At 33.9% G+C, this 57,671-nt stretch carries 41 protein-coding genes, 1 tRNA gene and 1 pseudogene (1 of these 43 running past the window's edge); 37 read left to right on the forward strand and 6 right to left on the reverse strand.

Translation table 11 applies throughout. The features are described from left to right. The 15 genes from MQX03_RS00005 to MQX03_RS00075 form a co-directional block, all read left to right on the forward strand. Positions 1-412: phage tail sheath family protein (locus tag MQX03_RS00005; protein WP_317224542.1), on the forward strand; the 412-nt coding region annotated here is incomplete at its 5' end. Between the two features lie 32 nt (positions 413-444). Further along, positions 445-876, forward strand: coding sequence for a phage tail protein (locus tag MQX03_RS00010; RefSeq protein WP_242800364.1), 432 nt, complete (start codon positions 445-447; stop codon positions 874-876). A gap of 24 nt (positions 877-900) precedes the next feature. After that, positions 901-2,208, forward strand: a complete 1,308-nt coding sequence (locus tag MQX03_RS00015) for a phage tail sheath family protein (protein ID WP_242800366.1) — start codon at positions 901-903, stop codon at positions 2,206-2,208. 32 nt (positions 2,209-2,240) lie between these two features. Next, positions 2,241-2,672, forward strand: coding sequence for a phage tail protein (locus tag MQX03_RS00020; protein WP_242800368.1), 432 nt, complete (start codon positions 2,241-2,243; stop codon positions 2,670-2,672). 2 nt (positions 2,673-2,674) lie between these two features. Then, complete coding sequence (locus MQX03_RS00025) at positions 2,675-3,142, forward strand: phage tail protein (RefSeq protein WP_242800370.1); 468 nt, start codon at positions 2,675-2,677, stop codon at positions 3,140-3,142. Positions 3,143-3,343: 201 nt separating this feature from the next. After that, positions 3,344-3,505 carry a DUF5908 family protein gene (locus MQX03_RS00030; RefSeq protein WP_242800372.1) on the forward strand — a complete coding sequence of 54 codons (162 nt, stop codon included), beginning with the start codon at positions 3,344-3,346 and terminating at the stop codon, positions 3,503-3,505. Beyond that, on the forward strand, positions 3,505-4,200 hold the full coding sequence (locus MQX03_RS00035; RefSeq protein ID WP_242800374.1) for a CIS tube protein: 696 nt from the start codon (positions 3,505-3,507) through the stop codon (positions 4,198-4,200). The genes MQX03_RS00030 and MQX03_RS00035 overlap by 1 nt, the downstream gene beginning before the upstream one ends. Position 4,201: 1 nt before the next feature. After that, on the forward strand, positions 4,202-5,947 hold the full coding sequence (vgrG, locus tag MQX03_RS00040; protein ID WP_242800376.1) for a type VI secretion system tip protein VgrG: 1,746 nt from the start codon (positions 4,202-4,204) through the stop codon (positions 5,945-5,947). Between the two features lie 2 nt (positions 5,948-5,949). After that, positions 5,950-6,237: a PAAR domain-containing protein gene (locus tag MQX03_RS00045; RefSeq protein WP_242800378.1), complete on the forward strand. Its 288-nt coding sequence runs from the start codon at positions 5,950-5,952 to the stop codon at positions 6,235-6,237. A gap of 158 nt (positions 6,238-6,395) precedes the next feature. Further along, positions 6,396-6,806: a GPW/gp25 family protein gene (locus tag MQX03_RS00050; protein WP_242800380.1), complete on the forward strand. Its 411-nt coding sequence runs from the start codon at positions 6,396-6,398 to the stop codon at positions 6,804-6,806. A gap of 88 nt (positions 6,807-6,894) precedes the next feature. Next, positions 6,895-9,951, forward strand: coding sequence for a baseplate J/gp47 family protein (locus tag MQX03_RS00055; RefSeq protein WP_242800382.1), 3,057 nt, complete (start codon positions 6,895-6,897; stop codon positions 9,949-9,951). A 24-nt stretch (positions 9,952-9,975) separates the two neighbouring features. After that, positions 9,976-12,828, forward strand: a complete 2,853-nt coding sequence (locus tag MQX03_RS00060; protein ID WP_242800384.1) for a hypothetical protein — start codon at positions 9,976-9,978, stop codon at positions 12,826-12,828. Beyond that, on the forward strand, positions 12,828-15,710 hold the full coding sequence (locus tag MQX03_RS00065) for a PKD domain-containing protein (protein ID WP_242800386.1): 2,883 nt from the start codon (positions 12,828-12,830) through the stop codon (positions 15,708-15,710). The genes MQX03_RS00060 and MQX03_RS00065 overlap by 1 nt, the downstream gene beginning before the upstream one ends. Positions 15,711-15,793: 83 nt before the next feature. Beyond that, positions 15,794-18,889 carry a PKD domain-containing protein gene (locus MQX03_RS00070; RefSeq protein WP_242800388.1) on the forward strand — a complete coding sequence of 1,032 codons (3,096 nt, stop codon included), beginning with the start codon at positions 15,794-15,796 and terminating at the stop codon, positions 18,887-18,889. 104 nt (positions 18,890-18,993) lie between these two features. Beyond that, positions 18,994-19,908, forward strand: coding sequence for a hypothetical protein (locus MQX03_RS00075; protein ID WP_242800390.1), 915 nt, complete (start codon positions 18,994-18,996; stop codon positions 19,906-19,908). Positions 19,909-19,982: 74 nt separating this feature from the next. On the opposite strand, the gene MQX03_RS00080 is transcribed toward MQX03_RS00075, so the two are convergent. Further along, on the reverse strand, positions 19,983-20,645 hold the full coding sequence (locus MQX03_RS00080) for a S24 family peptidase (RefSeq protein ID WP_242800392.1): 663 nt from the start codon (positions 20,643-20,645) through the stop codon (positions 19,983-19,985). A gap of 934 nt (positions 20,646-21,579) precedes the next feature. On the opposite strand from MQX03_RS00080, the gene MQX03_RS00085 reads away from it, so the two are divergent. From MQX03_RS00085 to MQX03_RS00180, 20 genes are all read left to right on the forward strand, one after another. After that, positions 21,580-21,738, forward strand: a complete 159-nt coding sequence (locus MQX03_RS00085; protein ID WP_242800394.1) for a hypothetical protein — start codon at positions 21,580-21,582, stop codon at positions 21,736-21,738. A gap of 79 nt (positions 21,739-21,817) precedes the next feature. Continuing rightward, the gene (locus MQX03_RS00090) at positions 21,818-21,985 is read left to right on the forward strand and encodes a hypothetical protein (RefSeq protein ID WP_242800396.1); all 168 of its coding nucleotides are present in this window, start codon (positions 21,818-21,820) and stop codon (positions 21,983-21,985) included. A gap of 58 nt (positions 21,986-22,043) precedes the next feature. Next, positions 22,044-22,424 carry a hypothetical protein gene (locus MQX03_RS00095; RefSeq protein ID WP_242800398.1) on the forward strand — a complete coding sequence of 127 codons (381 nt, stop codon included), beginning with the start codon at positions 22,044-22,046 and terminating at the stop codon, positions 22,422-22,424. Positions 22,425-22,742: 318 nt separating this feature from the next. Further along, a complete protein-coding gene (locus MQX03_RS00100) occupies positions 22,743-26,360 on the forward strand; it encodes a hypothetical protein (protein ID WP_242800400.1) in 3,618 nt (1,205 codons plus the stop codon). Between the two features lie 5 nt (positions 26,361-26,365). Then, positions 26,366-26,983 carry a hypothetical protein gene (locus MQX03_RS00105; RefSeq protein ID WP_242800401.1) on the forward strand — a complete coding sequence of 206 codons (618 nt, stop codon included), beginning with the start codon at positions 26,366-26,368 and terminating at the stop codon, positions 26,981-26,983. Between the two features lie 356 nt (positions 26,984-27,339). Further along, complete coding sequence (locus MQX03_RS00110) at positions 27,340-27,945, forward strand: REP-associated tyrosine transposase (protein ID WP_242800403.1); 606 nt, start codon at positions 27,340-27,342, stop codon at positions 27,943-27,945. Positions 27,946-28,045: 100 nt separating this feature from the next. Then, positions 28,046-28,615 carry a hypothetical protein gene (locus MQX03_RS00115; RefSeq protein ID WP_242800405.1) on the forward strand — a complete coding sequence of 190 codons (570 nt, stop codon included), beginning with the start codon at positions 28,046-28,048 and terminating at the stop codon, positions 28,613-28,615. A gap of 201 nt (positions 28,616-28,816) precedes the next feature. Beyond that, entirely contained in the window at positions 28,817-29,227 is a 411-nt protein-coding gene (locus MQX03_RS00120) for a 5-fold beta-flower protein (protein ID WP_242800407.1), read from the forward strand. 405 nt (positions 29,228-29,632) lie between these two features. Further along, entirely contained in the window at positions 29,633-30,481 is an 849-nt protein-coding gene (locus tag MQX03_RS00125; protein ID WP_242800409.1) for a hypothetical protein, read from the forward strand. A gap of 837 nt (positions 30,482-31,318) precedes the next feature. Beyond that, complete coding sequence (locus tag MQX03_RS00130) at positions 31,319-32,056, forward strand: hypothetical protein (RefSeq protein WP_242800411.1); 738 nt, start codon at positions 31,319-31,321, stop codon at positions 32,054-32,056. Between the two features lie 151 nt (positions 32,057-32,207). After that, the gene (locus MQX03_RS00135) at positions 32,208-33,134 is read left to right on the forward strand and encodes a hypothetical protein (RefSeq protein ID WP_242800413.1); all 927 of its coding nucleotides are present in this window, start codon (positions 32,208-32,210) and stop codon (positions 33,132-33,134) included. Between the two features lie 1,060 nt (positions 33,135-34,194). Further along, entirely contained in the window at positions 34,195-35,511 is a 1,317-nt protein-coding gene (locus MQX03_RS00140; RefSeq protein WP_242800415.1) for an ATP-binding protein, read from the forward strand. A 187-nt stretch (positions 35,512-35,698) separates the two neighbouring features. After that, the gene (locus MQX03_RS00145; protein ID WP_242800417.1) at positions 35,699-36,268 is read left to right on the forward strand and encodes a hypothetical protein; all 570 of its coding nucleotides are present in this window, start codon (positions 35,699-35,701) and stop codon (positions 36,266-36,268) included. Then, positions 36,265-36,705: a lysozyme gene (locus MQX03_RS00150; protein ID WP_242800418.1), complete on the forward strand. Its 441-nt coding sequence runs from the start codon at positions 36,265-36,267 to the stop codon at positions 36,703-36,705. Before MQX03_RS00145 ends, MQX03_RS00150 begins: the two co-directional genes overlap by 4 nt. Before the next feature lie 251 nt (positions 36,706-36,956). Then, positions 36,957-37,568 carry a hypothetical protein gene (locus MQX03_RS00155; RefSeq protein ID WP_242800420.1) on the forward strand — a complete coding sequence of 204 codons (612 nt, stop codon included), beginning with the start codon at positions 36,957-36,959 and terminating at the stop codon, positions 37,566-37,568. A gap of 13 nt (positions 37,569-37,581) precedes the next feature. Further along, positions 37,582-38,601, forward strand: coding sequence for a hypothetical protein (locus tag MQX03_RS00160; RefSeq protein ID WP_242800422.1), 1,020 nt, complete (start codon positions 37,582-37,584; stop codon positions 38,599-38,601). Next, positions 38,601-43,388, forward strand: coding sequence for a hypothetical protein (locus MQX03_RS00165; RefSeq protein ID WP_242800424.1), 4,788 nt, complete (start codon positions 38,601-38,603; stop codon positions 43,386-43,388). The genes MQX03_RS00160 and MQX03_RS00165 overlap by 1 nt, the downstream gene beginning before the upstream one ends. Positions 43,389-44,246: 858 nt before the next feature. Further along, on the forward strand, positions 44,247-45,098 hold the full coding sequence (locus tag MQX03_RS00170; RefSeq protein WP_242800426.1) for a hypothetical protein: 852 nt from the start codon (positions 44,247-44,249) through the stop codon (positions 45,096-45,098). A 2-nt stretch (positions 45,099-45,100) separates the two neighbouring features. Continuing rightward, positions 45,101-46,519, forward strand: coding sequence for a phage tail protein (locus MQX03_RS00175; RefSeq protein WP_242800427.1), 1,419 nt, complete (start codon positions 45,101-45,103; stop codon positions 46,517-46,519). 379 nt (positions 46,520-46,898) lie between these two features. Further along, the gene (locus MQX03_RS00180; RefSeq protein WP_242800429.1) at positions 46,899-49,379 is read left to right on the forward strand and encodes a pyocin knob domain-containing protein; all 2,481 of its coding nucleotides are present in this window, start codon (positions 46,899-46,901) and stop codon (positions 49,377-49,379) included. 344 nt (positions 49,380-49,723) lie between these two features. On the opposite strand, the pseudogene MQX03_RS00185 reads toward MQX03_RS00180, so the two are convergent. From MQX03_RS00185 to MQX03_RS00200, 4 genes and pseudogenes are all read right to left on the reverse strand, one after another. Next, positions 49,724-49,941, reverse strand: a pseudogene (locus MQX03_RS00185) (IS982 family transposase); the annotation flags it as partial. A gap of 248 nt (positions 49,942-50,189) precedes the next feature. After that, complete coding sequence (locus MQX03_RS00190) at positions 50,190-51,026, reverse strand: GLPGLI family protein (protein WP_242800431.1); 837 nt, start codon at positions 51,024-51,026, stop codon at positions 50,190-50,192. A 750-nt stretch (positions 51,027-51,776) separates the two neighbouring features. Continuing rightward, positions 51,777-51,858: transfer RNA gene (locus tag MQX03_RS00195), tRNA-Leu, on the reverse strand. Positions 51,859-51,933: 75 nt separating this feature from the next. After that, positions 51,934-52,701 carry an MBL fold metallo-hydrolase gene (locus MQX03_RS00200; RefSeq protein ID WP_242800433.1) on the reverse strand — a complete coding sequence of 256 codons (768 nt, stop codon included), beginning with the start codon at positions 52,699-52,701 and terminating at the stop codon, positions 51,934-51,936. 54 nt (positions 52,702-52,755) lie between these two features. On the opposite strand from MQX03_RS00200, the gene MQX03_RS00205 reads away from it, so the two are divergent. Both MQX03_RS00205 and MQX03_RS00210 read left to right on the forward strand, forming a co-directional pair. Continuing rightward, positions 52,756-54,183, forward strand: a complete 1,428-nt coding sequence (locus tag MQX03_RS00205) for a TonB-dependent receptor (protein ID WP_129536552.1) — start codon at positions 52,756-52,758, stop codon at positions 54,181-54,183. A 12-nt stretch (positions 54,184-54,195) separates the two neighbouring features. Further along, on the forward strand, positions 54,196-54,645 hold the full coding sequence (locus MQX03_RS00210; RefSeq protein WP_242800435.1) for a GAF domain-containing protein: 450 nt from the start codon (positions 54,196-54,198) through the stop codon (positions 54,643-54,645). A 468-nt stretch (positions 54,646-55,113) separates the two neighbouring features. Here the strand turns inward: MQX03_RS00210 and MQX03_RS00215 are convergent, their stop codons facing one another. Further along, positions 55,114-57,671: the 3' portion of an RCC1 domain-containing protein gene (locus MQX03_RS00215; RefSeq protein ID WP_242800437.1), read on the reverse strand. The gene runs 1,033 nt beyond the window's last position; the window shows 2,558 of its 3,591 coding nt (coding positions 1,034-3,591); its start codon lies beyond the right edge, outside the window — the gene reads right to left on this strand; the stop codon is at positions 55,114-55,116.

Genomic DNA, 57,671 nt, shown 5'->3' on the forward strand with positions numbered 1-57,671 from the left:
ATCCATCAATGCAATCAGAGCTTTCACAGGAAAAGGAACATTGGTTTGGGGAGCAAGAACATTAGACGGAAACAGCAATGAGTGGAGATATATCTCTGTACGTCGTTTCTTCAACATGGTGGAAGAATCTGTGAAAAAAGCGACAGAACGTTTCGTTTTCGAACCGAATACTGCCAACACATGGATCCGTGTGCAAACAATGATCGAGAATTTTCTTAACCAACAATGGCAAGATGGCGCATTAGCAGGAAGCAAACCTGAAGAAGCTTATTACGTAAGCGTTGGTTTAAACAAAACAATGTCAGCTCAGGATATCCTGGAAGGAAGAATGATTGTAGAGATTGGTATGGCTGCAGTACGTCCTGCTGAATTTATTGTGTTGCGTTTCTCACACAAACTACAAGAATCATAAAATAAACTAATAACAACTAAATAAAAATAATTATGAGTACATATCCATTAGTAAAGTTTGCCTTTGAAGTTGATTGGGGTGGAACAAAAGTAGGTTTTCAGGAAGTAAGCGGATTAAATGCCGAAGCAGCTTTAATTGAATACAGACATGGCGCAAGTCCTGATTTTAGTAAAATCAAAATGCCGGGATTGAAAAGTTTCAGCAACGTTACTTTAAAGAGAGGAACTTTCAAAAGTGATAATGAATATTTTGAATGGTTTCAAACCATCCAGTTGAACACGGTAGAGAGAAGATCAATTACGATCTCACTTTTAGACGAAAACGGAGAGCCTGCAGCAACATGGAAAATAAAAAATGCATTCGTTCTTAAATTGAATTCAACAGATCTGAAAGCTGAAGGTAATGAAGTTGCAATTGAAACCTTAGAAATTGCACACGAAGGATTAACTATTGAAAATAACTAATATTAACTTTAAAATTTTTAACAAATGAGTTACAAAACACCAGGAGTCTACGTAGAAGAAGTGGCAAAGTTTCCGCCTTCCGTAGCACAAGTAGAAACGGCTATCCCTGCTTTTATCGGATATACAGCAGAAGGTCTAAAAAATGAACCAACAAGAATCTCTTCTATGTTGGAGTACGAAGCGCTTTTCGGAAAAGCAAAAGCTGAAGCTTTTACAGTAACTGTAAATACTGATAATTCAGTCGAAGCAACTGTAGTTCCAAGTGATTTCAAAATGTATTACGCTATGCAAATGTATTTTGCCAATGGTGGAGGACCGTGCTATATCGTTTCGGTAGGAGATTTGGCGACAGGTTATCCATCTTCAGTTGAGATTGGAGATTTAGAAGATGGTCTTGCTACTTTAGAAAGAGAAGACGAACCAACTCTTATTGTTTTTCCGGACGCTGAAGCTTTGGCTGATCAGGCATATAAACTATACGAAAAAGCTTTAGATCAGGCAGAATTATTAAAAGACAGATTTGTCATTATGGATGTTGTTGGAGATGTTGACGAATTTAAAGATACAACAGGTCCTTCTGTAGGGCCAAGCGGTGATCGTTTAAAATATGGAGCTGTTTATTATCCAAAATTGGAAACAGTTCTAAGCTATAATTATGATGCATCAACAGTACAGGGTGTTAATTTAGCTACGTTGAAAACTTCAAATTCAGAATTATACAACAAAGTAAAAAAAGCAATTGAATCTACATCGGTAGTATTGGCTCCATCTTCTACAATGGCAGGAATTTATGCTAAAGTAGACAGTACTTCGGGAGTATTTAAAGCTCCTGCTAACGTTGGACTTAATTATGTAGTGGCTCCTACAGTAAAAATCTCTCACGAAGAGCAAACGGTATATAATGTTAATCCAACAGGAAGATCCATCAATGCAATCAGAGCTTTCACAGGAAAAGGAACATTGGTTTGGGGAGCAAGAACATTAGACGGAAACAGCAATGAGTGGAGATATATCTCTGTACGTCGTTTCTTCAACATGGTGGAAGAATCTGTGAAAAAAGCGACAGAACGTTTCGTTTTCGAACCGAATACTGCCAACACATGGATCCGTGTGCAAACAATGATCGAGAATTTTCTTAACCAACAATGGCAAGATGGCGCATTAGCAGGAAGCAAACCTGAAGAAGCTTATTACGTAAGCGTTGGTTTAAACAAAACAATGTCAGCTCAGGATATCCTGGAAGGAAGAATGATTGTAGAGATTGGTATGGCTGCAGTACGTCCTGCTGAATTTATTGTGTTGCGTTTCTCACACAAACTACAAGAATCATAAAATAAACTAATAACAACTAAATAAAAATAATTATGAGTACATATCCATTAGTAAAGTTTGCCTTTGAAGTTGATTGGGGTGGAACAAAAGTAGGTTTTCAGGAAGTAAGCGGATTAAATGCCGAAGCAGCTTTAATTGAATACAGACATGGCGCAAGTCCTGATTTTAGTAAAATCAAAATGCCGGGATTGAAAAGTTTCAGCAACGTTACTTTAAAGAGAGGAACTTTCAAAAGCGATAATGAATATTTTGAATGGTTTCAAACCATCCAGCTGAACACGGTAGAGAGACGATCAATTACGATCTCACTTTTAGACGAAAACGGAGAGCCTGCAGTAACATGGAAAATTAAAAATGCATTCGTTCTTAAATTGAATTCAACAGATCTGAAAGCTGAAGGTAATGAAGTTGCAATTGAAACCTTAGAAATTGCACACGAAGGATTAACTATTGAAAATAACTAATCATGGCTCTTTTATATCCTCCAACCAGTTTCTCTTTTATTGTTAATGGGATTTCAACAACAGAGGGTATTGACTCCAGATTTCAGTCTATATCTGGTTTATCAACAGAAATTGTAACTGAAGAATATGCCGAAGGAGGCGAAAACAGATTTCTTCATCAGCTTCCTTTGAGACCAAAATATGACAATTTAGTTCTTAAGCGTGGATTAATTGTAAGTTCCGGATTGATAAGCTGGTGCAGAAATGCAATGGAAAACTTCGAGTTTGAACCCAGAGATTTGATCATCACTCTTTCAGGAGGCTTACAATCTACAGCACCTTTAATGGTTTGGAATGTTGTTGGGGCATACCCTGTAAAATGGAACGTTTCAGAATTCAACGCAGAAGAAAGCAAACTTGCTATTGAAACAATAGAACTGAAATATAGATATTTCACAATACCCTCATCGTTAGCAAGCTTAGGCTTGTAATTTCTAAATCTTATCTAAGCACCTGAAAGTGTGTTAGTCTTCAGATAACATTCAGCGAAAATTTTCAGATAAAAAAACAAAAGATTGGTCTATAACAAGACTGAACACACTCTTTATGTGCTTAGATTTTTAAAAATAAATATGTTAAATCATTGGTTATTAGTGTTTTGAATATTAATAATTGATTAAAAAACAAACGAAATGCCAATAGAAATAAAAGAGCTTCACATTAAAATAAATGTGGAAGAGAAAGCAGCGGCAACGACTACTACCACTTCGGTAGATGAAGCACAAATCATGCGGGCAATTAGTGAAAGCGTAGAGCAAGTAGTAAATATAAAACAACGTAAAAAAGAAAGATAATGGCAGGATTAACAAAAATAGAAATAGTAGCGAAGGAAAATTCAAGTCAAAAGTTTGTTGCCCTAATTAATCCAACGAAATATTCATTGTCCTTTAAAAATGATTTAAATAATGAATCTCCAATAGGAAGTTCTCAGACACAGGTTAAATTTAATAAAGTTATATCTCCGGATCTTGATTTAGAAATCTTATTAGATGGAACAGGAGTGACAGAAGAAAATAAAGGTAATAAGTTGATAAACAAAATACTCAACAAAAAAGCTACAAAAACAAATGTCGCAACAAAGCTTGATGATTTTTTAATGACAACCGGTACTTATGACGGAAATATACATAAGCCATTTGATGTAACTATATCTTGGGGAATTCTCTTTTTTGAAGGAGCACTTAGTAGTTTTACTGTCGATTTTACTCTTTTTTCTCCTGAAGGTTATCCTTTAAGAGCAATAATAAAAGCAAAATTTATAGGTTCAACTGAAGTAGAATTAGCTAATGCAAAAGCAAAAAAAAACTCACCAGATTTATCTCATAAAAGAACTGTAAAAGACGGAGATACATTGCCCTTAATGACCGAAAGTATTTACGGAGATACAAAATACTACCTGGAAGTAGCTAAAGTAAATGGTCTTATCAATTTCAGACAATTAACACCAGGGCAAGAACTATTCTTTCCGCCCATAGAAAAAATTTCATAATATGAATAATAGCGGAAGCATACAAACAGCTAAAAATCCAGACTTAATAACTTTTAAGGTTATGTCCGGAGGTACAGAATTGCCTGGTAAGTACGGTGTTAAAAGCATTGTGGTGGAAAAAGAGGTCAACAGAATTCCTTATGCCCGCATTGTTATTTTAGACGGGAGTGCACCAGAACAGGATTTTAAACTAAGTAATGAAGAACTGCTAATTCCCGGAAAAGAAATTGAAATCACAGCAGGATATCATTCTGAAGAAGAAACTATTTTCAAAGGAGTTGTTGTAAAACATAATATAAAAGTTAGAAGTGGCTCCTCTTACCTCATCATCGAATGCAGAGATAAAGCTGTAAAAATGACTTTAGGAAGAAAAAGCAAATATTTCTACGACAGTAAAGACAGCGATATCATCGAAGAATTGATTAGTAATAGCGGTGTAACTGCTGATGTAGAAGCTACTTCAAATTCACATAAAGAACTGGTTCAGTATCAAGCTTCCGATTGGGATTTTATGTTGACCAGAGCACAGGCAAATGGTAAATTGTGTTTTGTTGATGACGGAACGATCAAAATTGCTAAGCCAGATTTTAGTGGAAAAGAAGTCGAAACAGTAGTTTACGGATCATCTGTACATGAATTTGATGGAGAAATTGATGCAAGAGATCAGTTCAATAAAATTACAGCTAAAACGTGGAGCTATACCGATCAGGAATTGACGGAAGTTGAAGCTCAGGATCCGGCAATTAATCTCAATGGAAATCTTTCATCCGGTGATTTAGCAAAAGTTTTCGGAATTGAAGATCTAGAACTTAAACACGGTGGAAATCTTACCCAAAACGAACTACAAGATTGGAGTGATGCTAAAGCAACTTTCCAGCAGTTGGCAAAAACAAGAGGAAGAGTAAAATTCCAGGGAATTCCATCTGTGAAACCGGGAGTTTCATTAACACTTCAGGGAGTAGGAAACCGATTCAACGGAAAAATTTACGTTACAGGCGTTCGTCATGAAATAGCCGATGGAAATTGGCTGGTTGACGCGCAATTCGGGCTTTCTCCAACATGGTTTTCAGAAACTTATGATGTCAGCGAAATGCCGGGTTCAGGAATTATACCTTCTATAAGCGGACTGCATATCGGTGTTGTATCACAACTAGAATCTGATCCGGATGGCGAAGACAGAATTTTAGTACAAATTCCAATTATTAATAATGAAGAAGAAGGAATTTGGGCACGAGTAGCCACGCTTGATGCAGGAGAAAACAGAGGTTCATTTTTCAGACCGGAAATCGGAGATGAGGTCATTATTGGGTTCATTAATGACGATCCCAATGACGCAGTGGTACTGGGAATGTTAAACAGCAGTACAAAACCTGCTCCAATTGTAGCTTCTGACGATAATCACGAAAAAGGATTTGTCACCCGAAGCGAAATGAAAATGATTTTTAATGACGATAAAATTTCATACACGCTTGAGACACCAAAAGGCAAAAAAGTGATTTTGGATGAAGATGCAGACATCATTAAAATAGAAGATGAGCATTCTAATATTCTTACCCTTAATAAAGACGGTATCAGTATCGAAAGCGGGAAAGACATCAAAATCAAAGCAAAAGGCGACATTACGATGGAAGGAACCAATATCAATGTGAAAGCATCTGCACAATTCAAAGCAGAAGGAAGCTCAGGTTCTGAACTTAAATCGGGAGCAGTAACAGTAGTAAAAGGATCTCAAGTTAAAATTAATTAATCATGAAACCGGCAGCAAGAATTACGGATATGCATACCTGTCCTATGGTAACAGGAACTGTTCCACACGTTGGAGGTCCCATCATTCCGGCAGGAGAACCCACTGTATTGATAGGTGGAAAACCAGCCGCAAGAGTTGGTGACAAAGCAGTATGCACAGGTCCGCCAGATACTATCGCATCAGGATCTTCAAGTGTAATGATAGGCGGAAAACCAGCCGCAAGAATGGGAGATTCTACAGCTCATGGAGGTGTAATATCCGCTGGTGAAGCTACTGTTTTAATAGGATGATGATATTAAAGGTAGGTTCTGTTACAATCATGAACCACTATTTAAATGTTATCTGATCAAAAATAAAATGTAAAACATCCATAACAAAACGGTTAGAAAAACTAAAACTCTATGTTACAGATGCAAGATGCTATAACTAAATACAATACAAATAACGTATGAAAATAAATACAGATTTTTTAGGAATAGGCTGGAGTTTTCCGCCTGAGTTTAACGAAACTGAAGGAAAACTGGTAATGACCACCGATGTGGAAGACATCAATAACAGTCTTATGATTTTACTATCGACACGCCCGGGCGAACGTGTAATGTTCCCAAACTACGGATGCGACTTGCAGGAAATGCTTTTTAAGCCTTTGGACTTAACGCTTATCACTCAAATGAAAGGAATTGTAGAGCGTGCTATTCTATACCATGAGCCTAGAATAAACATTTTAAGTATTGAAATTGATACTCAGGACGAACTTGAAGGTGAGGTTTTGGTACACATTGACTACGAAGTAAGAAATACGAATACAAGAAGCAATATGGTTTTTCCTTTTTATAAAGGGGAAGCTACTGAAATATAATGAATTACGGGATGTCTGTAGCCATTTTGAATACTACCAACATTACAATAAGTATTGCATCTGACCATAGAAAGATAAATATAAACAAATGAAAAAAACAGATACATTTTCACATTATCGTGAAGGAAAATCACAAATGCAGCGCTTTTTAGCAGAATTAGATCCGGGCAATCTTGAATTACACGATTTCGATTTGTTTGATTGGCTGTTATTCGCAAATAATTTTGCGAAGCGTGTAAACTATTTTGACAAAGATGATAATATAAAATCACAAGGAAACTGGGGAAACTTCTTCCTGGGTGATGATACTGATGATACTATTCCAAGAAGAGAAAGTGTTGAGTATAAAAGTATGAAAAAACAGGTTGCAGATTTGATGTCCCAGTTTGAGCAAGACAGCAACTTAACCCCTCATTTAACATTATTTGTTTGCTTTTTAAAGTTATTGGATTTCTCAAAAAAAGCCTTCAATAATTTAACGAAAAGGCATTTGGATTTCTACTATAATGAAATACTCCAAATTGAAAAAAATGATGCTAAATCAGACAAAGTCTATGTGATTTTTGAATTAGCAAAAAAAGCGCTTCAGGAAAAAATTCCGAGCGGAACATTGCTGGATGGTGATAAAGATGCGAATGGAAAAAAACGTGTTTACAAAACTGGTGATGACCTTATTGCGAATCAGGCAAAAGTAGTTGAAGTAAAAAGTTTTTTAAACGACGTTAAAAAAAGAGAGCTGAAAATGGCTCCGAAAGCAAATACTGCAGACGGTCTAGGTGATAAATTGCCGGAAGACAGCAATTATTGGTGGCCATTTGGATATAACGCTGATGAAACAATTTTAGAAAAAAAATCTATTTATAAAGAGCTTCCAAAAGCTAAGTTGGGCTTCTCTGTAGCGTCATCATTATTTGATTTAAAAGAAGGTGAAAGAACAGTGACTCTTACAATCGATTTTGAGAAAAATTCTACGCAAAGACTGCAAAGTATTCCCGATGAAGATATTCAAAATAATATTAAAGTACTTTGTAGTGGAGAAAAAGAATGGCTGTCAGAAATTGCTTTAAAATGTATCAAAAAGGAAGGAGATATATTAGAACTTTCTTTTACATTACCCAGAGATTTCCAGCCAGTTGTAAAGTACAATAAGGAAGTTTTGTTGGAAACATTCCAGACCAATTTCCCTGTTGTAAGGTTTATGATTGAAGGAGAAAGATACTACGATATTTACGAAGCTCTTTCAGAAACACGAATAAAAAACATAGAAATATCGGTTGATGTAAAAGGAGTAAAATCGATTCAGATAGAAAACGATAATGGAGCATTAAATGCAGAAAAGCCATATTATCCGTTCACTGCACAACCCATTAAAGGATCTAATTTTTTTATTAAATGTCCTGAAATGTTTTCTAAAAAATGGCAAAATGCAGACATTACGATCAATTGGAAAAATACTCCGGATTCTATAACAGATTTATACAACGGATATGTTATTAAACCTAATCAAAACGTCAGCTTAGCAGATTATCAAAAATTAAAAACTTCGATTGTAGTTTCTGATGCTTATTTTAAAGCAGATACAGCACTATTACACAAAGAAATTTGGTATACGAAAGCTAATAATATTGATGTATTTAAAAAAGTAGAAGGCGCTGGTTATCAAACTCAATTTTCTATCAATAATAGTAGTGAGAAGTCCGGTACAAGTGAGTCGATCAGATTAACATTCAACCAATCATCATTACAGGATGTGTATCCTAAGCTGTATACATTGGCGTTATCAAGTGATTCGAAAGCCGAAAAACTGATTCCAAACGAACCTTATATTCCTTTAGCGGAAGACATTGAACTGAATTACAGTGCAAAAGATGAGGTTTATTTGTATTTAAAGAAAGATTCTGAAGGAGAAGCTTTAAAAAGCGAAGACGTACAATTGTATCATGAAGATGCATTCGGGCAATACGAAAAAGATGTTAAAATACAGGAAATTGTTCCGGTACACAACAATGGAGGTGAATTATATATTGGTCTGGAAGCGACACCACAAACAACAGTTTCACTATTAATCCAAATGCTGGAAGGAAGTGAAAATCCTCTGGTTGATACTTTCAAGGAAAAAGAATTTATAGAATGGAGCATCCTTTCGGGCAATACCTGGGTTGATCTGTCGGGTAATATACTGCAGAATGAAACCAGAAAATTTTTGGAATCAGGCATTGTAAAGTTTAAAATTTCTAAAGATATCAACACCAATCACACAAGATTTACCGACGGATTGGTTTGGATCAGAGCAAAATCACAAAGAAGCTATGATGCGGTATGTAAAATTCAGGGAATATACACACAAGCAGTTTTAGCAACATTCCAGAATCAGGACAATGATCTGTCTCATTTAAACAACGGATTAGCTGCAGAAACCATTTCTAAACTTATTACAAGAGTTCCTCAGGTAAAATCGGTGAGCCAGCCTTACAACTCGTTTGACGGTAAATACAAAGAAACAGATCCTGAATTTTACAGACGTGTAAGTGAAAGATTGAGACATAAGCACAGAGCAGTTACGCAATGGGATTACGAACATTTGATATTACAAGAATTTCCGGAAGTTTTTAAGGTGAAATGCTTAAATCATACTTCTGAAAAATCTTATATGGCTCCAGGTTATGTGACCTTAATGGTGGTGCCGAATATTGAAAATAAAAATGCTTTTGATGTTTATCAGCCAAGAGTAAGCAGAGCTACCCTGAATAAAATTCAAAATTATGTAAACGAATTAAATACAATGCATGTTGATGCTCAGGTAATTAATCCAAATTATAAAGAAGCAAAAGTAGAAGCAAAGGTGAAATTCTTTGAACAGTATGACGAGACATTTTATCTGAGAGAATTAGACGAAGATATCAAAAAATACATCTCTCCTTGGGCTTTTACAGACGCAAAAGAAATTGATTTTAATGTGGTACTGAATGTTAATCAGCTTGTGACCTACTTAGAGCAGCTGCATTATGTAGATTACATTGACGAAGTGAAGATATTGGTGAATGATGAGCTGCAAAGACAAGCTTTAATAGAAGTAGATCCGAAATCAATTTTGGTCTCTGCTAAACAACACAAAGTGAGTATAACAAATCAAGTATGTATTTAATAATAAATAGAAGAAAACATAATCATGTCAGAAAATAAACACATTAGTATACCCAAAAATATAGAAACTGAAGACCAGAGTGATTTTCATTTTCTACGAAAAACAGGTATTGAATACATTGAAAAGTTAGGAGGGAAACTCTGGACCGATTACAACTCTCATGATCCTGGTATTACCACTCTGGAAGTCTTAAGTTATGCCATCACAGATCTTGGGATGAGAATGAACCTGAATATGGAAGATATCTTATCCTCCGAAGACGAAGAGAAAGATATTCATACACAGTTTTTAAAAGCTACAGAGATTCTGCCTTCAAGACCTTTGACAGAGCTTGATTATAGAAAATTATTTATTGATATCAACATGATTTCAGGGCATAAAAGACCAATCCGAAATTGCTGGCTGGTTCCTGTAACTGAAACATTATATGTCGATTGCGAAACCGGAAACCTGGACTTTGAACCTATCGGAAAAAAGACAGAAGGTTTTAAGGTAAAAGGAATGTATGATCTTTATGTAGATTATGCCGAAGATATTGATACTGGGGATATTGGATGCGGAGATTCTAGTGTTAAAGCTATGATTTTGGAGCGTTATCATGCCAACAGAAGCCTTTGTGAAGATTTGGCTGAAATTAAACAGGTTGAAACCCAGAAAGTTGCTGTATGTGCCCGTATCGGACTTGTCAATAAAGCTGATGAAGAATTGGTACATGCTAAAGTAACAAGAGCAGTCAATAATTACTTATCTCCGGAAGTTCATTTTTATTCACTGAAACAAATGCTCGACAGAGGTTTAACTACAGATCAGATTTTTGAAGGACCTCTTTTGAACAATGGTTTTATTGATACTGAGGAACTTAAAAACAGTCAATTAAGAAGAGAAGTTCGTCTTTCGGATATCATCAGTGAGATCATGAAAATTGATGGCATTAAAGAAATTCATGAAATTTCTATTGCCGGTTGTGACAGCGTAGTGAAACAAAACAACGACTGGTTGATCTGTATTGAAAAAGGCAGAAAACCGGAATTGTGTGAGCTAAGTTCATTCAGCTACAGTAAAGGTTCACTACCGTTGAATATCAATGACCAAAAAGTTCAGAATTATCTGGAAACTCTTAAAAGAGAAGAAGAGATTCTTAGAGAGGATGCAAGACAAAATAAAGAATTGACTTTACCACAAGGAACTTCATACGATATAGCCAACTATGCTACTATTTTGAATGAATTTCCGGATACTTATGGCGTAGGAATTTCCGGAATCATAGGAAATAAAAATCCTGAGAGAGAAGCTCTGGCAAAACAATTAAAAGGTTACTTATTGTTTTTTGATCAGATTCTTGCCGGTTATTTCAAGCATCTTGAAAAAGTAAAAGAAGTATTAAGTGTTAATGGAGGTTTAACGAGAACCTATTTTACGCAAGCTCTTAAAAACATTAAAGGTTTTGATGAATTGGTCTCTGACTATCCTGTCAATGATGATCAGCTTACAGATTCATTGTATGAAGAGCTGGACAATAGTGTAGAGCGTAGAAATGAAGTTTTAGATCATTTGATTTCTCGTTTTGCAGAAACATTCAGCGATTATACTTTCTTAATGAAATCATTGTATGGAAATTCTGCTGATGAAATTGTTTTAAGTAATAAAGAGAGCTTCTTAAACGAGTATACATCATTAAGTAAAGACCGAGGATTAGGGTATAATTACACATTATTTTCAAATACAGATATTTGGAATACGACTAACATTTCCGGTGCTCAGAAAAGAATAGCGCGTTTGTTGGGACTTAAAGATTACACCCAAAGGAGTTTATCTCAATCACCGGTATCTATCATTGAAACTAAAGACAATGCTGGAAAAAGTACCTACACTTGGAAGGTAAAAGATAAGGATGGTAATATTATCTTATCGTCTGTAAATGCTTACAAAATTGAATATAATGCAAACAAAAATCTGAATGACGCGATTTATCAAACGATTCAAATTGATCAGGAAGACCTTAAGAATGCATTAGAACAATTAAAAGAGGATGACGAAAATCTTGCAGAGACAATAAAAGACCTAAAAGAGTGTGAAAAGAATTTCTGCTTAATCGGAAATATCAAAATCCGTGTTTCATTGAATGATAACTTCTATCTTGAGATTGTAGATGACCCCGTTAAGCAAAATGTAATTGCTACTCACAAAAAAACAAATCCTTATTCTGAATTGGGAGATTTGAAAGACGGAATTGAGAAACTGGTAGATTATTTAAAATATGGCTTTACAGAAGAGGGTATTTTCCTTGTTGAGCATTTATTATTAAAACCAACAGTTAAAGATTATAAAGCTATGGGCGGTATTGGTTGTATGTCTATAGGGGAAACCTTTAGAATAGCATATGATATTGAAGTAGATTCTCCTGTACCCAACCCGGTGAAACCTTCGGAAGCTCTTATGTCTTCTTGTGAAGATTGCGAAATAGATGTTTATGATCCTTATTCTTTCCGAGTAAGTGTCGTTCTTCCGGGCTTTGCTTATCGCTTTCAAGATCCTGATTTCAGACGTTATGCCGAAACAGTGATTAGACAAGAAATTCCGGCTCATGTTTTAGCGAAAATTTGCTGGGTTGGAGATCGAATGAGTGAAACAGAAACCGCTCAGGAGGACTTGGAAAAATTTGAAGTTGCTTTAAAAAAATACCTTTCAGATAAAGCAAAAAATAATACTGCAGGTTTAGGAACCAGTATTAGTGAGCTAGTCTTGGCTCTTACTTATTTAAACAATATTTATCGACCTGGAAGACTTCTGGACTGTGCGGTGGAGGAAGATGATGACAACTCAGATGGGAAAATCATATTAGGACAATCGAACTTATCAAAAAAACTGAAAAAATAATGAATACTAAATTAGACAAGATAACAACCCAATATAGAAAGTTTAACGATAATCAAGCGTTAACGGAAGGGCAATTAAACGAATTTATAGACTATTTCGAAGATCAGGACAGATTATCAAGAACCCGTCTGGGTGGAGTAGGTGTAGTGTGTGGCTTTAAATCGAAATACATAGATTTAATCGTACAGCCCGGAATGATGCTGGAAAAAGCACCGGGACCCGATACTTCTTTACTTCATACTCTTGAGATTACACAAGGCTCCGGAGTTACCACAGACGGAGATTTAATAACGCTACGTCAAAAAGGAAGTATATCGTCAGAAGCTACTATAGACTTCGGTGTAAAAAATTACAAGTATTACAGAGAATATATTGATGAAATAGGATACAAACATTTTCGTATTGGTGGTAAGCAAGTACCTCTTTTAGAAGTAATCACACAACAGGAATATGAAGCTTTAGGTGCTAATGTTGAAGGTTTTAAACTATTAAGTGATGGCGATATCAATATATATAATAAAGTTATCATTTTGTACTTAGAAAGTTATTCTAATGACGAAACTCCTTGCCGGGATGCAGATTGTGATCATACCGGATCTGAGCAGGTGTCTAATCTTAAAGTACTTTTAGCAGATTCTGCCTCTGTCTCGGAACTTATAAAGAATGGTGATGCAAAAGACAGTATTTATACAGCTCACAATGCGTATGAAAAACTCTTTGATCGCTTACCTAAAATAGAAGCCAAAAGAGTTCTTCTAGACCTTACAATTAAAGAGGCATCAGAATTGAAAAAAAGATTTCAGGATGCGATTACTGCTGTTGTACAATTAAGTGAAGGTTTTAATGCAATTGCAGGTACTTTTGGAATAAGCATGAATCTGGGAGGACAAACACTTCTTGATAAATTGAATTTTTTATTTGATGGCAGGGCATCAAGATTTGATCATTATCAATATCGATATGATTTGTTAAAGGATCTAATTGATACTTACAACGAAATAAAAGATTTGATATTGCATTTGGATGTTGAATGTTGCCCAAGTATAACTTCATTTCCTAAACACCTTCTATTGGGTGCTGTTGGAGCAAAACTGGAATTAGGAGAACGTACCGATTTCCGTCACGGTTTCTATAATTCGCCAGTAACGACCAATGATGATGAGAATTACGAAAGAGTTATTATGCTTGCCAATCGTTTTGTACAGAAAATAAACGGATTCCAGTCTTATATCGGAGCGATTAAAATTACCCCTTCCAATATTAATGTAAGATTGGGTGAAAAAGCAATTCCATATTACTATAATGTAGATAAACCCTTATTGACCCAATGGAACTTTGAAAAAACAAAAACCGATAGAGAAAGATATAATCTAAGTTATCATACAACCAACTTAGCGGGAGATGACTTCATTCAGGATCCATTGAATTATAATATTGATAATAATGATTTCTATAGAATTGAAGGGCATTTAGGATTACCTTATAAAACTGCTTTACAAAACATTAATGATCTTAAAGTAAAATACGGATTGGCTTTTGATGTCATTGCATTGGTTTTACAAAAAGACGAAAAACCTGGAGGTAATACACCGCCTAAAGAAAAAACTGTATCAATTGATGACCTTAGGAAACAATTGGTATCTATTTCCAGTGATATCAGTAATAGAAAGATTGATTCTCAAAATACTTTATTTAACATCTCAAAACTGGATGAGAAATTAAGATTATTAAACAAAGCTGAATTCTCAAAAGAAGGATCGGAAGAAGGTATTACTGTTGTAAAACAGGATCCTAGAAAAGATGATGTAGTAAGTGAGCTTTTAAGCGAATTTTTAGAGAGAAAATCAGGATTGGAACATAGAGCCGGTGTAGAACCGGGAGGAACTTTTGCTTTAATTTATCATAATGAAACAAACAATCAGGTTTTGGCGGATTTCTCATTGCCTTATCTATGCTGTTCTAAAAAAGAACCTGTATTCTTAGTACTGCCAAATGATAAACTGTGTCAGAAAGACGATAGGATCACTATGACGGTTGTTCCGGAAAATGGAGAGGTGAAAGCATTTGTAAATGGTGTTCTTGTACCTGCGATCACACAATCGGGAGGTCAGAGCTTCTTCAATCCTGGTTTGGTTAATTCAAATTATTTGGGTCAGACGATTAAATTTACCGTTAATGATGATTCTGTGGAGGCTCAGATGATTGTACATGCTCAGCCAAGTATAACTTTGACTATACATGATACGGTTTATAATTATGCTGATAATGAAGCTACGGTTTATTTCCATGTAACAAATAACGGTTCAGGTCAAATCAGTAGTTATCAATGGAATTATGGTGATAATAGTACAGATAATTTAATACCTAATTCCAGTGGATTGGTTGCACATGTATTCCCGCTAATACCAAATGAAAACTCAACCTTTAATGCGACACTTAATGTTATCGCCGAAAATACAGGATGCAGTACACAAGCTGCTGTAAGTGTTGAATTAAGTGGTTTACAGCTTGTCTCTTGTAGTGAAAACTTTAATTATAATGGAAATAAAGGTACGTTCGAATATAATATAGATTTTGGAACAGATACAGGAGAAGCAGGTATTAATTATAATGCGTATGATCAACCTGATCGATTTATTATTGAATGGAATGGTCAGACCTTTGATAGTGGTTTTAGAGGTCATAGTAGATATAATTCTCAATTGATAAGTGCAGGAGTTAGTCCCGCAAATATTAATACTTCTAATCCATCCAACGGAGCCGGCTCATTAACTTTCACTAAAAATACCGCTTTGCCAAGGTTTGCTAAAGTTACTGTTATAGCACCTTTGGGAGGTACAGTGTGGAATGTTATGGGTGTCTGTCCTAGAAATAATAAATAATTAAGTGTAATAACTTCACAGGCCATCCATATGCCTGTGAAGTTATTAAAACACCTTAATTAATCATTAAAAAATTAATAATAATGAAGAATCAATTAAGTAATATAGCCGTCCAATACCGCAAGTTCAGTAAAGGACAATATATAGATTACAGCCAATTCAACGAGTTCTTAGATTTTTTTGAAGATCAGGATCGTTTGTCTAGAGTAATGTTGCAGGGAGTAGGTATTGTGTGTGGTCTCAAATCAAAACTTATTTATGTAAATGATCAATTAAACAAAATACAGGTTTCTCAAGGGGTGGCTCTTACTACTGACGGAGATTTACTTACCCTAAATAATGCAGGTGAGATAAGTAAAGAGTTGTATGTAAGTGATTTAAAAACGATTAAGATAGAAAATAAAGAGTATACACATTTTAAAGTGTATGATAATTTCAAAATAAGATATCCTACATTTAATACTGGACCTACTAGTCAAATTGAGCTTTGGGAATTGGCAACAACAGAAGAAGTAAATCTTGATTTTCAATCTATTGACAGTCTTTCAAATTTAGAAGACAAATACTTGTTGCTGTATTTAGAAAGTGACGAAAAAGAAATTAAACCTTGTAGAGGGGTTGATTGTGATAATCATGGAATTCTACAAATTCGAAACTTGAAAGTATTGGTTACTACAGCTGCAGGAATTAATCATATTCTTGAAAGTGATCAGATTCAGCCCCACCCTCTGTTTACAGATGGTATGATGAGTACTGCAACCCAGGAACGAGTGATTGTAGAACGACTTATTTTAGAAAGAGGAGTAGAAAAACAGGTTTTCTCTTCTGATTTAAAAAAGATGTATCAGGATGTTTTAGAGAAAAATGGTTATGGTGATATTGTTTTTAAAAAAATCAATGAAATCGCTAAAGTAATAGGAGCTTCAACGGTTGATTATCAAAGCTTCAAAAATTCAATTGAAGAATGTTTTGCTCAAAAAGCAGGTTTTCAGTATGCTTACGATGTCGTTAAAGATTTGATGGATACCTATTCTGAAATCGTAAAATTACTTCCAAAAGCATTTACGAAATGCCTTCCCGATTTAATTTCTTTTCCTAAACATGTAATGCTTGGAAAATTAATATCAGACAAGCAATTAGATTCTACAAGACATCAGTTTTATAATTCGCCAGTTTTAGATGATGATAAAGCGACACAAAGAGTCAAAGTATTAATTGATCGTTTTAAGCAACAGGCACAAAACTTCAGGTATTCTGATAGTTTTGAAAATGAAGCACAAATTAAAATTACTCCATCTCAAAAACTAAGTCCTCTTAGCAATAAGGCAATTCCTTTTTATTATCAGGTGACAGATGAGTTTTTAAAAGCGTGGAATTTTGATAAAACAAACAACCGATCTTTTAGAGAAAATTTAGGATATGATGTCAGTTTGCTGTCATCAGAAATGCATATTCAAAATCCGTTAGATTTTAATATCGATAAAAATTCTTTTTATAATATTGAAGGTCATCAAGGGATGCTTTACCAAGAGGCTTTTGAGCAGATAAAAGAAATCAGAGATAAGTATCAATTAGGATTTGATATTATGGCTTTGTCTTTACATGAATTAGTAAATAACAAAGACCTGTCAAAAGCTTATTTCAATGAGTATTTAGAAAAAAATCCGGGAGTAGAACATAAACGTGGAGTAGAACGTAAAGGTACCTTTTTAATTGTTTATGAGATTATCGACGGAGAATCAATAGTTGTAGCTGATTTTTCAATTCCGTACACATGCTGTACTCCAAAAACTGATGTTAAATTGAGTTTACCAAGTACTATTATTTGTGCTGAAGCAGCACGCATACCGTTTACTGTAATTCCTGTGAATGGAGAGGTTGTTGCAAATGTAGGTCGAGGTGTGGAATTAGATGGTGGTCAGTATTTCTTTAATCCAAAATTGGTAGACCAAAGTTTACATGGTAAAGGAATTACCTTTACTGTAAATGGAAAATCGACAAACTGTAGTATCAAGGTTATTACGCAGCCGAATGTTGAGATTAAAGTAGTTTCTGTAGATCATCCAAGCGGTGGTTCAAACGAAACAGTAATCCACTTTAAAGTTTCCCAACAAAATGGACAAGATTTTACGAATTACAATTACAGTTGGGATTTTGGAGATTATGGTAATCAGTCTCCATTAAATCCGGATTCTAATGGGAATGTGAGTTGTAAGCTATACAACTTGAGTTCCAAGAATATTCCCACCATAAAAGTGAAGGTGAGTGGTGGTGGATGTACTCAGGATATCGCGATAAGAGATTGGTACAAAGTTCCAGTTCAATTAAGTTTGCCAAGGGCTGTTGTTTGTTCTAATTCATCTTCCATGCCTTTTGCAGTATCTCCTGTGGGAGGAGTTGTAAAAGCCAGTGTTGGTGGGGGTGTGGAAATAGATGGTGGTGGACAGTATCTTTTTAATCCGAAATTGGTAGACGTAAGTTTGCACGGTCAGGTAATTAATTTTACTGTAAACGATCAATCAACCAGCTGTAGTATTAAAGTTATTACGCAGCCGGATGTTGAGGTTAATGTGGTGTCTGTTGATTACCCAAGTGATGGTTCAAATGAAACAGTAATACACTTTAAAGTTTCCCAACAAAATGGACAGGATTTCACAAATTATAATTACAGCTGGGATTTTGGAGATTATGGTATTCAGTCTCCATTAAATCCGGATTCTAGTGGGAATGTGATTTGTAAACTATACAACGTGAGTTCCAAAAATATTCCGACGATAAAGGTGACTGTGAGTAACGGAGAATGTACTGAGGTTGTAACGATAAATAATTGGTACAATCCTCCTCGACCTTTTCTTGTAATAAAAGAAATCAGATTCTCAGATACAAATTGCTGCGAGACTGTTATGCCTGCTGTTGCAGTTCAGGCAACAGGACCTGCAGGTGTTGCGCTAAAGGATGTGAGTTTTAAATTAAACGGAGAAGCTCAGGGACCGCCATCACTTATCTATTCATGGGTAAAATTGAAAGGACCAATGGTAACGCTTAACGGAGCTAATACATCTATTCTTGATGTGAAAGATTTGGTAGATGACGAATATGAGTTCCAACTTACGGTTTTGGATGTTGACAGCGGAGCATTTGCTCAATCTAATATATTGGTCGTAAATGTATATCGTTAAGGCTAATTAAAGTTTGTGTGATACCTATTGTAATGGGATGATTTATAAAATAAACAATCATCCCTTATACATCAATTAATTAATAAATAACAAAAAATAATATAATGGAAGCAGCAAATTGTAAAGTTGTATGTAAGGTAGATTATGATTATACATCTTCGGAGCCGATTACATCTTCAACTGCGCACTATAAGATCAGAGATTCATCAGGTTCATATATTGAATATACCAAAAATCCTGCACCTCCGAATGGAAATGAGGTTACTCTTGAAGGTATTCAATCTGCGGATCAGTATGAGTTAACGTTAACATTAACAGTAAATGGAACTACTGATCAGGAAACAGTTAATTTTCAGGTAGACAAGTGTAATCTAACATCTTGTAAAACTCCGTCTATTGGAAATGTTTATTTAGGAGCTGATGATCAAATTATTATGGACTATACAGTAGACAGTAATAATTTTTATGCGGCAGAATATCAAATAGCAAAAGATGATAAATTTACTGATATTGTTCATTTTAGAGTCATCATGGGAAATAATTATAATCCCACTGAATATATTGAAATGAATGATGGAACTATTGGGCAGGGTACTGTTTATTATGTCAGAGCCAGAAAACATTGCTCTAAATCTGAAGTTTCAGGATGGTCGAATGTTTTTAAATTTACATCAGGAAAATGGAGTAATCAAAAAGTTTTAGATGTTAATTGTTTGGCTAATTATGATGATTTTGATAATGATATTTGCTTTGGGGTAAGAGATTACGTTTGGAAGACGAAAATAACTTTAAATACATCTTTACCAAGTAATGGAAGTTTAATTTATTTGACTAATGGCAAGATTGCAACAATAGACAATCTAAAAAATCTTGATCAAGGTGTTCCTGAAAGATTCAAAAATAATGGAATCAGATGGATAAGGTTCTCAAGTGTTACTCCGAATATGGTTTATGTTGTAAGACCGGAAACAGGTGAGATATTAGAAACTGTAAAAGATTTTGATTGTTCGCACTCATAAACATTACTTATAGGAAAAGACATCTAATAAAATCCTCAATTCTGAGGATTTTATTGAATAAATTTGTTCTTGTATTATCTTCTATTGTTTTTACGTCTCGTACTTATAATATTGAAAAGTTTTGCAACATCCTGCAGATGGATATCGAAATCATCGTAATATTCATTTAGAGAATGAAGGGTGATTATACCTTTCTCAACATCATGGTTCACGATTCGTTTTACCAAAATTCCTTTCTCTTTGTGAACGATTACAAAATCCCATTTGTCGTAATGCAGCTTGCTCATCCAGTAATCTTGTCTGATGTTTCTGCAGAGAATAATATCACCTTCCAAATAGCTTTCGTACGATCCGTTGTCCATGCTGTCTCCTTTTACTTCAAAGCACATGTATTCACCCCGATGCTCGATATCATCAGTAAAAGGAATTGTGGGTAAGCTTTCTATATATTCTTCATCTGCAAAATTATGCAGATAGCCGGCTTGTGCGTATTGATTAGCAAGCGGAACATTCATAATCTTTAAATCTGAGAAAACGACAGGAGATGCACTATCATTCAGTTTCTTTTCTTGTTCCTCCAATAAATTGGTTACGAAATAAGCGGTTGTTTCAGGTATTTTTCGTTCGCCTTTTTCCCAATATTGTACGGCTCTGGTTCCAACTCCTATAGATTGTGCTATATCAGCCTGCTTCATTTTTAGTTTCTTCCTGATTTCTTTGAATTCTAAATAGTTCATTTTGATATGTTTATAGTTATTTATAAAAATAAACGAAAAATAATCGCTTTTATATTTTTAAAAACGAACAATGTTCGTATATTTGCTTCGTTGTTGAGGACGAACGATACAAATATACAAAAATATATTAATGATTTAATTTTATTTTAGTATATGAATAATTTGTAAAATTAATTAAGTATTTAAAATCAGTTAGTTATATGGTATTTTTGTAAATAATGTGTCTTGTGATTAGATTTTATTTTTTTGTTTTATCTGGCGCTAATTAAAATAAAAAGATTCTATATTATTTTAAAAAAATGCAAAAATTACGGTTTTATATTTGTTAAAAATGTTTTATGTTCTCTTTTTTTTGTTTTTGTGAATGAAAAAAATGCGTATTTTTTTTGATTTGATTCAAAGTGAAGCAATAATTTAGCTCTTTTGTTCTTTTAAAATAAAAGGCAAGTTAAAAAATTAAAATACTACTGCTGTTTAGTCTATAAAATATCGATTAATTATAACTAACCGGAAGACTATTAATACGTTCAAAGGGCAAGCAAGGTTTGTAAAATGAACTTAATTATTTAAAAAAACACTTTAAGGTAAAATAAAAATAGAATGTTGTGCTCTTTTACAAACAAATTACCAGCAAGTAAATGTGATTGTTTAATTGTTTATAAAACATCGATTCATTATAAGCGTTAATAGAATCATTTACTAAAAGTAAAATTTAGAATAAAGAAACTGGGGTATTGTTTCTGTTAGAAAATACCAGGTATCGACTTCTAAAAAACAAAATTCAATAAATGTAATTAGACATCTGTTTAAAGGCTTAAAATAAGTCTTTAAGGATTCTTGTTGACTTAATTGAACGGTCAAAACTTCAAAAGACAGGGCAACCTGTCCGATTAGAAAATAAACTTTAACAATAAAAAATTATAAACACCAAAACATGAAACGTAGCAAAGAATTAGTAGAAAAAAGAAAAGATTTTGTCATTGAATATGTAAAACGTAATCAAAATAAGCAGATGAAAGTAATAGTAACAGAGTTGACAGAAATGTTGTTTTTGTCTGAAAGAACAATATATAATATTATTCTTCAAGAGTAATGCTTTACTAAACTGTTCAGTTTGTTAGAAAAATCTATTTAAAGTGATAAAACCAATTATCCATTAAAATTAAGAAGCCATGAAAAAAAAGAGAAGACAAAAAATAAAGAAAAACAGAGAAAAACGGCAAATGCCTGTTAAAGATATCAGTGATCTTATCGATGAATTAGCCTATGTAGACGAAAATGAAAATATTCTGAAAAGCAAACGGTTTTTGGATGATATGTATATGCTGGATATGGAATAATTAAGTAGCTGAAAATTGCACAAAAACCAAAATTTTTAACTAGTAATATATATGAAAAATGAATTTAGATAGTATAAAAGCGCTTTTAATCGGAACTGCAATAGCATTTTCAGGAGGATTATTAAGGGTGTTGGTCTCTATACAAAATAGAGAGAAAAAGCAGCCGTGGGAGCATTTTATCACATTGGCAATAGTGGTGATTGTCGGTCTTACCATGAGTTATTTAATGAATAAAGCTGAATTACATGACAAATGGTACTCTACAGGAGTACTGTTTGTATTGGGCTACGGATATGATAAATTTTTGAAAATGATCACTAATAATCTTCCAAATTGGATTGATACAGCGGTAAGCGTTTTTATTGAAAATCGATATGGAGTAAAGACAGAAAGATATTTTGAAGCGGAAAAAGAAAAAAAAGATGATGTGATTGAATAAAAATGAGGAGTGAAAAACTCTTTACTGAATCTACAGAATTCGTCACTTAGAAAACAAATGATCCTGCCTAAAAAGGATGAATTTTGAAAATGAAAACCTGAAAACTCAAAAAACAAGAAAGAAAAACTACAAGTGGTTCAGCATTACCTGTTTCTTATCTCCAAGTTGAATACCCACTTCTAATTCCTCAATTTCTTTAAAAAAAATCTGCCGTTCCCGGTTTGATTTTTCACTTCAGCAGGTAGGTATAAAGCACAACAGTCGATGTTGTGCTTTATATACCTTTTAAAATAATATGTAATTAAAAACATCAAGTCAATGAAAGCAGCAAAACCTGTAGAAAAAGACAATAAAAGCCATCAGAACCAAAGCAAAAAGCAAAAGGCTAAAAAGCCGATGGTTGTACCTCTGCCAATGGTAGAAGCTACTAATATACAAAAACAAAAACCTGAAGAATCAGTTGTTAACGCCGGATTCGCAAATACGAATGTGAATAGGATGAGCCTGAACGGTACTATACCGCCAGTTCATGGTTCGCAAAACGTATACGATCAAGGATCAGAAATAACATATGAAAAACTTCAGGAAAGTTTGGCACAAACCGGCGATATCAATCATCCCGATACCAAAGAAATTGAAAAAGATTATATGTCGACCTTGAATATTGATCAGGCACGCGATTATAACGATCTTAAATCGGGAACTTATCTGCCAAAGACGACGCAAGAACAAGCGGCAGCTCATCAGGAAGATAAAAATAGTAAGGCAGTAATCCCGAAAGAAAAATCTAATGATAAAGGCAATGCCAATGTTTCCTTAGCTGGTTTGTCAGCTACTCCGGCTACACAATTGGTTAGTAATTTTAATGCGGTTCAAAATAATAGTACAGCGTTTCTGAACAGCCAGACCGAGAAAGCAACCGGTAAGCTTCCGAAAGTGAATGCAAAAATAGGCAGTGCTTTTTCCGGATCGAAACCAAAAGGTAAATCAAATGGGGATAAAACGGTAGCCAAATCAAGCAAGAAAACGGTTAAATCTGTCGGTCAAAAACAGAAGCCAAAAGAAATTTCTTTCCCGCAAAACGAACCGCTGAAAAAAGTAAACTATTCTTTCAATACAGCAGGAAATAAAAATGGAGGACTTGAAAAACAAGCTAAACTGCAGTTTAATAAAGTTCAGCTTAGTACTTCTGCAATCCCAACAACAATGCAGCAAAATGCACACGTGGATATTTCCGGAGAAGCTGATACAGAACACTTGGCAATTGAACAGCATGATGTTGCACAAGACATGAGCATCAAAAAAAATCAGGCAGCAAAAGAAATTCATAAAGATTATGGCGAAAACAGCATCATCAAAAAACCAAATGATGAAGTGCTTAAACCTTCTCGCAAAATAAATTCCAAGGCAGTTAAAAAACAACCTATTGATGTCTTAAAACTAGAAGGTATTGATGAAGCTAATATCAATGCCCAGTTTGAACCAATCATTCAGTCAAAAATAGGTGCGGAAAATGAAAAATATCAGGCAGCAGAATTAGAGCATGATCAAAAAGTGCTGGAGCATGAAAAATCTGCCGAAACTCAAATAGGAGCTGAGAAAGATAAATCGCATCAAAGTCAGCTGAAATCTGTAAAAGACGCTCAAGCAGATGTTCATAATTCAAGAGTAGAATGGCAAGGTGCGCTTAATAAAACAGAATCCGATTTTGCGAAAAAATCTAGTAATCAGGCTAAAACTACTCTTGGAAATATAAAAACAGAAAAATCCAGAGGCGAAACCCAGGCACAAAAGCATATTACTAAAGCTAATGAAGATGCATTAAAAGAAAAAAATGCTGCTAATAAACAGGCTATCGATAAGAAATCGGAGATGGATAAAAAAAGCGGAGGTTTCTTTGGTTGGGTGGCTGACAAAGTTTCACAATTTATTGATGCCCTTAAAGACGCTTTAAATGTCATTTTCACAGCACTCAGAAAAGCAGTGAAAGCTATTTTTGATGCTGCTAAAAAATTGGTTTTAGAAGCATTAGAAGCTGCAAGAAAATTAATTGTAGGCTTTATCAAAGGATTTGCTTCGTTGTTAAAAGGTTTCTTAGACTTTGCTTTAGCTGCGTTCCCTGGTATCAGAGACCGATTAAAAGCCAAAATAGATAAATACGTAGCTGCTGCCGAAAAATTTGTAAACCAAACATTTGAAGTCTTTAAAAAAGCAGTTGTTGCGATTATTGATTTCTTGGCAGAAACGGTAGATAAGTTATTAGGTGTAATCCAGTCTGTTTATGAAGGAATTTTAACCGTTGTTGGAATGATTGTAAGTGGTGATATAATAGAACTTCTTAGAAAACTAGGAAACATCAAAGACGCTTTATTCGCAATTACATTTGACACCATAAAACAAGGTGGAATGGAAGAATTATTAGGTGTAAATCTTGATGAATCATTATCACCTGAAGAGTTGATGGCAGCAATGCAAATGGGACTATTATCGGGTGGTAACGAACAAGATTCTGATGATGGAATGCCAAAAGCACCATGGACAAATGCGAATGTTGGAGTTGATGTGGTAAGTTTTGAAGAGTTATCACCAGAAATGCAGGCTGAATTAAGAAGAATGCAAAAAGCAGGACAAACTGAAGCTACTCTTGGTGAAAGAAATGATCCTTCCAGAACCATGTCTTCTGTAATGGAAGAAGCCAAAACACCACAAAGCGCACCTGAAACATCGGGACAAAAATTTAATGACGGATTAACCCCGATGAAACGTGCCGAAATAAAGTGGGAAATGATGAAAACAGGTATCAAGCAATGGTGGGACGACAACTGGCTTAAAGTTGTGGGTGGTATCATTGCGGGATTGGTTATATTTATCGCAGCTGAGGTAGTTACTGGAGGAGCAATAACAGCGGCATTGCCTGTAATTATGCCAATATTGGCAGATGTATTTATAGGTGTAGCAATAGCACAAATAGCCCCTTACTTTGTAGACGGATTAGCCAAATCTTGGGATGGAGATATTAAAGGTGGTACCAAAGCTTTCAGCAGAGGATTGGGCGCATCATTAATAGAACTGGCAATGTATCTTGGCTTTAAATTAGTAGAAGTAGCCGCCAAAGCAATAACGAATTTGGTAAAAGCAGGTTTAAAACTTGCCAAATCGAGTGCTAAAGCGGTAATGAATTATGCCAAATTCATCATCAAAGAAGGAAAAGTTTTGTTTAAAGGAATTGCCGGAAAAAATCTTGGAAAATTAAGCAAAACTTTACGTAAATTGGGCGACGATATTTTGGAGCGAATGCGAATTAAAAAAGTATTGCTCAAAATACAAGGCAAGCGATGGGAGATTCTGGCTGAGATAAACCCTCTGTTTGTGATTATGTCTGGTCCGATGCCTGATGAAGATGTAATGAGTATTATTAAAAAAGACAAAGCAGATGTTCCTAAAGGATTAAAAAAAGGAGACATATATTTTGATGAACAGGGTAGAGAATTGATGAAAATTTCTAGATTAGATAAATTTACCAAAACACCTGATTATCGTGAAATATTTGCATTAGCTAACAGAGCAGATATTTCCAATGATGTTATTCATCATCTTATTGAAAAAGGTTCTGATTTTGCGTATCTTTTTGAAAAAGAATTGATTAATGCTCCAAAAAGTTTAAGAGCAATACCAAAAGGAAATATTAATGAGATTCTGCATTTGTCGGATATACGAGTCGCTTGGGACGATATGTATAAGTTATGTAATCAACTTTTAAAAGAAGGAGGTACTACATCTGATGTAAGAAGTTTAATAAAACAATTTGCTGGCAAAACGGATGATTTTATTTCAAAATCTTTAAGTAAGATTGCTCAACAAGAAAAATTATTGGGTCCATTATCTAAAGAACAAATAAGCAACATAACAAATGAATTTAAGTATCTATTAAAATAAAATTTATGATTAAAGAAAATATTTATACTTTGAACAATAGATGTATTTTAGGTAGTTTAGGGTCTAAAACTTTTAGAGTTCAACAACCTAAATGTCCAAAATGTAACAGAACATTATCCGAAGAAATAGATTTTTCTGAAATAGAATATGTTTTTGATCAATATGATGGACAAGATATGTTTAGTTCAGAAAATGCTATTATAGTAACAATTGATCTTTACAACGAATTACTGAAAAATAATATAAAAGGAATTGTTCCGATTAAAGTATTAAATTCAGTTTCCAAATCATTTGGTAAAAAGAAATTAGGGCTACCAGTATTTGTTCATTTGGCATTCATTCCTTCGAATGTTGAAAACATACCCATAGCATATGACCTTCAAGATAGATGCACTGAATGTGATTTGTACATTATGAAATTTGATATTAATAGGTATAAACTTAATTTCAGACAAGATGAAGAGAATCAATTAAACTTGAAAGTAGTTTTTAATTCTTGGAATGGAAATGATATTTTTAATTTCAGATATCACGGTGAAATAGGAGTAACCCAAAAGTTCCTTGACGTTATCAAAGATTTCAATTGCCCAGAAAATATTGTTATTCCTGCCGAATGGATATAACTAAAAAATTATTATAATTTCTATCAAAAACTGCAAGCTTAAAACTTGCAGTTTTTTTATGCGGTATTACTAAGAATCAATTTACAAGAAATTGATCATGGAAATTTAAGCAAAACTTTACGTAAATTGGGCGACGATATTTTGGAGCAAATGCGAATTAAAAAAGTATTGCTCAAAATACAAGGCAAACGATGGGAAGTTTAGCTGAAATAAACCCTTTGTTTGTGATTATGTCTGGACCTATCCCCCGCTGCGCAAAGTCTCCTGACTTTGAGCAATATCAGCCTAAACAATTTTTCTTAAATTTATCCCATTTCTGAAAGCTTCCCGACTTTGAGCAAAAAAAACAATACTAAATGAAAGAAGGCTATACTATAAAAGATCAAGAAAAACCGCATTTTATTACTTGTACAGTGGTAGATTGGATAGATATTTTCACAAGAAAAGTTTATAAAGATATCGTAATTTCCTCTTTAGATTATTGTATAAAAGAAAAAGGAATGATATTGTATGGCTACGTAATCATGAGCAATCACATTCATTTAATAGTGCAGTCGAAAGAAGGTAAATTATCAGATCTGATAAGAGATTTTAAAAAATTTACGAGCAAAAATATTTTAGATGCTGTACAAACAGAACCTGAAAGCAGAAGAGAATGGATGCTTGATTTATTTAAAAAAGCTACAGAAACCCATAGTAGAAATAAGAACTATCAGTTTTGGCAATATGGAAATCATGCAGAAGAAATATACACCTTACATTTTATGTGGGATAAACTGAACTATATACATCTAAATCCAATAAGAGCAGGTATTGTGGAAAAAGCCCAACATTACATATATTCCTCAGCAAGCAATTATGCAAATGGCAAAGGATTATTAAAAGTTGAATTGGCTGATAATCCCATAATTGATGTAACAAAAAAGAATGAGTTTTGGAAATATAATAACTATGATGAATAGTTTGCACAAAGTCGGGAGACTTTGCGCAGCGGGAAGAAATTGATTTTGCAATATTTGAAATAAAAGAATCAGACTTATTATTTGGAACAAAATAAAAAAAATGAAAGAAATAAAAGAATTTATCGAAAATTATATTGAAGCAGAATTTAAGGCAAATAAAGGCAAATATGATATTCAAATTTCCGATTTACAGTACAATGAATTGGAAAGAGATGCTTACTCATTTTATCATTCAATAAACCCTAATTCTTTTGGAAGAGGAGGTAGCATCAATAATATTATTGGAGATGAAACTTGGATTAATAGATATAAGAAAAAATATGAAAAAATAATTCCAAGAACCTTATTTCAAATTAAGCAATACAAAAGCTCAAAAATAGGAGAAGGATTAGAAAGATGGTTAGTTAGTGATGAGCTTTTTGCTTGTTATACAAGTTATACAGAAAATACTGATTCACCTCTAGATTATTCAACAGTATTTTATGTAGCACAGACAAATGAAGGTTTAAAAATTGTCTACAAAATACGATATGAAAGTGATGTACCAGAATGGCGTCACTCACACGATTTAAAAATAAATCAGGTGAAAAATCCAGGACAGCTCGTCGCTGTTGAAAAATATCATGCTCCAGACGAAGCTAATAGTTTAGCTGATTATAATGCAGAATAAGACAATTAATAATTAAAATTAAAGCGGAACTTCATTCAGAAGTTTCATTTTAGAGAGGCTCTCGAAAATATAATGTTTTTTTATTACTATAAACAATGTTTGTTGTGCATTTTTTGTACTTTGGAAGCGAAATTTCTGTAAAGAAGTTTCGCTTTTTTATTTCAATAAAAACTTGCTATATTGCTATTTAAATTTTAAACCATGAAAAAAACACTATTCATTTGTTCAATCCTTTTTAATCTTTCCATTGTAAGTGCACAAACTATTGAATCCGGAAGCCGCAACACGGCGGGGTATATCAAAAATGATGGTACTATAGAAAACAAAAGCCATTCTACAGTAGGTTACATCAAAAGCGACGGTACAATTGAAAACAAAAGTCACAGCACTATTGGGAGAATCAGAAGTGATGGAACAATAGAAAATAAAAGTGGTTCTACTGTCGGTTATGTAAAAAAAGATGGAACGGTAGAAAACGGTAGTCATTCAACAATTGGCTATGTTAAAGATAATGGAACGGTAGAAAACAGCAGTCACAGTACGGTTGGTTATGCTAGTGGAATTAAAAAAGAATGGGCAGCGGTGGTTTTCTTTTTCTTTAAATTAGATTAAAAAAATATTGTCCCATTGAGGATATCAATTAAAAAGTTAAGGCTTGGATTTTATAATCTGAGCCTTTTTCTTTTTTCATTCTTCCAAGATCTGACAGCGTAAGAATATTGGAGTTTCCTCTTTTCTCACATCATTCAATTCTAAAAAATAATTCTTATTGCAACTACAGAATAGAGAGGTCAAAAAACTTTTAAAAGAAGAAAAAAAGGATGAATTTTGGACTTTGAAATCAAGTAACCAATCATCCGATTCTGGAAAAGTAAGACTTACAACAACTACAGGATAGAGGGGGGCAAAAAACTTTTATAAGAATAAAAAAGAGTGAATTTTGAGCTTCAAAATATAAAAATAATTGAATCCAAAAAGCAATTATGCTCATAACATAAATAAATAACATTAAATATTATGGAAAAGATAACCACAAGAGAAAAGTTAAAAACCTATTTTCAGTCTGGAGATTACCCTACACAAAGCGAATTTGTGGAATTGATAGACTCTTTAAAACACAAAGAAGATGCCCCTACTGATAAAGAATTGATAATCATTGCCAATTATTTGGAAACTATAGATAATGCATATATTCAATATTATATAGATGAAGATTTGAAATTTCCAATAGTTATAAGTCAGCAGGATGAAGAAGAATCTGTGATTGTATTGACTAATACTCATGGTAATGAGATAAAACATTACCTATTTGGAAATCCACCTTATACAATTAAAGCAAAAGCATTCCCAACGGAAGGATTAGGAATAAATGAGTACTATTTTATGTACTGGCAGATAGATCAAAATTATCAGATGCAAAGGCTATTCGGAAATAACCTGCCTACAATCCCTGATGGGTTTGAATTTGGTATTCAGGAAGGGAAAAGGTTTTACTTGCATGTGATCAAGCAAAGTTTTGGATCACAAATAAGCATCGTTAACACAAAAATCAGATTTATAAATAATACTGATGTACCTATCCAATATAGGGCATTTAGTGGCAACTGGGGTGATGTATACAGAACTGAAGACACCGTTACCAATCATTATAATTTATGGGATTATTTGTTCTTCTATTATAATGCAGACCTTCGTGAAATGGATCAGTCCATAGAATGTAAGGTTTATGATGCAGATAATGACCAGTTGATAATGACAGATTATCTATATGCCGGACAAAATAATCAAAATACTTCGGGTGGAAATATGGTAAGTGCTATCAGAAATATAAGAATCGAATGTAATTATTCTGCAGATGAAAAATAATCAAACTGAAAATATTTGAACAAGAAAATCTGAAGAAGTAGACGGATGTCTTTTCAATCATTATTCAGTAGCTATTGGGATTACTGAAAATCCTATCATTGGATTATATATTGAAAAATAAGAGTTACTGCAACTACAGGATAGGAAGGGCAAAAAATTTTTATAAGAACAAAAAAATGATGAATTTTGAACTCTCAATTATAAATAGCAATTGCATCCAAAAGCAATTCAACTAGATACTTATTACTAAAAAATATAACCTCAATCGAGTAGGATGCCCCTTAGAGGGCTGCCTTTTACTCTTGAAATATTGGGATTTTCTGATGTGTGAGCATTATAATCTAATCCAAGAACAAGAATAGGCTGGAACTATTATTTTTTCTTTCAAGAGCAGACAGCAATTCCGTGAAAGCGGTAGATTGATTCTTTAAAAAGCAAGTAATCCGGTAAGAAAGAGACTTTGTAAAATAACTGTTTCGGTAGTTTCGTAAGACTTTCCAATGTGAGCAACCTTTTGATTAGGTTTATTTTTCAGTAACAAACTAATAAAATTTTCAAAGATTTTAAAACATTAAAAATGTTTAATTGCTGCATTTGGAGAAAACAGAAAACCAAAATTTATTAATTAAGATAAATAAGGCTGAATTGTGAAATTGAATAATTAAATATTTGGTTATTAGTGTTTTATGTATTGCTGCAACTACAGGATAGAGAGGCCGAAAAACTTTCAAAGGAACAAAAAAAAGATGAATTTTGAACTTTAAATCTATCAATACTCATTGTATTTTGAAAGCAATTATACTAAGAACATAAGCAATAAAAAACATCAAAAACATTATGGAAGAAAATAAATTTACCCAAAGAGAGGAACTGAAAACCTATTTTGAAACAGGTAAATATCCCACACAAAGTCAATTTGGACGGTTTATAGATAATTATGTGCATTTAAATGAATTTAATTTCGGATTGGATGTAAAAGCAACGGGAGTTCAGAATAAATATTATCATTTTTACGTAGCCGAGGATCTTGGAGCAGCAGGTAAAGGGCATCTAAATATTGAAGGTAAAGAAGAAAATTCACCACAGGAAATAGAAAAATATAGACATGTTTTAAGCAGAAATGTAGGTTATAAATGTTTAAATGTAAAACTGTCAAACGATTTAGATGTAGAAGAATATCGACCTAAGATCATTATAAAACGCTACAAACAAAAGAAAAAGCTTAGAAGCGGTTATGTAAAAAAAGCTGGTTTTTATCAGGAACTTCCATCAGATGCAGAATTCTGGGGCAGACAGTCAGAATATCCAGTAATGGCTAATGAAATGGTTTTAGACATTAATCCCATCAACTATTTCAGGCCTAGTACAGATTATAAGGAGTTTTATCCATCGGGAACATTTAACAGACCTGGTTCATTTAAATATTCTGCACATCATAGAAAACCATTTTCATTGATTCAGATGTTTTTAGAAATTGAGGTTAATGGAACAAAACTGAGATCACAGCCGGTTAATATAAAAATTATTTTGGGATCGCGAGACGAGAATGATTTAATAAATTATATTATTAATTAGAAATATTATCTCATTTACTTTTATAATAAAGAGATTTTCTTGCAATATTCTTAATTATTTCCAGATCAATATCATAAATCCGAATATAGGTTTTCAACCTATCTCAACTGATTACCAAATCATCAATTCATACAATCAAACTTTCAATAACATGACAGATTTAAAAACAATATTAAGTTGGTTTCAAACCGGCGACATGCCAACACAGGAAGAATTTCAAGAAACATTTTCTTCTTTTAGGCACAATAACACAAAAATTCCGATCGCAGAAGTTGACGGACTTCAATCATCATTAAATAATAAAGTTAATGTTGGTGATATTATCGGAGGTGGTGGAAATTTCATCCCATTAACAGGAACAGAAACAGGACAACCAATTACAGGAAATCTAAAAGTAGATACAACCATATCAGAATCAGAGATTAATATATATAATGGTGACTTTAACACTACTGGTTCAGGTTTGAATTTTCAACAAAATGGAGTATTTAGACTATTTAATAGAGACTCAACTAATAATTTAGAATCAAATATATATTTAGACCCTAATTATATAAGAACTATGAATACAAGTGGTTCTAAGCAAGGTAGGGTTGATGTTTCATCAAATTTTATAAGTTTACATTTAGATAATATAGCAGAAGAAACTTTCATAGATGTAAACCTTACTCAAACTCGTGGGCTATATTCAGACCAAGATTTAACTCCATTATATGTAGACAAATCTTTTGTACAAAAAGCGTATGTTGATAAACAAATCCAATCTACAAGAAAATCATTAACTAATCCTGCAGTTTTATCAGGGGAGGTCTTTTATGAAACGATAGGAAACAAAGCTTTTGTACATTTTGAATTACCTTCACTTCCCATAGCTTCAGATGAAACTCTACACTTTGAAGGCGTAGATGGAATTACATTTAAACTTACTCAAAGAGTAATTGAAATTTTTGGAGCTACAAAATTACTTATAAGTAGTAATAATGGAGGTGGAATAGATATATACAACCCAGGTGATTCAAATACTTTTTCAATATTTGACACGTTGGTTTATTTTATAGACCCACCATCACCAGTTTAATTAAAATATAAATAACAACATAAGTCTCAGTTAAAATATACTGAGACTTTTAATAAAAATAAAAATATGAAAACATTTTTGAGACTACGAAAAGTCAATATAAAAACAATTTAGAATAAATAAAGGTGATTGCAATAGAATCAAACAAAAATCTAAACTTTTTCCCAAGTTATAACTGAAAAGTAACAATGAGAATCGATATGATTATCAATAGAGCAGAAGCTGAAAGTTCAGGGGAAACCAATCACAAGATTCAAGCTTATGACCTATGCTGAACTTGATATTTTGGCTGAAGCTTTAAATGTTGAAATGACGGTGGGAACTTTGAGAGAAAACATTATAGTATAATTTAATAAAATACTTCAATTAGAAAATATTAGAGAATCGCAAGAACTTTTTCAGTTTTAAAAAAAACAACGAGTTACGGGTCTAATAAAAAAAAATAATTCTGACTAGAAGAATTAACTATTAACTTTTTAATAGTAATCAAGTATAAATAAACAAAATAAAAAACTAAAAAAACAATGGAAAATGAGATGTTACAAAAGTTATTTTTAATCATTTGTGAGCAACTTTTCGGTTGAGGTTTATTAAAATAAACCAATAAAATAGAGCGGAAACATCTTGAGGATGCAGTACGATGTATTTTAAAAATCGAGTAAGATACTCTACAACAGGAAGCCTTTTGCCCTTAAAATATTGGAATTTTTTGATGTGCGAGCATTAGAATCTCATCCAAGAAAAGAATAATAGCTTATGGCTGAACTATTATTTTCTTTCAAGAGTAGAGAATGATTCCGTGAAAGCGGAAGATTGATTCTTTAAAAGTAGGAATTCCAGTCACGGAAAGACTTTCTAAAAAACTGCTTCGGTAGTTTAGGTAAGACTTTCTAATATGAGTTACGTTTACTTTTAGTGACAAATTAGTAAATGTTTAAAAAATAAAAATGTCAAAAAATGATTGATTAGTGTTCTAAAGAATGCCGAAAACAAGAATTTATTAAAGAGATGAAGAAGAGTAAATTTTGAATTTAAAAAATAAAAAAGACTAAAAAAACCAATGGAACCAGAACAAATACAAAAATTATTTACTCATTTAGAAGAAGTTATTACATGGCGTATCAACAATTCTTCAGAACATTTTAATGTAGGAGCACCTGAATTTAAAACTAATAACCATGAAGGCTTTCAATTAGGAGATTACATTTCCGGAAAAGAGCTTACCCATCAGGAAGTTGTTATTCTTTTAATGGCTTTATTACCACGATTAGATCCGTCTTTGCTGAAACGTATTTATTTAGAGTTTCCAAATAGTGCGCTGTTTGATTTTTGTTCAACCAATGATAATGGCAGGCTCTTTTATCCGACAATTCAGGCTGTTCAATATATTTTAGGTGGAGACAGCATTTCAGAACGACTGAAAGCATTGGATTATTTCAATTCAAATTCGGTTTTGATTAAAGAAGAACTCATTGTTTTTTCAAGCTCATCTAACGAGCATGTGTCAATGAATAGCCAAATAAGTGTTCATCAGGAATCTTTTAATAAAATAATTTTCGGAGTAGAATTATTGCCAAAAATGAGCAATGATTTTCCGGCAGAGCAAATACATACCAATCGATCGTGGACTGATTTAATACTTCCCGAAATCACTTTAAACGAACTTCAAAGCATCGAAGCCTGGTACAACAGCAGCCAAATTCTGATGGAAGATTGGAATATGCAGAAAAAACTTAAGCCGGGCTTCCGGGTGTTGTTTTATGGAGAACCGGGTACAGGAAAAACTCTTGCAGCCAGCCTTTTAGGAAAATATACTGAACGTCCTGTTTTTAGAGTTGATGTTTCTATGTTAGTCTCAAAGTACATCGGAGAAACAGAAAAGCAATTGGCTAAATTATTTGACAAAGCAGAAAATAAAAACTGGATTTTATTTTTTGATGAAGCAGATGCTATTTTCGGAAAACGAACCTCTGTAAAAGACGCTCATGATAAGTATGCTAATCAGGAAGTTTCTTATTTGCTACAGCGAATAGAGACGTTTTCCGGACTTATTATTTTGGCGTCCAATTTTAAAAATAATATGGATAAAGCCTTTACACGACGCTTTCATAGTTGCATAAAATTCAATAATCCAAAACATGAAGAGCGTTTGCGTATCTGGCAACAAAATTTACCAGAACAATTACAACTTGAAGATATTAATTTAGAACAAATTGCCCAACGATACGAACTAACCGGTTCTAATATTATGAACATAATACAAGATGTAAGTTTAAAAACAATTGCGTCAAAAGAACCTAATTATAAAGTAAGTTTAGATGTGTTCTTAGAAAGTATCAAAAAAGAATATGTGAAAGAAGATAAAATATTTACATAAAAATTGATTTTCAATTAAGTTATCTCTTTCAAATAGTCCCTTTAAAGCTTACAATTTTTCCTTATTTGGTATTTAGTAAGTATGTGATTATAGCTAAGGGTAGAATTCCTCCTGAAATTCTACCGATAAGGACTTTGAAATCCAAAAAACTGGAGATTTAAACCCATTTAATTTAAAAATAAAGCTGATGAAAGCAAAAATTCTGTTACTGATCATATTCAGTGGCCTCATATTGTGTTGCCGAAGTAAAACTAAAATAGCAACCACTTATAAAGAAAATATACAAGAAACGAAAAAAGTAAAAGTCGATTCTTTGAACTTACAGAGCTTACAATCTACTCAAAGTACATCTGCCGATGTTTTGCTGAAAGAAGAGAAAAATGAAGCATCCGGAGAAATATTGATTACAGGAAAATCTGATCCATCCAATCCTTTTGTTTTTCATAATGTCATTGGAAGCGACACGCTTCAAAGTATTTCCATCATAGGAAATGCAGAATACTCAATCAATAACCATTATGCAAAGACTGACAACAAAAAAGCTGAGGTTATAAAAGAAATATTTACAAATAGTTTTCAAGATTTAACTCAGATAGCTGTTGCAAAAGAAACGATCAAAGAAGTTGATTCGGTAGTTTCTGAAGAAACAAAAAAAATAAAAGTAAACGGATTTGAACTCGCAGTCTGGATTTGCATTACCGTTTTGGGAATCACTTTAATCCTCATTTTTTTCACCCATAAATATTTTAAGAGATGAAAACATCACAAAAAGGAATCAATCTGATTTTATCATTTGAAGGATTCAGTTCCAAACCTTATTTAGATTCTGCGGGAATTCCGACAATAGGCTATGGAAACACCTATTATCCAGGCGGAAAAAAAGTAACCCTCAAGGATTCTTCAATTAGTAAAGAAAAAGGAGTAGAATTATTTTCGTCTGTTTTACCGACTTATGAAAAAATAGTTAGCAATAAAATTAAAGTAACACTTACCCAAAATCAATTTGACGCTCTTGTATCGCATACTTATAACACAGGAGGATCCGACACTCTGTTTTCTTTAATTAATAAAAAAGCAAATTCCGAGACCATTAAAGATTGGTTTACTTCAAGGTATATTACTGCCGGAGGAAAAACTTTAAACGGTTTGATCCGAAGAAGAAAAGCTGAAGCAGACTTGTTTTTTACAAAATAAAATTTTTAAAAAACTGTAATTGGTATTGTATTGCAGTTAAATGACTATTTCTTATAGCAATACAATTAAAATGCATGGTTTTCTTGATGATAACCATGTAAATAATTTACTAATTGGTAGGATGATAAAAGAGGGTTAAAAGCAAGTGTTAATCAAAAAAATATTGAATTTCATTCGAGGCAATCAGTCTATGAAGAGTATAGCTCTTTCCCTAATTATCAATTTTATCAAAACTAATTTTCAATCATCAAATGAGTACACCATTAAATACAATCTTCAGTTGGTTTGAAACTGGAGATTTTCCGACGCAAACACAGTTTAAAGAAACATTTCTATCGTTTTATCATAAAGAGTACTTAATCCCTAAGGAAAGTATTGAAGGATTTGAAGAAATTTTTCAATCATTTGCTTTGGAGATAGAAAAGATTAAAAAGAAACTATTATCTGATGATCTGTCTTTGGATGATCTTCAGGAAATAGTGACTTTCATTAAAAAAAACCGTGCGGATATTGAAGCTTTAAAAGCTCTTCCGATAGGGGAATCAACGGAAGATAAAGTAAAGTTGTTACTTGACTACGATTGGTTACAGAGCCCGAAAAATCAACAGGAATTTAATAAGCGAATCTATGATAAGGTTTTATTAATCTCACAGAAGCCTACAAGTGCTGTGGTACAGATCACGGAAAGTACCGTATTTCCTAATATCCTTGAAACGGAAAATGTGATCATTCAAGCCCGTGATAGTGTTACGGGTAAAAAAATAAATGTTGACGATTACGCAACCAATCAAATCATAGAAATTAAGATGTTCGGAGACATCGTTAATCCAATAAACATTCTCATTCTAAAAGTTAAACCATAAAAAATATAAAACAATGAATAATAACGCAGTAATAAGCAACAACGCACATCAGGATAATTTTTTTGGAGAGCTGCAACGCACTCGATTTCACTATTTCGATACACTTCCTGATACGAGTGGAGTTCCCGCAGGTTGGATAATTGATTTTAAGCATCAGTTGCATCAATGGAACGGTACAGAATGGATTAATTTGGCTCAGAATTATGTACATCCTGATTATCCGCTTACGAATAATCCGTTTCAAACAGATCAAACAAGTGGACTTCTATTGTTAAGTCAGATACTGACCAATAGCTCAGGGCATGTTATTAAAGTAGCGGGCCGAAATCTTACCAATGCAGATATTGTCTCTATTTTCTTGAATGATGCCACTCAGTCAGGTACATATACGTGGTCATCAAATAAGATTAAAACTTATATTGAAAACTTAGTAGGTCAAAGTCTTACCGGCGCATTGATTTATCAGCCGGGAGGATATGTTCCTTCTACTTCCAAAGGCTCAATGACGGCTCCGTCACCAATTACAGCAGCTACCATTAAAACTGGTATGGTTTGGGTAATTACAGCAAATGGCTGGGTTGGAAATGAACCTGTTTCTGTTGGCGACCATCTTATTGCGAATACCGATAACGGATCAAATACTCCTGCAAATTATCAAATTATTGAAAAAGGTATTCCTGATATTGTAGATGCTACAGATAGCGTGAAAGGATTAATTCAAATCGCGACAGATGTTGAAGCTATTGCCGGAGCTAATGATAATAAAGCAATGACACCAAAGTCTACGAGAGCTGTTTTTGATGCAAAAATTAAATCTAAAACATGGCAAATTGGAGACGGTTCTTCCACTGTTTTTTCAATTACTCATGGCTGGAATACCCTGAACGTTGATTACACCTGTTATCGCAATTCCGATAATAGAAGAATAAATGTAAGCTTTGTGCCCACATCTGCAAATGATGTACAAATAGATGTTTTAGCACCTCTTACCCCGAATGAATATAGAATTACTTTAACCGCAAGACTAGATTAATGATCGCACCTGAATATTTTAACAATCATATCGCCGTAGAAGGCGAAATTGTTGTAAAAAGAGTTCCAAACGATACAGGTTCTGTGTTGGTTTGGAACTCTACAACAAAAAAAATATCAACAAGAACAGTCAGTGAAATTGTATCTGATTTGAATGTGTTGACTACAAACACTAACCAACTCGTAACTGGTCAAAAATATTTTGTTACCAGAGGAGGGAATCATGCACCTACAAATAATGCTCTGCAAATTTATGCTGATGATGGCTCATTACCTTCAATGACATATTCTAAGGGAGGTTCTTATGTAGGTCAGGTAATGTTTGATGAAGGAGGTTTCCATTTCAAAAACGGAGATAATAATAACCATTATGGAATAACAGCTGGAGGATTTAAAAAAGATGGGTACAACAATGATTTTGCTTTATTAGCTGGAGGAGGTCAACTGGCTTTGAGTGAATTATCAAAAACAAATCATATACATAATTCACTTGAAAATATAAACTTTTTCCAGAGCTCAGATTTAAACAATGAGTTAGAGGCGGGTAAGTTTAAATTTAGGCCTGCTGTAATGTCTAATTCACCGAATATATTTCCTAATCCGCATAATGCTAATGCTATTCTTTCAATATCAACTTGGAGCGATGCTGTATATGGACATGATTTAGGATTCAGTGGAGATGGGAATATATACCACAGAAGTAGAGATACCGGAGGTATTTATCAGTGGAATAAAATATTAACGGAAGGGAATGCAAATCTCCCTAATTTTTCAAATTTTGTAACGACTAATACCCCTCAGGATATACCTGTAAAAAAATCCTTCTCAGGGAGTACAGGCAATGCTTATGATTCAGTTGCTTTAGAATTAAAAGGGAATGGTACCTCTGATACGGTTTATCCGGCAATTTCCTTTCATCAACCGGGTCTTTATGCCGCTACATTGCAGTATAGGGCAAACGGATATCACTTTATGAATATCAATGGTAATGCTTTTGACTATGTTAGAGCTGCCGGCTATTTTAAAGATGGTTCTTCTGATGATTATTTTTTAACTGGGAGCGGTGGTCACTACAGTAAATATGGTAAGGATGATGCTTGGGTACACTCAGGTAGAAACTTCACTGAAGGTACTTTAATAAGCACTGATATAGATTATTCTCAGATAAGTGGTGCGCCTTTCTTATTAGAGATAAAAGGTAATATGTATGGAACCGGAGTATTACCATTAGATGCAAAAATTCAGGGATACATTTGGGATAATACTATTATAAATCAATCCGGTTATTCTACCAATCCGGTATTCAAGGGAGTCGTGGCTTTAAACCTTAATAGTAAGTTATGCTTTTGGTTTCCGTCATTAGGCTACTGGCACGGATTCTCTGTGAAAGTTAGTGACGTAGGTGGAGGTCAGCTTAGTACAGTAAATCATGTAACTAATATTGAAAATGCGGGTGACCCGGGAGGTACCAAGAGAGTTGATATATATTTAAATAACTTACTTACAAAAGAGGAATTAATTTCTGGAAATACATTTTGGGAGAAAAAAGATATTGGTAATTATTGGGCATTAGATTCAGATAAACCTATAGCCGGACTCAACGGAAATGGTGCGCAAGTAATTTTAGCGGGAGGTTTACTGGCTTCTTCTTCTTATACTGATTCCCAATTTATTCCCACTAATGGAATCCATTCAAGTGGTTTTGTTCAATCTGATGAAGGTTTTCAAAACAGATTCTACAAAGTAAATGAAAGAAATAGAATTTGGTCTTTTGCTAATGCTGATAATTATGGACTTTCTTATTTTCAAGGGAGTAGCCATATATTAGGTGAAGGTATTAGTTTTCACTTTGGCGATGCAAGTACTACAGGATTTAAAACATTTATACAAAATAATGGTAGAATATTTTCAGAAATGGATGGTAATTCAGGAGATTGGAAACATAAAGTGTACAATGTAAATAATTATCTAGGTGCAGATTATATAGGAGGAGGGCAAGAAAAACCTAATTCAATATATTTTGGAGCTGGTAAATTAAAATTACAAATGTTGGAAGCGTCTCAGATGGGTACTTCTAATTTTGGTTGGTCAGATGTTTTATGGATGTCTTCATACACAGGCAGCGATGTTAAAAAATCCACAGCTATTGTTTCATCTAAATATAGTGATAGAATAGGTTTTGTCAAACAAGATTATGATGCTGCTGATTGGGGAACCTTCCAAGAGTTTTGGACAACCAGTAATTTAACTAATCCCGCAAGTCAGGCAGATTTAGAGAATTATTATCATATAAGTAAAGGAGGAGGTATCTCTAATCAATCAGAATTAGTTCCAAACGGATTACAAAGTATTTCAATAGGAAACTCAGGTTCTAATTTTGATGGTGAGTTAGCTAATAAAACACTTGAAGGAACTTTTGCAAGTTTTAATGGGTATTCTAAGACATCAAAAGATTTAGGTTTTACTTTATTTGCACCAACATCTACAGGACAAGGTGTTTATTATAAAACATGGTACGGAGGTAATCAAACTCCTTGGAAAAGACTTGCTGAACATTCTGATTTATCAGGTTATGTAAAGTCTTTTGAGAATGCATACGCAGTAGGTTTTTCATCAGGTTTATCAACAGAAGCACCTTATATGTATCATTCAACTGATGGTTATGTATTTTTAGCTACGCAAAAATGGGCTACAAATAATTTTACGACACCTTCATTTTTGGCTCAGAATTATGCTTTAAGAACAGGTTCTAATGCTACAGATACTTGGGTTAATGCTGCATACGGATTAATTAATAATCCATACATACCGGGAAAAATTAAAGATGGTTCGGGAAATGATTCAGATTTAATTAATGCAACTCATGGTTCAATAATGGGTATGATTAATACATCAGGTACAGCTAATGGAAATCCGACAAATGCATGGTTTCATAGAATTAAAATGTTACATGATAATCCGTCAGGTTATAATACTGAAATAGCAGTACAAATGACAGGGGGTAATTCTATGTGGTATAAGAGATATGAAAGCGGAACTTATTATGATTGGGTGCAAGTTTGGGATAAAGAAAACTTACCTGATTATAGATTATACGGATTAGGAACTATAAACCCTGTAAGTGCCACTGATTTAAACAATGTATCTCATACATCTATTCTAGATATAAATGATTCTACAATAAATAAACCTTTTGGTTATGGTTCTGTTTGGACTCATAGAAAAGGTAGTGTAGAATACACACAAATGGCTGTAGAAATATTTACAGGAGATATATGGTCACGAGCTTATTCTAGTGCTGCAGGTTCTACACCTTGGGTTAGAAGTTGGAATAGTAGTCACTTTACTTCTACAAATATTGCTAATTGGAATATAGCTTATAGTTGGGGAAATCACGCTTTAGCGGGATATGCTACAACTTCTCAATTAAATGACAAAGTAAATAAGTCAGGAGACACAATGACTGGTCCTTTAGATATAGCTTCAGTTAACACAATTGGTAGATGGAGAGGTACTGTTCAGACAAGTAACTATATGTCTTGGTTAAAATATGATGGTTCAAAAGCTATCGCTTATATTGGAGCTGATGGTGGGGCAGCCATAGGTAACGGGGGTACTGGAGATAATTTTGCAATAACGTCCGCAGGGGGAGGAGACTTAATATTACAAAGTAGTAGTGGAAACATTCAGATTTTAGGTCAATTGTCTACTAATAATCATGGAAATTCAGCTCAATGGATAAGTGCTTATAATAATTCTTTAATGAATCGAGGTGGTAGTTTTATAAATAATATTGATGCAAATGCATTACCACAAGGAACTGAAATAATGTCAATTGAGTTACCAAATGGTACTGGAAATACAAATTTTCCATTCAATGACTATGGTACTTTTATGAGAATGAAAAGTAATTCATTTACATCGGATTTTGCACATCAACATGGAGGTGATCTATGGTTTAGAAATTGGTATAATCCAGCTGGTGCAGCCAATAACTGGAGAAAAGCTTGGGATAGTCTTAATTTACCTAATCCAGCTACAGAGACTTGGGTTAATACTAATTTCATTCCTAAATCACATCCTGTATATAACATAACTCAAGCTAATATTAATTCATGGAATGCAGCGGCAGGAGGAAGTTCACATACCCATTTCAATTTATCTTATCTTAATAATATTGACCAATATTTAGGGACAGGTCATGCTCCTCAGTTTGGTAGTATTAGGCTAATGGATAGTTTGGGCTATGGTTTATTAGCTTTGGAAGAAGGCTTTATTGGAGGAGAAATAGGATTAGTAGATATAAGTAATAAAAGGTTTTATGCTGGTAGAATAAATGAATATCTTAAATATGGTTCATCAATTGATGGATTTGAAGGATTAAATATCCATTTTGATGCACAGTTACTTGGTATAGGAAAAGAGATAACTAATGATGAGGATAAGGTTCAAATAGCTGGAAATATATCGGTAGATACTGTTAATATTTCAGGTGTTCCAACGGAATTAGTACTGAATCCTTTATACAATAAAGATGGTGATGTAAGACGCTCAAGAAATGCTCATATCTATATTGTAACAAAAAATACTGTAAGATTACCAGACAAACCAATATTAGGACAAAGAATTGAAATCTTTAATGATAGTGACAGTGATATAGAAGTAACTCATGGTAATGTAGGTTCAATGTTTAAGGTTCCTGGTTTTTGTAAAGTAACAGGTATAGCCGCTAATAAAGGATTCAGATTTGATGCAGAACCAATTCGTACAAAGCAATATGACATCTAATTAAGAATCATGAAAGTATTGTTTTATAATACTTTTGTTACAGATTATAAAGATGTAAAAAAAACAGTAAAATTTATACAGAAATAAATCAAACAAGTTTATCAAAACCTCATTAGGATGGATCGCGTGTTGATAACTTAGGGAATACTACATTTAATAAACTAAAATTCCACGGAGGAAATGAATTAAAAACGTCCTCCAATCAATAAAAACATATCACATTAATTTATTATGAACCCCCACAGTTAGAGGACAACAGTCTTTTGATTGTGGGTTTGTGTTATACTACCGTGAGATAAATCACCTTCTTTCGGATGAGGTAATTATTTTTCAGAAAATGTTTGATAATCTGATTGTAATCTTCCATATATACGAATGTGAGTCCCATAAAATATTGAAACTGTAAGTCTACTGCAACTACAGAATAGAGAGGTCAAAAAACTTTCATAAGAACTAAAAAAAAATGAATTTTGAATAGTGAAATTACAAAGCAGTATCATCCGATTCCAAAAAAAAGGTTACTGCAACTACAGAATGGAGAGGTCAAAAAACTTTTATATGAGCCAAAAAAAAATGAAATTTGGGTTCTAAAGAATGTGAATAGTCATTGATTTCAAAAATATTATCCTAAGAGAGTAAGCAAAAAAATGAAGTGATGTTGTTGTGTGAAATAAAAGTACAAAAACATTGATAAATACATGTTTTTTTTGTGATAACTGCTAACTAATAGTATGATAAGAGAGGGATGAATCAAAAATCGCTCAAAAAATATAGAATTCATTTAGGGCGGTCAACCAGTGAACTATATAGACCTTTCTCCAATTATCAATTTTATCAAAACTAATTTTCAATCATCAAATGAGTACACCATTAAATACAATTTTCAGTTGGTTTGAAACTGGAGATTTTCCAACACAAACGCAGTTTAAAGAAACGTTTTTATCTTTTTATCATAAAGAGTACCCAATCCCTATGGAAAGTATTGAAGGGTTTGAGGACATTTTTGAATCATTTGCCAGTGCAGAAGCATTTCAGAAGCATTTAACAGACTCAAAGGCTCATTCGGGGTATTTGGCTTTGCTTAATGCTAGTAATCTAACCTCAACTGATGTTAACAGCTGGAAAAGTAAACTTGGAATCAGCAATGTTGCAACAATCGATGGTTCTGATCAATTGGGTAATGTGTACACTAAAATACAAGTAAATGGTTCTGTTGATGAATTGAAAGATGCAGATAAAGACTTAGCACTAGAGATAGAAAATATTAAAAATAGACTATTATCTAACGATCTGTCTTTAGACGAACTTCAGGAAATCGTTGACTATATCAAAGAAAACAGGGAGCAAATAGAATTGCTTAAAGAGGATATTATCAGAGGCAGTTCAGATGATAAAATCAACCTTGTTGGAAGTTATTCAAATTGGGGCGCAATTACGTATCAAAATAAGTTTAATGATTTGGTATATGATAAAATTAAAAATATCGAAGATGCGGCCAGTTCCGAAAAAATCAAGTATGAGGAAAGAGTAAGGGGTGACTCTATAATAAAACATAATCTTGATACACTAAGTTTTGTGATTGATGCTTACGACACAGTTACAATGTTTACAATACCTCTTAAGGTGAGAAGAATAGACACCAATACTATTGAAGTGCTATTTGATTCAATACCACCAAATATAATTCAGATAACAATTAAAAAAATATAATTATGGACATTAAATACGCTTATTATCGAAGCTCGGTAGGATACAAAATTGAAGGGAAAACAGACAATGATATTTTAACCGCTGGCGGTGGCACAAGGGCAATTAATTCTTTTTGGCATGATGGAAATTTAAATCCGTTAGATTATGTGCCAAAAACACGAACTTTAACAATTAACGGTACAGCTTATGATTTGTCAGCAAACAGATCATTTACAACGCCAGACACCATTACCCGTCTGAAAGGTGGTGCATCGGGATCTTTGGTATCCGGGGATGTTACTCTTGCAGCAGGTTCTAATATGGCGATTAGTCAAACCGGGAATACAATCACATTAGCCGCTACAGATACAACGTACAGTGCGGGTAATGGTTTGACATTGACAGGAACCTCATTTTCTTTACCGGTCACTACTTCAGGTACAGGGAATGTGGTTACGGGAATTACTCAGACGACCAACGGAATAACGGTGAGCCTAGGCTCTATGCCTACTGCAACAGATTTGGCTAATTATATCCCATTATCTCAAAAAGGTGCAGTGAATGGGGTTGCTATTTTGGATGCATCCGGTCAGGTTCCTGCATCTCAATTACCATCTTACGTGGATGATGTTTTGGAAGGATATTATAAAGCTGCTGACGGAAAGTTTTACAAAGAAGCGGCATATACTAACCTCATCGCCGGGGAAACAGGTAAAATTTATGTATCTCTTGATACTAACAAAACTTATCGATGGACTGGAACAACGTTCGTTTATATCACTTCCGGGGCAGTAGATTCTGTAAATGGTTTAACGGGGGTTGTAGTTTTAAACAAATCTCATGTCGGTTTAAGTAATGCTGATAACACGGCAGATGCAGCGAAAAGTGTCCTTTCCGCTACAAAATGGGCGACACAGCGAACGATTACGCTTTCCGGAGTTACCTCAACAGCACAAACAATTGACGGTTCTGGAAATGTATCAATTCCTATTACAGCTGTTCCTGCAACATTACTAACAGGAACTGCAGCAATCAATACAACCGGATCAGCTGCAAAACTGACAACACCAAGAACAATCTCTGCTTCAGGTGACGCTACGTGGACAACAACTTTTGATGGCTCAGCAAATATTACCTCAGCGTTGACATTAGCTGCAACAGGAGTAACTGCCGGAACTTATGATGAGGTTACGGTAGATTCTAAAGGTAGAGTTACTGCCGGAACTAATATTGTAAAATCATACACTACAGCCATTTCCGGAACTGCAAGTGTAGCACACAACTTAGGGACTAGAAATGTGGATGTTGCAATGTATGATACTGTGACATTTTACAAAATCGAAGGCAGAATAAAATTAACCGATCCGAATAAAATAGACATTGAATTTGATTCTGCTTTACCTAATACTGTATCTATAACAGTAACCCGTAAAGATATTTAAAATGGACATAAAATATGCATATTATAGCACTTCTAAAGGCTATAGAGTAGTGGGCGGTACAGCCGCCCACTTTTTAAAGGCGGATGGTTCTTTAGATAGTAAAGAGTATATTGATAAGTATTCAGGGCAAACTATAGACTCTACTAAAACCATAGGTGTTCAAAATACGCTATATTCCGGATGGGATAGATCATCTGTTATTAACCCACAGATGGGTCCTTTCTCTTTACTTAATCTTGCCTTGCAGGGAGCTTATCCTTTATATGGAGATGAAGAATTTAGAAATGGAACTAATGGAATAGGAGTTTATAATAACTATGGTAATGGTAATGTAACTATGACCAGAGAAGCTGCCTCTAATCTTCCAAATAGGTCAGGAATGCAATTAAGGTTCAATTACAACGGTAGTGGAGCTACTCCGGGTTTAGGTGGATTTATATTAGGTTTTAATGCCAGATCTAATGCTGTATTTATTCAAAAGTTTATGGCTAAACTTCCTGTAGGATATTCATTTTATAATGCTGAAAACTATATGGGAGATAATGCTTCAGTCACTTGGTTAACATCAAGAGCAGGAACTGGAAAATGGGAAACTTACGTAAGAGCAGTTATGTGCGGAACTGGAACTAGTTTTGGAAATGGAGGTCATGTATATGTTGGAGGTCCAGATACTGTAGTGGAATTCTATTTAGCTTTTGCTGAAATTTATGAAGTAAATAGCTCCGTATTTTCTAGAATAAAAGAAGCTTTCTATGCTAAGAATGAAACAATTCATTTTAATGGAGCTATATCTGATTTAATTACTGTTGGAGATTCATATACTCAGAAAAGATTACTATCTACATCATGGGATGGAACTAATGGGGATCAAATTCTATTAAGGGTTCCGGGAAGTCAAAATAATGGATCTTATCTTAGATATTCTCAGAATGGAACTTTAAATGGAAATATAGGATTATTGGGTTCAGATAATTTAACTGGTGATCAGATATTCAATCCTCAGGGAAATATTTTATATCTGGGAAATCAATCACTACCAAATATGGTACTTCAAACTACTACTAATGCTCACTTTAATTATGCAGGAGTTGGTAACATTTATACATTTAATGTAAATGGAGTTTACTTAGATAGAAATATTAATTTTAATCTTGATAATTCTGGAGTTAACTTCCATGAAGGAGGTAAGATCTATAAAAAGACAGGAGGTGGTGTTTATATTAATAGAGGTACTAATGGATTAGATCCTAGGATAGAAAATGCAGATGGGTCTCAGTCATGGAAGATATTACATGAAGGAAATCATATTCCCTTTAAAAATTTAAGAAGTGGAGTTGTTTTAGAGGAAGTATCAGAATCAGGTATTTACAGACAGGAAGGTCCAACATCTGGATTTAATTATACAACTACTTTAAATCTAAACTCTTCTGATGGCAGACAACAACTTACTATTGAGAGAGGCGGAAAAGGAATGAAATTTCGGGGTACTACTACAGGTTCAGGAAATTCAGGATGGTCAGACTGGAATGAAGTTTATCATACAGGAAACTTTAATCTAGCAAGCTATGTGACACAATCGGCTTTAAATACCCAGTTGGGTAATTATGCTACACTCAATGGTATTCAAACTTTTACAAATACCAATACTTTTTTACAAAGTCCAAGTATTCCAGCAGGAACTTTAGGAACTCATGCAGTAAATGTAAATCAGCTAAGTACAAAAGCTAATGGTCAGGAAAATGCTACAGCAGTTGGTTTCTCGTCTGGAAATGTACCGACTCCAGATGGAAATTCGTTTCCGTATATGTATCATAATTCAGGGTTATATGTAGCATTAGCAACACAGTCTTATCTACAAACAAACTTTTTAAGTACACCGAATGGTACATCTGTTATAATATCAGGTTCAAATCTAAATAATTATCTTAAAACAGGTTTTTACAGAGGTTCAGGATTAACTAATGCACCTCTTAATAATAGTGGTTGGTGGTATGTGGTCATTGAAACCCACGATAGTACTTGGGTTACACAAAAAGCAACTTCATTTGGTTCAGGTAACACGGCCAATGTAATTTACCAAAGGACTATGACCGGAGGTAGCTGGTCAGCTTGGGTACAAATTTGGACTACTCAGGATTTTACTGTAGCAAGTATTCAACAATGGAATTATATGGCTCAGTATGGGTTACAGCTAAACTCAGATTTTACAGTAAATACAGGGTCAGGTTTAGTAGTTGCAGATGGTTATTTTGGAAGTGAATCAGGTATTATAGATAATAAAGAAGGTAGACTTGTAGCAGCGAAAAAAAAGGAATATTATTTTTATGGTTCTAAGTATGATGAGTTTGATGGTTTAAATTTTAATTTGGAAAGAAGACTCTTCGGAATGGGAAGAGAAGCTAATGATACTGATAAGTTAGCAGTAGAGGGATCTGTAAAAGCAACAGAAAACTTTAAATCAAAAGATGAAAAACCAGATACAATATTTATTCCTAATGGAAAGACAGCTGATCTCAGAGATGAAATTGTTAATGATCAATCTGATTATGATAATTATGCAATTCGATTAGACCCACACGAATATGAGATTAATTCTTTTAGCATACTTCAAGTAGACGATAGAAATAGACTTATCCATATTATTGGGGAAAAGGTTGAGATGGGTGTTAATTTTAACAAAATTTACCCTAAACAACAGATTGTTATTTATAACTTCGATCAAAAGGGGAATAGTATGGAAGTTCAAATAAATGGCAGCACCAGATATAAGATTGAACCACGTTGTTTCCTTAGGTTATATGTGACAAAATCATTAAGAGTGATTGCGGAAAGACAACAACCGAGTGAGGTTATTTGGTAAAAAAATAAGATATATTTCACGAAGGAAAGGAATTGAAAAATTTCTAAAGCAATCTAAATTTAACTAAAAGCCCACATTTGGAGGATAAAAGCCTTCAGATTGTGGGTTTCTGCTGTATTATCGTGAGAGTTATGAATATACTAAAACAATTATATAAAATATATCAATGTTATGATACTGCTAAAATAGATATTTACAAATTCATAAATTAATGTCAAGAAACTAAAACAGCATCGAGATTGATGCTGTTTTAGTTATGTCGCAGCTGTTTAATTTTTTGTAAATAAAACCCGTTGTGCATTTTAAATGATGCTAACTTTTAGATTATTAATATTTCTGTTGAACTACACTTTGTTAATAAACTGTACAACAGTTAAAGCCGTTATTTTAGCTAATAATCTTGTCTTAAAACCTTTAAAAGATTTAGCATAATTACGTCTGATCGCTGTTTTTTGAACAAATAAAACCGAGGCTTATAATCTTTTTGATTAACTCTGTTAGGAGTTTCTAATTTTATCCTTGCATAGTTGAACAAATCAATCTGAATTTCAGGTGAAAAATATCATCTTTAAAATAAGTTGATTCTTCCTTTTGTAATTTGCGAATTTCCTTCGTTGAACCTGTAGGCCGGGATTGTTAAGTGAAATGGAATATATTTTTCAAAGGAAAAAGAACTTTATCTAATACATTCTGCAACTAGTCTCGCGGACACTTTGCTCCGAAACGAGGGGGTACTTTCGCTGAAACACATTTCCCAACCTAATAAAAATTAGAGTGTACTAATTGTTTATGCCTTGATAAAAATGTTAATCAAAGTTCGATAGAATTATTGTTTTGCTTAGAATTAGTTTGTATTTCCTTTGTTCTCATTCTTTCATAATCACCATCTGAGTAGGAGCTTCCGTCAGGTAAAGTTGCTCTTAAGCTGGTGATGTCATATCTTTGCTTGAGTTCTCTCATTTTACTCATCGGATCTTTGATATGATTTTCAACGGCTTTTTTATATTGCATTTCTGTAACAGCAATAAATTTCGAAAAGTTAAATTTCATATTTTTGAATTTTTCAATTCCTTTTAGCTCCCAGATATGGTGTTTTTTTGTGTCTTCGATTTTCACAATCAACCCAGGAAGTCCTCCAAATTTATATGGTCCTTCAGAAATGGGAATTTCATTGGTAAACCAGGCGTTATACATTCTACCTCTATATTCTATTGTGGCAAGCTGACATTTCTTACCTTGTATCTCATCTGTTTCTACTGTGATATGCCAGTTGAATACAATATCCTGAATGATTTTAAATCTGTCACCGCCCACAAATTGGTAAGATACAACTTCATTTGATTGCCGGTTTTTCTGAATTATACCCGGAGCTTTTTCTTTCGGAAAGGTATTTAAGGAAACTGACATATTTGAAGATGTTCCGTTTGACACCATCTTCTGTGCAATTGCCGAATCTCTTTTTATTTTTCTTAGACTGACGTAAGTGGATTCGTTTTTATCTATAAACAATCCCATCATTTCAGTTTCGGTTTTCTCCAAATTCAAAGAATCAGGCTTGAAGGTGTACTCATAGGTAAAGAAGTATTTTTGACCGAAGCAAACCAGTGAAATCAAAATAGTGAATATAAGTGCTGTTTTTCTGATCATTTTGTAGTAATATTTATATAGAAAGTTTAAAAATAAAGAAATTTATAGCCACACAAGAAGAAAAATTAAAGTTATATAGTAATTATAGAGATTGTAGGTATCCGGTTAGCATATTCTCCGATAGTGCTTTCTTGATTTCACAATTCGTTAGCAGAGAGTTTTTTAAAACTCTGAAAACTGAACTTGTCTATTAAAATAAATATGAGACTAGAGATCATGCCAAAAACTCTGTGTTTGAATATATAGAAACATTTTAGAACAGCCAGAGAAGGCATTGACCTCGTCGAATCTTCGATTTCAGCTTTAGGAGATAGCCATAAGAGATTATCAAGATTTAATGTCTAATCAATCTAAAAATGTAGCATAAAGAGTACATAAATTTTGTATCAAAAATAGTTGCAAGTTCAGACGATGAGTACTTCGAAATTAAGACTGATTGCAAGGACAAAATTGAAAAGTTAGAAAGGAACCTTACCAAAGTAAAAGATAAAAACAAAATAGATTTTCCGAAACTACTTGACGATGCATTATCCAACGTTGTAGATCTTGCTAAAGTCTATACAGAAGGGGATATTTCGATAAAACGAAAAGTAGTTAGTTCGATATTCCCTGAAAAATTAGAGTTTTTCAAAAATTATTATCGAACTATTCGAGCCAACGTTTTACTGTCTTATATCTATCAGATAAACAATGAGTTAGAAGCTAAAAAAAACCGGAAAGAAAGTGAATTGTCACCTCTTTCCGGTCTTGTACCCAGTACCAGAATCGAACTGGTACATCTTTCGATACTAGAGTTTGAGTCTAGCGCGTCTACCAATTCCGCCAACTGGGCTTGATGTTTGTTTTAAATTGGTGTGCAAATATAGGAACTTTTTTTAATGTTTAAAAACTTTTTATTAATTTTTCTTTAAAAATTTATCTCCAAACCATCGTAACCAAGGTGTATTCCGGCAGGAAGTAACTTATCTTCAACATCATGCAGACCAAAATGATGGCTCAAATGTGTCAAAAATAATTTCTTAGGTTTTAGCTCTTCATAGAGTTTTATCACATCTTGCAATATAAAATGGGCAGGATGCGGATCAAATTTACGGATGCAGTTTAAAATAAGAACATCTAAATTTTGCAATTTTTCTTTTTCGATGTCAGAAATAAAGCCGGCATCTGTGATGTACGCTAAGTTTTTAAATTTATATCCGAAAACTGAAATTTTATAATGAATAACCTCAATAGGGATAATTTCGCAATCTAAAACATCGAATGGAGTATTCTCAATCGTATGCAGATCAAATGCAGGAGCTCCCGGATATCTTTCATCAGCAAATGCATACGGAAAACGATTTTTGACTTCATTTCCGACCCTCTCGCTGCAATAAAGCGGCATGTTTTTTCCGCTTTTAAAAATTAATGGGCGCATATCGTCAAGACCAATGACGTGATCGTTATGTTCGTGAGTGAGAAGAGCGATGTCGATGTGATTTTCTTTATTAATCAGCATTTGCTGACGAAAATCGGGGCCGCAATCGATGAGAATTTTTCTATTTTCATCAGTTGTCACCATTGCAGAAGCTCTAAAACGGTTGTCTTTCGGATTTTGGGATGTGCAAACCTCACAGGTGCAACCAATAACGGGAACGCCTTGCGAAGTTCCGGTTCCTAAAAATTTCAACTTCATTTTGTTTTGAGGTTGGTTTAATTTTGGTAAATTTACGAAAAATTTAATGTCCTAATGTATCAGAAACTAACTCCTAAACAAAAAGCATTAACAATTAATCTAGATCCTACTATTTATGGTACTTTCGCAGAAATTGGAGCAGGGCAGGAAACTGTACGACACTTTTTTAGAGCAGGGGGAGCTTCCGGTACGATTGCTAAGGCGATGTCAGCCTACGACAAAGATTTTAGTGATGCCATCTACGGAAAAGAAGCAAAAAACAGGTATGTAACTCAGAATAGACTTCGTAAGATGCTTCGTTATGAGGTTTCATTGATTGAAGAAAGAATTTCCAGAGAAAACAGCCCAAACAGAAAGTTTTTTTCTTACGCAAATACGGTAACGACCATCAATTTTGATAAAACGGTAAAAGGTCACGGCTGGGTAGGAATTCGTTTTCAGGTAAAAGAAAATGAAGATTATAATGAAGTTGTGATTCACGTAAAATTCAAAGAAAATGATGCTACTTTGCAGCAGGAAACTCTTGGGAATTTGGGTGTGAATCTTATTTTCGGTGCATTTACTTATTTCGATAACCCGAGAAGGTTGATTGAATCTCTTTATGATGACGTGGCTACAGACAATCTTGAGATTGATATGATTGATTTCAGCGGTCCTGCTTTCGCCTATGTTGACAATAGGCTGATGTCTTTGCAGTTGGTGAAAAACAACATGACCGATGCGGTAATCTTTAATTCTCAAGGGAACAATATGCTTCCTGCAGATGTTTTGTACAAAAAAAATATTTTTGCGGTAAGAGGAAGTTTCAGACCGGTAACTAGAGTAAATATAGATATGCTCAGAAACGGAATGGATATGTTTCTGAAAGATGCGATCTGTACCCAGGAAGAAACAGAAGTTTTAATTGAAATTACCATCTCAAACCTACGTGCAGATGGAGATATCGATGAAAGAGATTTTCTGGATAGGGTAGACGTACTTGGTAAATTGGGATATACCGTAATTATTTCAAACTTCTCAGAATACTACAGATTGATTGATTATTTCTCACATTATACGAATGGTGACATTGGTGTTGCGATGGGGGTAAATAATATGTTGATGGTATTCGATGAGAAATATTATAAAGACCTTTCGGGTGGAATTCTGGAAGCTTTTGGTAAGTTTTTCCGTAACGGAATGAGAGTATATCTTTATCCATACAAAGATCCTGAAACTCACGAATTGCTTGATTCTGAAACCCTTAAAGTAGAAGAAAGTCTGAAAGAATTATATAAGTATTTCAAATTAAATAACCGTATTGTAGATATTAAAAACTACGATCCGGAGTTTTTGGAAATTTATTCGAGAGAAATACTGAGAAAAATAGCCTGCAACGTAAGCGGTTGGGAAAATCAGGTGCCGGAAGGTGTTGCTGAAATGATAAAAGAAAGAGGAATGTTCGGCTACAAACAAGAGCTTTCTCTAAAACAATTTTCTTAAAACAAATTTAAAATGTCTGAATTAAAAAAAAGACTTTCGTCTATTCTTGAGAGTCCAAAACATAATACTGAGGAGAAACTTGAAAAGGTTTGTCATCTTTTAGATCAGGAAATTTCATATTTCAACTGGACTGGGTTTTATTTCAAAAACGGCGATAAAGACGAGTTGAAATTAGGTCCTTACGTTGGTGCAGAAACCGATCATATCATTATCCCTTATGGAAAAGGAATTTGCGGACAGGTTGCGGTTTCCAACGAAACTTTTATCGTTCCGGACGTTCATTTGCAGGATAATTATCTGAGTTGTTCAATTGATACCAAAGCTGAAATTGTAGTTCCTATCTTTAAAAATGGTGAAAATATTGGGCAAATCGATATTGATTCTCATACTATCGATCCTTTCACAAAAGAAAATTTAGAGTTGCTGGAATGGCTTTGTCATGAAGTTTCGAAAATTTTGTAATCTTATTTAAATTTAAATATAAACTCCAATGAAAATTGGAGTTTTTTTGTGATTGAAATTAGTTGAAATATACTTAAAATGAATAGGATTATCTTTTTATATTTTACTATAGACTAATAAAATGTTTTTAAAGCAAATAATATTTTTCTTGTTTTAATGCATTCAAATATTACTTTAATTAATTACTTCGGTTAGTATTTTGGGATTCTGCTCAGCTTATACGGTAAAGAAATTTTCAATGAAAACGATTTTCATTCCTTCACAGAACCTTCAAGAAAATGAACACCATTAGGAGATGTTGGAAAATAATGCCTGTATGTTTCTATGGTTGAAAAAAAGGTCTTTTAATATTCAAAAATTTCATTTTTACTATATTTTTAAATAATTAACGTGCACGGATATCCGCACACGCTAATTATTTATCATCCCACGGTAATGTGGCTTTTTATAGGATTTTATTTCACAACATTATCTTTTAATTACTTTTACCGTTTTAACGAAGTTGTTATCTGCATTTACTTTAACAAGATAAACTCCCGATGTTAGAGCTGAAACATCAACAGTTCCTTTAGTATCGTTAATTCCTTTAGTCAGCATCTGTTGTCCTACCATATTGTAGACTATTACCGAAAGAATCTTTTGATTGAAAGAAATACTAAGAATATCATTTACCGGATTTGGGAAGATTTTCAGATTATCTGATGTGGTTGAAATTTCATCCAGAGCTAAGTTAGTTGTTCCGCAAGTAACAGGAACAAATATTTTTTTATGCATATATGTACTATCACCATCACCTAACTGCCCATAATTACCAGCTCCACAGCTTGATAAAAATCCACCCGTATTTAAAACAAGTGTATTGTCTCGGCTTGCCGAAACACTTTGTCTGTCTATAGCTGTACCAATAAGTGTCGGTATATTTTTACCTATTGTTGTACCATCACCTAATTTACCGTTCTCATTATTCCCCCATGCCCAAAGGGTGCCATTGGATTTTACTGCTGTAGAATGAGAGTATCCAGCATTGAAATTTTGCCAATCAGTTGCAGTTCCAATTTGCGTTGGAATAGATCTGTTAGTAGGGGTTCCGTCACCTAATTGTCCATCACTGTTTAATCCCCAACCCCAAAGCGTTCCATCAGTTTTCATTCCTAATGAATGATTAAATCCTAAATTTACTTTTAGCCAGTTCGTAGCTGTACCGATTTGAACGGGAGTGGTTTTGTAAACAGCAGTTCCGTCTCCCAATTTACCGTAAGCATTATTTCCCCATGCCCAAAGAGTGCCATCTGTTTTATTTCCTGCCGAATGAACATATCCTGCGCTAACAGTTTTCCAATTAGTTGCTGTCCCGATTTGTGTTGGGATATTTTTTTGAGTTGTAGTTCCATCTCCTAATTGTCCGTTATTATTACTGCCCCAAGCCCAAAGAGTTCCATTTGCTTTTATAGCTAAGGTGTGCATTCCTCCTGCTGCAATATCTACCCAATCAGTTGCGGTACCTATTTTTGTAGGAGTGCTTTTATGACCTGTAGTTCCGTCTCCTACCTGTCCGTTATCATTTCGTCCCCAAGTCCAAAGAGTTCCGTCTGCTTTGATGGCAACGGTGTGATAATCCCCGGCAACCACTTTCACCCAATTTGTAGCCACACCTATTTTTGTCGGGATATTTTTTGAAGCCCCAGTTCCGTCTCCCAATTGTGCAAACTGGTTATCTCCCCAAGTCCAAAGGGTACCGTCTAATTTTATTCCTACAGAATGTCCATCTCCTGAACTTATACTTTGCCAACAGCCTGTTGTAGCAGATGCAAGTGTAGTAAAGGAATTACCTTGTACCCAATTACTATTACTCGATCCGCAATTTGATGCTACCCACCAATAGTAAGTGGTGTTAGGTAGTAAATTTGTTAAATTTACCGATGTAGAAACAGTAGTACCATCTATTCCTCCAATAGAAGGACTTGTACTGTAAATATACATATAGCCACCATTAGGTGATGACGTTGATGCATTCCAATTTAGTTTAGCAGCTGAAGAAGTTACATTGCTACTCCAAAATTGAGTTGGAGCAGCGCAATTATTTGAAGGACAGCCAATGGAGATAAAGATTGATTTCGGATCGTAAGTACCATTGCCTAATTGGCCACCAGCATTTTGTCCGCGTGTTCTTAGAGAACCATTAACATCCAGATTCAGAATATGGTTTCCTCCAGCAGCAATTATTATATTGTCTGAATTTTGCCCCATTTGTGTTGGAGATGTTCCACCACCACTACCTAGCTGCCCCCAAAGATTTGCACCCCAGGCCCAAAGTGTTTTATCTGTTTTAATGGCGTAAGTGAAATGATATCCTGTAGAGATATCTGACCAATTGTTTGAAGTTCCTATTTGTGTCGGAGTACTTTTATTAGTAGTAGTTCCATCTCCCACTTGCCCATCAGAATTATATCCCCAACCCCAAAGCGTTCCGTCTGTTTTAAGAGCTATAGAATGTCCATAGCCAGCATCTACACTTTTCCAGTTAGCAGCTGTTCCTATTTGTATTGGGCTAAGTTTATCAGTTGATGTTCCGTCTCCTAATTGATTATAAAAATTATTTCCCCAGCCCCATAATGTACCATTTGTTCTTATAGCAAGGGCATACCCAACGTTTCCTACCGCAACGCCTTTCCAATTTGTTGCCGTTCCTATTTGTGTAGGCACAGTTCTATTTGTAGTGGTACCATTTCCTAGTTGTCCGTAATTATTATACCCCCAACTCCAAAGCGTTCCATCTGTTTTTACGGCTATTGTTTCGGCATTTCCTGCGCTCACAGTACTCCAATTCGTTGCGGTTCCAATTTGTGTAGGAATACTTGCATCCGTTGTTGTTCCGTTACCTAATTGCCCATAATTATTTCTTCCCCATGTCCAAAGGGTTCCATCTGTTTTGATAGCAACTGTATGATAATCTCCGACAAATATTTTTTGCCAATTGCTATCATTACCTATCTGAACAGGGACGTTATTTATTATCGTAGATCCGT

It is taken from the genome of Chryseobacterium aahli, from assembly GCF_022699665.1.
In the GTDB taxonomy this organism is placed as follows: Bacteria; Bacteroidota; Bacteroidia; order Flavobacteriales; family Weeksellaceae; genus Chryseobacterium; species Chryseobacterium aahli.

Coding starts and splice junctions, on each gene's coding strand:
- MQX03_RS00045 (WP_242800378.1), top strand. CDS start 5,950: ATGAAACCGGCAGCAAGAATTACGGATATGCATACCTGTCCTATGGTA.
- MQX03_RS00100 (WP_242800400.1), top strand. CDS start 22,743: ATGAAAGCAGCAAAACCTGTAGAAAAAGACAATAAAAGCCATCAGAAC.
- MQX03_RS00210 (WP_242800435.1), top strand. CDS start 54,196: ATGTCTGAATTAAAAAAAAGACTTTCGTCTATTCTTGAGAGTCCAAAA.
- MQX03_RS00140 (WP_242800415.1), top strand. CDS start 34,195: ATGGAACCAGAACAAATACAAAAATTATTTACTCATTTAGAAGAAGTT.
- MQX03_RS00035 (WP_242800374.1), top strand. CDS start 3,505: ATGGCAGGATTAACAAAAATAGAAATAGTAGCGAAGGAAAATTCAAGT.
- MQX03_RS00190 (WP_242800431.1), bottom strand. CDS start 51,026: ATGATCAGAAAAACAGCACTTATATTCACTATTTTGATTTCACTGGTT.
- MQX03_RS00065 (WP_242800386.1), top strand. CDS start 12,828: ATGAATACTAAATTAGACAAGATAACAACCCAATATAGAAAGTTTAAC.
- MQX03_RS00095 (WP_242800398.1), top strand. CDS start 22,044: ATGAATTTAGATAGTATAAAAGCGCTTTTAATCGGAACTGCAATAGCA.
- MQX03_RS00125 (WP_242800409.1), top strand. CDS start 29,633: ATGGAAAAGATAACCACAAGAGAAAAGTTAAAAACCTATTTTCAGTCT.
- vgrG (WP_242800376.1), top strand. CDS start 4,202: ATGAATAATAGCGGAAGCATACAAACAGCTAAAAATCCAGACTTAATA.
- MQX03_RS00075 (WP_242800390.1), top strand. CDS start 18,994: ATGGAAGCAGCAAATTGTAAAGTTGTATGTAAGGTAGATTATGATTAT.
- MQX03_RS00155 (WP_242800420.1), top strand. CDS start 36,957: ATGAGTACACCATTAAATACAATCTTCAGTTGGTTTGAAACTGGAGAT.
- MQX03_RS00020 (WP_242800368.1), top strand. CDS start 2,241: ATGAGTACATATCCATTAGTAAAGTTTGCCTTTGAAGTTGATTGGGGT.
- MQX03_RS00015 (WP_242800366.1), top strand. CDS start 901: ATGAGTTACAAAACACCAGGAGTCTACGTAGAAGAAGTGGCAAAGTTT.
- MQX03_RS00010 (WP_242800364.1), top strand. CDS start 445: ATGAGTACATATCCATTAGTAAAGTTTGCCTTTGAAGTTGATTGGGGT.
- MQX03_RS00145 (WP_242800417.1), top strand. CDS start 35,699: ATGAAAGCAAAAATTCTGTTACTGATCATATTCAGTGGCCTCATATTG.
- MQX03_RS00205 (WP_129536552.1), top strand. CDS start 52,756: ATGTATCAGAAACTAACTCCTAAACAAAAAGCATTAACAATTAATCTA.
- MQX03_RS00135 (WP_242800413.1), top strand. CDS start 32,208: ATGACAGATTTAAAAACAATATTAAGTTGGTTTCAAACCGGCGACATG.
- MQX03_RS00060 (WP_242800384.1), top strand. CDS start 9,976: ATGTCAGAAAATAAACACATTAGTATACCCAAAAATATAGAAACTGAA.
- MQX03_RS00070 (WP_242800388.1), top strand. CDS start 15,794: ATGAAGAATCAATTAAGTAATATAGCCGTCCAATACCGCAAGTTCAGT.
- MQX03_RS00105 (WP_242800401.1), top strand. CDS start 26,366: ATGATTAAAGAAAATATTTATACTTTGAACAATAGATGTATTTTAGGT.
- MQX03_RS00085 (WP_242800394.1), top strand. CDS start 21,580: ATGAAACGTAGCAAAGAATTAGTAGAAAAAAGAAAAGATTTTGTCATT.
- MQX03_RS00030 (WP_242800372.1), top strand. CDS start 3,344: ATGCCAATAGAAATAAAAGAGCTTCACATTAAAATAAATGTGGAAGAG.
- MQX03_RS00050 (WP_242800380.1), top strand. CDS start 6,396: ATGAAAATAAATACAGATTTTTTAGGAATAGGCTGGAGTTTTCCGCCT.
- MQX03_RS00180 (WP_242800429.1), top strand. CDS start 46,899: ATGCAATTAAGGTTCAATTACAACGGTAGTGGAGCTACTCCGGGTTTA.
- MQX03_RS00110 (WP_242800403.1), top strand. CDS start 27,340: ATGAAAGAAGGCTATACTATAAAAGATCAAGAAAAACCGCATTTTATT.
- MQX03_RS00120 (WP_242800407.1), top strand. CDS start 28,817: ATGAAAAAAACACTATTCATTTGTTCAATCCTTTTTAATCTTTCCATT.
- MQX03_RS00170 (WP_242800426.1), top strand. CDS start 44,247: ATGAGTACACCATTAAATACAATTTTCAGTTGGTTTGAAACTGGAGAT.
- MQX03_RS00165 (WP_242800424.1), top strand. CDS start 38,601: ATGATCGCACCTGAATATTTTAACAATCATATCGCCGTAGAAGGCGAA.
- MQX03_RS00025 (WP_242800370.1), top strand. CDS start 2,675: ATGGCTCTTTTATATCCTCCAACCAGTTTCTCTTTTATTGTTAATGGG.
- MQX03_RS00160 (WP_242800422.1), top strand. CDS start 37,582: ATGAATAATAACGCAGTAATAAGCAACAACGCACATCAGGATAATTTT.
- MQX03_RS00200 (WP_242800433.1), bottom strand. CDS start 52,701: ATGAAGTTGAAATTTTTAGGAACCGGAACTTCGCAAGGCGTTCCCGTT.
- MQX03_RS00175 (WP_242800427.1), top strand. CDS start 45,101: ATGGACATTAAATACGCTTATTATCGAAGCTCGGTAGGATACAAAATT.
- MQX03_RS00090 (WP_242800396.1), top strand. CDS start 21,818: ATGAAAAAAAAGAGAAGACAAAAAATAAAGAAAAACAGAGAAAAACGG.
- MQX03_RS00130 (WP_242800411.1), top strand. CDS start 31,319: ATGGAAGAAAATAAATTTACCCAAAGAGAGGAACTGAAAACCTATTTT.
- MQX03_RS00115 (WP_242800405.1), top strand. CDS start 28,046: ATGAAAGAAATAAAAGAATTTATCGAAAATTATATTGAAGCAGAATTT.
- MQX03_RS00150 (WP_242800418.1), top strand. CDS start 36,265: ATGAAAACATCACAAAAAGGAATCAATCTGATTTTATCATTTGAAGGA.
- MQX03_RS00080 (WP_242800392.1), bottom strand. CDS start 20,645: ATGAACTATTTAGAATTCAAAGAAATCAGGAAGAAACTAAAAATGAAG.
- MQX03_RS00055 (WP_242800382.1), top strand. CDS start 6,895: ATGAAAAAAACAGATACATTTTCACATTATCGTGAAGGAAAATCACAA.